At 42.2% G+C, this 57,671-nt stretch carries 48 protein-coding genes and 1 pseudogene (2 of these 49 only partly in view); 25 read left to right on the plus strand and 24 right to left on the minus strand.

Going from position 1 to position 57,671, the window contains the following annotated elements:
• On the plus strand, positions 1 to 512 hold the 3' portion of the coding sequence (locus G563_RS0121855) for a carbon-nitrogen hydrolase (RefSeq protein ID WP_028667183.1). Its footprint begins 358 nt before the window's first position; only the last 512 of its 870 coding nucleotides appear in the window; the start codon falls outside the window, past its left edge; it ends in the stop codon at positions 510 to 512.
• Positions 513 to 549: 37 nt separating this feature from the next.
• Here G563_RS0121855 and hisIE read toward each other — a convergent pair whose 3' ends face one another.
• The 3 genes from hisIE to G563_RS0121870 all read right to left on the minus strand — a co-directional run bounded on the left by hisIE (position 550) and on the right by G563_RS0121870 (position 3,330).
• Positions 550 to 1,149: a bifunctional phosphoribosyl-AMP cyclohydrolase/phosphoribosyl-ATP diphosphatase HisIE gene (hisIE, locus tag G563_RS0121860; protein WP_211235303.1), complete on the minus strand. Its 600-nt coding sequence runs from the start codon at positions 1,147 to 1,149 to the stop codon at positions 550 to 552.
• 96 nt (positions 1,150 to 1,245) lie between these two features.
• Positions 1,246 to 2,409 (minus strand): sigma-54-dependent transcriptional regulator, encoded by a 1,164-nt coding sequence (locus G563_RS0121865; RefSeq protein WP_028667185.1) that lies wholly within the window; start codon positions 2,407 to 2,409, stop codon positions 1,246 to 1,248.
• Between the two features lie 222 nt (positions 2,410 to 2,631).
• Positions 2,632 to 3,330: a peptidylprolyl isomerase gene (locus G563_RS0121870; protein ID WP_028667186.1), complete on the minus strand. Its 699-nt coding sequence runs from the start codon at positions 3,328 to 3,330 to the stop codon at positions 2,632 to 2,634.
• A 69-nt stretch (positions 3,331 to 3,399) separates the two neighbouring features.
• Between G563_RS0121870 and G563_RS0121875 the strand changes: the two genes are divergently transcribed.
• From G563_RS0121875 to G563_RS35555, 8 genes are all read left to right on the plus strand, one after another.
• A complete protein-coding gene (locus G563_RS0121875) occupies positions 3,400 to 4,632 on the plus strand; it encodes an HD domain-containing protein (RefSeq protein WP_028667187.1) in 1,233 nt (410 codons plus the stop codon).
• A gap of 10 nt (positions 4,633 to 4,642) precedes the next feature.
• Positions 4,643 to 5,680, plus strand: coding sequence for a UDP-3-O-(3-hydroxymyristoyl)glucosamine N-acyltransferase (gene lpxD / locus G563_RS0121880; protein WP_028667188.1), 1,038 nt, complete (start codon positions 4,643 to 4,645; stop codon positions 5,678 to 5,680).
• A gap of 6 nt (positions 5,681 to 5,686) precedes the next feature.
• Complete coding sequence (locus tag G563_RS0121885; RefSeq protein ID WP_028667189.1) at positions 5,687 to 7,078, plus strand: bifunctional UDP-3-O-[3-hydroxymyristoyl] N-acetylglucosamine deacetylase/3-hydroxyacyl-ACP dehydratase; 1,392 nt, start codon at positions 5,687 to 5,689, stop codon at positions 7,076 to 7,078.
• 78 nt (positions 7,079 to 7,156) lie between these two features.
• The gene (lpxA, locus tag G563_RS0121890; RefSeq protein ID WP_028667190.1) at positions 7,157 to 7,960 is read left to right on the plus strand and encodes an acyl-ACP--UDP-N-acetylglucosamine O-acyltransferase; all 804 of its coding nucleotides are present in this window, start codon (positions 7,157 to 7,159) and stop codon (positions 7,958 to 7,960) included.
• A gap of 408 nt (positions 7,961 to 8,368) precedes the next feature.
• Positions 8,369 to 10,912: a putative Ig domain-containing protein gene (locus G563_RS0121895; RefSeq protein WP_028667191.1), complete on the plus strand. Its 2,544-nt coding sequence runs from the start codon at positions 8,369 to 8,371 to the stop codon at positions 10,910 to 10,912.
• Between the two features lie 2 nt (positions 10,913 to 10,914).
• The gene (locus tag G563_RS0121900; RefSeq protein WP_037327800.1) at positions 10,915 to 14,010 is read left to right on the plus strand and encodes a putative Ig domain-containing protein; all 3,096 of its coding nucleotides are present in this window, start codon (positions 10,915 to 10,917) and stop codon (positions 14,008 to 14,010) included.
• A gap of 128 nt (positions 14,011 to 14,138) precedes the next feature.
• Positions 14,139 to 15,146, plus strand: a complete 1,008-nt coding sequence (locus tag G563_RS0121905) for an SGNH/GDSL hydrolase family protein (protein ID WP_028667193.1) — start codon at positions 14,139 to 14,141, stop codon at positions 15,144 to 15,146.
• A 176-nt stretch (positions 15,147 to 15,322) separates the two neighbouring features.
• The gene (locus G563_RS35555; protein WP_051211127.1) at positions 15,323 to 16,369 is read left to right on the plus strand and encodes an acyltransferase family protein; all 1,047 of its coding nucleotides are present in this window, start codon (positions 15,323 to 15,325) and stop codon (positions 16,367 to 16,369) included.
• Between the two features lie 10 nt (positions 16,370 to 16,379).
• On the opposite strand, the gene cysM is transcribed toward G563_RS35555, so the two are convergent.
• Positions 16,380 to 17,252, minus strand: coding sequence for a cysteine synthase CysM (gene cysM / locus G563_RS0121915; protein ID WP_028667194.1), 873 nt, complete (start codon positions 17,250 to 17,252; stop codon positions 16,380 to 16,382).
• A gap of 158 nt (positions 17,253 to 17,410) precedes the next feature.
• Here cysM and G563_RS0121920 point away from each other — a divergent pair, with 158 nt between their 5' ends.
• Genes G563_RS0121920 through G563_RS0121930 form a run of 3 tightly spaced genes read left to right on the plus strand, consistent with a single transcriptional unit; the run spans position 17,411 to position 20,109 of the window.
• Complete coding sequence (locus G563_RS0121920; RefSeq protein WP_028667195.1) at positions 17,411 to 18,934, plus strand: lipopolysaccharide biosynthesis protein; 1,524 nt, start codon at positions 17,411 to 17,413, stop codon at positions 18,932 to 18,934.
• Between the two features lie 17 nt (positions 18,935 to 18,951).
• Positions 18,952 to 19,455, plus strand: coding sequence for a gliding motility lipoprotein GldH (locus tag G563_RS0121925; protein ID WP_028667196.1), 504 nt, complete (start codon positions 18,952 to 18,954; stop codon positions 19,453 to 19,455).
• Between the two features lie 24 nt (positions 19,456 to 19,479).
• Complete coding sequence (locus tag G563_RS0121930; RefSeq protein ID WP_028667197.1) at positions 19,480 to 20,109, plus strand: LON peptidase substrate-binding domain-containing protein; 630 nt, start codon at positions 19,480 to 19,482, stop codon at positions 20,107 to 20,109.
• Between the two features lie 4 nt (positions 20,110 to 20,113).
• Here the strand turns inward: G563_RS0121930 and G563_RS0121935 are convergent, their stop codons facing one another.
• Complete coding sequence (locus G563_RS0121935; protein ID WP_028667198.1) at positions 20,114 to 20,587, minus strand: nucleoside deaminase; 474 nt, start codon at positions 20,585 to 20,587, stop codon at positions 20,114 to 20,116.
• Positions 20,588 to 20,594: 7 nt separating this feature from the next.
• Entirely contained in the window at positions 20,595 to 21,788 is a 1,194-nt protein-coding gene (locus tag G563_RS0121940) for an NAD(P)/FAD-dependent oxidoreductase (RefSeq protein ID WP_028667199.1), read from the minus strand.
• A gap of 92 nt (positions 21,789 to 21,880) precedes the next feature.
• On the opposite strand from G563_RS0121940, the gene G563_RS0121945 reads away from it, so the two are divergent.
• From G563_RS0121945 to G563_RS0121955, 3 genes are read left to right on the plus strand one after another with little or no spacing between them, the layout of a single operon-like run.
• Positions 21,881 to 23,110: a glycosyltransferase family 4 protein gene (locus G563_RS0121945; protein WP_028667200.1), complete on the plus strand. Its 1,230-nt coding sequence runs from the start codon at positions 21,881 to 21,883 to the stop codon at positions 23,108 to 23,110.
• Positions 23,111 to 23,152: 42 nt separating this feature from the next.
• Positions 23,153 to 23,602 carry a PaaI family thioesterase gene (locus G563_RS0121950; protein ID WP_028667201.1) on the plus strand — a complete coding sequence of 150 codons (450 nt, stop codon included), beginning with the start codon at positions 23,153 to 23,155 and terminating at the stop codon, positions 23,600 to 23,602.
• 35 nt (positions 23,603 to 23,637) lie between these two features.
• Positions 23,638 to 25,086 carry a cellulose synthase family protein gene (locus tag G563_RS0121955; RefSeq protein WP_028667202.1) on the plus strand — a complete coding sequence of 483 codons (1,449 nt, stop codon included), beginning with the start codon at positions 23,638 to 23,640 and terminating at the stop codon, positions 25,084 to 25,086.
• A 71-nt stretch (positions 25,087 to 25,157) separates the two neighbouring features.
• Here the strand turns inward: G563_RS0121955 and rpmB are convergent, their stop codons facing one another.
• The 7 genes from rpmB to G563_RS0121990 form a co-directional block, all read right to left on the minus strand.
• Entirely contained in the window at positions 25,158 to 25,382 is a 225-nt protein-coding gene (gene rpmB, locus G563_RS0121960; RefSeq protein ID WP_028667203.1) for a 50S ribosomal protein L28, read from the minus strand.
• A gap of 173 nt (positions 25,383 to 25,555) precedes the next feature.
• Complete coding sequence (locus G563_RS0121965; protein ID WP_028667204.1) at positions 25,556 to 25,933, minus strand: LytR/AlgR family response regulator transcription factor; 378 nt, start codon at positions 25,931 to 25,933, stop codon at positions 25,556 to 25,558.
• 114 nt (positions 25,934 to 26,047) lie between these two features.
• Positions 26,048 to 27,082, minus strand: coding sequence for a Holliday junction branch migration DNA helicase RuvB (gene ruvB, locus G563_RS0121970; protein WP_028667205.1), 1,035 nt, complete (start codon positions 27,080 to 27,082; stop codon positions 26,048 to 26,050).
• Positions 27,083 to 27,178: 96 nt separating this feature from the next.
• Positions 27,179 to 30,802, minus strand: coding sequence for a PKD domain-containing protein (locus G563_RS0121975; RefSeq protein WP_063828432.1), 3,624 nt, complete (start codon positions 30,800 to 30,802; stop codon positions 27,179 to 27,181).
• 223 nt (positions 30,803 to 31,025) lie between these two features.
• Complete coding sequence (locus G563_RS0121980) at positions 31,026 to 31,874, minus strand: sugar phosphate isomerase/epimerase family protein (RefSeq protein WP_028667207.1); 849 nt, start codon at positions 31,872 to 31,874, stop codon at positions 31,026 to 31,028.
• Positions 31,875 to 32,061: 187 nt separating this feature from the next.
• Positions 32,062 to 33,285, minus strand: a complete 1,224-nt coding sequence (locus tag G563_RS0121985; RefSeq protein ID WP_028667208.1) for an MFS transporter — start codon at positions 33,283 to 33,285, stop codon at positions 32,062 to 32,064.
• A 71-nt stretch (positions 33,286 to 33,356) separates the two neighbouring features.
• The gene (locus G563_RS0121990; RefSeq protein ID WP_028667209.1) at positions 33,357 to 34,673 is read right to left on the minus strand and encodes a Gfo/Idh/MocA family protein; all 1,317 of its coding nucleotides are present in this window, start codon (positions 34,671 to 34,673) and stop codon (positions 33,357 to 33,359) included.
• A 165-nt stretch (positions 34,674 to 34,838) separates the two neighbouring features.
• On the opposite strand from G563_RS0121990, the gene G563_RS0121995 reads away from it, so the two are divergent.
• The 10 genes from G563_RS0121995 (at position 34,839) to G563_RS0122045 (ending at position 45,247) form a co-directional block, all read left to right on the plus strand.
• Positions 34,839 to 35,621 (plus strand): DUF4595 domain-containing protein, encoded by a 783-nt coding sequence (locus tag G563_RS0121995; protein ID WP_028667210.1) that lies wholly within the window; start codon positions 34,839 to 34,841, stop codon positions 35,619 to 35,621.
• A 76-nt stretch (positions 35,622 to 35,697) separates the two neighbouring features.
• Positions 35,698 to 36,771 (plus strand): ATP-binding protein, encoded by a 1,074-nt coding sequence (locus G563_RS0122000; RefSeq protein ID WP_084650940.1) that lies wholly within the window; start codon positions 35,698 to 35,700, stop codon positions 36,769 to 36,771.
• Positions 36,772 to 36,915: 144 nt separating this feature from the next.
• Complete coding sequence (locus G563_RS0122005; protein WP_028667212.1) at positions 36,916 to 37,551, plus strand: response regulator; 636 nt, start codon at positions 36,916 to 36,918, stop codon at positions 37,549 to 37,551.
• Positions 37,552 to 38,199: 648 nt separating this feature from the next.
• Positions 38,200 to 38,688: a hypothetical protein gene (locus G563_RS0122015; RefSeq protein WP_028667214.1), complete on the plus strand. Its 489-nt coding sequence runs from the start codon at positions 38,200 to 38,202 to the stop codon at positions 38,686 to 38,688.
• A gap of 8 nt (positions 38,689 to 38,696) precedes the next feature.
• Complete coding sequence (locus G563_RS0122020) at positions 38,697 to 39,914, plus strand: papain-like cysteine protease family protein (RefSeq protein ID WP_028667215.1); 1,218 nt, start codon at positions 38,697 to 38,699, stop codon at positions 39,912 to 39,914.
• A 127-nt stretch (positions 39,915 to 40,041) separates the two neighbouring features.
• Complete coding sequence (locus tag G563_RS0122025) at positions 40,042 to 40,545, plus strand: hypothetical protein (protein WP_157585545.1); 504 nt, start codon at positions 40,042 to 40,044, stop codon at positions 40,543 to 40,545.
• A 239-nt stretch (positions 40,546 to 40,784) separates the two neighbouring features.
• On the plus strand, positions 40,785 to 42,254 hold the full coding sequence (locus G563_RS0122030; RefSeq protein WP_169579798.1) for a DUF3421 domain-containing protein: 1,470 nt from the start codon (positions 40,785 to 40,787) through the stop codon (positions 42,252 to 42,254).
• Between the two features lie 21 nt (positions 42,255 to 42,275).
• The gene (locus G563_RS0122035) at positions 42,276 to 42,809 is read left to right on the plus strand and encodes a hypothetical protein (protein ID WP_157585547.1); all 534 of its coding nucleotides are present in this window, start codon (positions 42,276 to 42,278) and stop codon (positions 42,807 to 42,809) included.
• A 284-nt stretch (positions 42,810 to 43,093) separates the two neighbouring features.
• A complete protein-coding gene (locus G563_RS0122040; protein ID WP_028667219.1) occupies positions 43,094 to 43,972 on the plus strand; it encodes a hypothetical protein in 879 nt (292 codons plus the stop codon).
• Positions 43,973 to 44,041: 69 nt separating this feature from the next.
• Entirely contained in the window at positions 44,042 to 45,247 is a 1,206-nt protein-coding gene (locus G563_RS0122045) for a hypothetical protein (RefSeq protein ID WP_157585549.1), read from the plus strand.
• Between the two features lie 4 nt (positions 45,248 to 45,251).
• Here the strand turns inward: G563_RS0122045 and G563_RS0122050 are convergent, their stop codons facing one another.
• The 11 genes and pseudogenes from G563_RS0122050 to G563_RS0122095 form a co-directional block, all read right to left on the minus strand.
• Entirely contained in the window at positions 45,252 to 46,022 is a 771-nt protein-coding gene (locus G563_RS0122050; protein ID WP_028667221.1) for a 3-ketoacyl-ACP reductase, read from the minus strand.
• Between the two features lie 19 nt (positions 46,023 to 46,041).
• Complete coding sequence (locus G563_RS0122055) at positions 46,042 to 46,401, minus strand: helix-turn-helix domain-containing protein (RefSeq protein ID WP_028667222.1); 360 nt, start codon at positions 46,399 to 46,401, stop codon at positions 46,042 to 46,044.
• Positions 46,389 to 46,634, minus strand: a pseudogene (locus G563_RS39255) (type II toxin-antitoxin system HigB family toxin); the annotation flags it as partial. The gene G563_RS0122055 and the pseudogene G563_RS39255, both read right to left, overlap by 13 nt.
• 143 nt (positions 46,635 to 46,777) lie before the next feature.
• Positions 46,778 to 48,223 (minus strand): oxidoreductase, encoded by a 1,446-nt coding sequence (locus G563_RS0122060; protein ID WP_028667223.1) that lies wholly within the window; start codon positions 48,221 to 48,223, stop codon positions 46,778 to 46,780.
• A gap of 83 nt (positions 48,224 to 48,306) precedes the next feature.
• Positions 48,307 to 49,707: a glycoside hydrolase family 88 protein gene (locus G563_RS0122065; protein WP_028667224.1), complete on the minus strand. Its 1,401-nt coding sequence runs from the start codon at positions 49,705 to 49,707 to the stop codon at positions 48,307 to 48,309.
• A gap of 137 nt (positions 49,708 to 49,844) precedes the next feature.
• Positions 49,845 to 51,110, minus strand: coding sequence for a polysaccharide pyruvyl transferase family protein (locus tag G563_RS0122070; RefSeq protein ID WP_037327804.1), 1,266 nt, complete (start codon positions 51,108 to 51,110; stop codon positions 49,845 to 49,847).
• An 83-nt stretch (positions 51,111 to 51,193) separates the two neighbouring features.
• Positions 51,194 to 52,528 (minus strand): polysaccharide pyruvyl transferase family protein, encoded by a 1,335-nt coding sequence (locus G563_RS0122075; RefSeq protein WP_028667226.1) that lies wholly within the window; start codon positions 52,526 to 52,528, stop codon positions 51,194 to 51,196.
• 121 nt (positions 52,529 to 52,649) lie between these two features.
• Entirely contained in the window at positions 52,650 to 53,924 is a 1,275-nt protein-coding gene (locus G563_RS0122080) for a polysaccharide pyruvyl transferase family protein (protein ID WP_028667227.1), read from the minus strand.
• A 7-nt stretch (positions 53,925 to 53,931) separates the two neighbouring features.
• Positions 53,932 to 55,206, minus strand: coding sequence for a polysaccharide pyruvyl transferase family protein (locus G563_RS0122085; protein WP_028667228.1), 1,275 nt, complete (start codon positions 55,204 to 55,206; stop codon positions 53,932 to 53,934).
• A 136-nt stretch (positions 55,207 to 55,342) separates the two neighbouring features.
• Positions 55,343 to 57,040, minus strand: coding sequence for a RagB/SusD family nutrient uptake outer membrane protein (locus G563_RS0122090; RefSeq protein ID WP_028667229.1), 1,698 nt, complete (start codon positions 57,038 to 57,040; stop codon positions 55,343 to 55,345).
• Between the two features lie 13 nt (positions 57,041 to 57,053).
• Positions 57,054 to 57,671: the 3' portion of a SusC/RagA family TonB-linked outer membrane protein gene (locus tag G563_RS0122095; RefSeq protein ID WP_028667230.1), read on the minus strand. Its footprint extends 2,757 nt past the window's final position; the window shows 618 of its 3,375 coding nt (coding positions 2,758–3,375); its start codon lies beyond the right edge, outside the window; it ends in the stop codon at positions 57,054 to 57,056.

Below are 57,671 nucleotides of genomic sequence, written 5' to 3' on the forward strand. Positions count from 1 at the left end.
CCGACGACCCTGGCTATTATGAGAAATTCTATTTCACACCCGGAGATTTAGGATACAAAGTATTCAATACAAAATTTGGAAAACTAGGTGTTTTGATTTGCTGGGACCAATGGTATCCTGAAGCTGCTCGTATCACAAGTTTGATGGGGGCAGAGATTTTGTTTTACCCCACTGCTATCGGCTGGGATACCAACGAGCAAGACCCTAGTATCAATGTAGAGCAATACAATGCTTGGCAAACCATTCAGCGAAGTCATTCGGTGGCCAATGGAGTCTACGTAGTGTCTGTCAATCGGGTAGGGCGCGAAGCCGATCAACAATTTTGGGGAGGGTCTTTTGTATCAAACCCATTTGGTAGCCTCCTATATCTTGCTTCTCACGACCAAGAAGAAATAAAAGTAGTAGAACTAGATTTGGACAAAACCGAATATTATCGTACCACTTGGCCCTACTTGCGCGACCGCCGCATCGATAGCTATCAGCCTATTACTAAGAGACTTATTGATGAATAACCATAAAAAATGGGGTGTTTGTACACCCCATTTTTTATCATTTATGTCTTTCTTTCAACACATCCACAATATCGTCCAAATCCATCCCTCTGTGCTCTAGCAAAATAAGATAGTGAAAAAGTAAATCGGCTGCCTCATTTTTGAAAAGCTCGTCGTTGGTATCTTTGGCTTCAATCACCAATTCTACGGCCTCTTCTCCCACTTTTTGAGCGATTTTATTGACTCCTCTTTTAAACAACTTACTAGTATAAGATGCTTCGGAAGGGTTGTTTTTACGGTCGCGAATGATTTGTTTTTGTAAATAATTCAAAAATGGAGCTTTCCCTTCATTTTTTTCAAAAAAGCAAGTATCTGCTCCCGTATGACAAGTAGGCCCGATAGGATGCGCTTTAATAAGAATCGTATCTTGGTCGCAGTCTACCAAAACTTCTTTCACTTCTAAGAAATTACCTGAAGTCTCCCCTTTGGTCCACAAGCGTTGTTTGCTTCTACTAAAAAAAGTTACTACCGCTTCCTGCTGCGTTTTGGCAAGCGCCTCTTGGTTCATATATCCGAGCATAAGTACTTTGCCAGTTTCATAGTCTTGAATCACGGCAGGTACCAATCCATCGGGAGATTTTGTAAAGTCGATTTGCATTGAATTGATATTTGACACTCAACGCTGACAACCGAACTCTTCAAGAGAAATTCAACTGCCAGCGTTGGGGTCTATTTAAGTATAGTTTACTAAGAATTAATTGCCGAAACTTGCGTATAAGCGTACATCATCTAGCATGATTTCGTCGCCGCACATGATTACCAAACGCTCAATAACGTTGCGAAGTTCGCGAACATTTCCTGTCCATGGCAAAGATTTTAGATACTGCATCGCATCAGGCAGGATTGTTTTGGGTACGCCACCATATTCCTGCGAAACATCATACAAAAACTTTTCGGACAGCAAAGAAATGTCTTCTCTTCTTTCGGACAAAGGTGGTACATGGATAGGGATGACATTGAGACGGTGGTACAAATCTTCCCTAAAACCTCCCTCCGAGATTTCTCGTTTGAGGTCTTTGTTGGTAGCAGCAATCACCCGCACATTTATTTTTATTTCTTTGTCTCCTCCTACCCGAGTGATTTTACTTTCTTGTAAAGCCCTCAACACTTTGGCTTGCGCTGATAAACTCATATCACCAATTTCATCCAAGAAAAGTGTACCTCCGTCGGCTTGTTCAAATTTGCCAATACGCTGCTTTACAGCCCCCGTAAAAGCGCCTTTTTCGTACCCAAAAAGCTCACTTTCAATCAATTCGCTTGGAATAGCGGCGCAGTTTACCTCAATTAAAGGCTTATTGGCCCGATTGCTCCGTTCGTGGATTTGTTTAGCAACCATCTCTTTTCCAGAACCATTGGCACCCGTGATAAGTACCCTTGCTTCGGTAGGAGCTACCCGCTCGATCGTTTCTTTCACTTTCCGAATTGGGGCAGATTCTCCCACAATTTCATTGATTTTGAAAATTCGTTTTTTCAAATCAACGGTTTCTGCTACCAATTTCGATTTTTCGATGGCATTTCGTACCGAAACCAGCAAACGGTTCAAATCTGGGGGTTTGGTGATAAAATCATAGGCTCCACGCTTGGTAGCTTCTACCGCATTTTCGATGTTACCATAAGCAGATATCATAATAAACTGCGTGGGGCGGCCTGCTTCTCCTGATTTGAGAAGTACTTCTAGTCCCTCAAGCTTAGGCATTTTAATGTCACAAAGAGCCACATCATAATGATTCTTTAAAATCATACTGAGCCCTTCTTCTCCATCTTTAGCCTCTTCCACCTCATAATCTTCATACTCTAAAATATCACGCAATGCCGCACGGATGCTTTTTTCATCATCCACAATTAGGATTTTTGCCATCTATATTTTGGTGAATTAATCGTTAATCATTAATCACTCAAGAGTTAATAGGCTCATTCAAAAAGGTATATATTATGAGTCGTTTTGTAAGATAACTATTAACTTTTAACTGAAATAAACACTTAATTGGGGCAAATTTAGCAAACCAACCGCGAAAATTACGCGAAAGAATTCAGCTTTTACAAATTATTTCTCCTATTTATGAGATATTTTTTCCATTTTTTATTCAAATCGGTAACTGTATCGTTTTGTGATTTTCTTCTTTTTCATTTTTTCCACCGAAACTACCATTTTAATATCTTCCAAAGGGCGATCTGCGCGGTCGCGAGGGCGGCTCGCGATACTATCTATCACTGCCATACCACTTATAACCTGCCCAAATACCGTATACCCTCCATCTAAATGAGGAGTACCTCCCACGGTTTTATAGGCTTCTTTTTGCGGTGGTGTTGGTATACGCCCTCCCCGTCTCAATTGGGCATCTAGGGTAATTTCGTCCATTATCTTGCCTTGTACGATATAAAACTGACAAGCCGATGATTTTTTTTCGGGGTTGTTGTCGCGGGCAGCAGCCAATGCCCCTTTTTGATGAAACAACTCAGGACGAAACTCGGCCGGAATTTTCTCTAGATTTCCTCCTCCGCTTCCTAGGCGTTCGCCGGGAGCGGCATTTCGTGAATTAGGGTCACCTCCCTGAATCATAAATCCCTCAATTACTCTGTGAAACAAGAGATTATCATAAAATTTTTCTTCTACAAGTTTTATGAAATTTTGTTTGTGAAGCGGGGTTTGATCATGTAAAATTGCTTTCATTTCCCCATAGGGCGTCTTGAAAGTGATTAAATAATCTTTTTTAGATTTTTTCTGGGCAAAAGAATCAATACAAATGACCAGCAGAAAGAATAAGTAAAAGGGTCTCATTACGCTTTGGCATTATTTTTTCACGAAATTGCAATCAAAAAAATTGTTTCCCAAATTCCCCACACTTCCGTGAACAAGCGCAAAATTTTTAACGACCCCGTTTACGGTTTCATCAGCATACCGTCTGATTTCTTATTTGACCTCATTGAGCATCCTTTTTTTCAAAGGCTGCGCCGCATTCGTCAGCTAGGCATGGCTGAGCTTGTATATCCAGGGGCCTTGCATACCCGTTTTCATCATGCTTTAGGAGCGATGCACCTGATGACTCAGGCTTTGAGCACATTAAGAGGCAAGGGACATTTGATTTGGGACGCCGAATGGGAAGCGGCTCATATTGCGATTTTGTTGCACGATATTGGCCACGGCCCTTTTTCTCATGTCCTCGAAAAAACCCTCCTCAATGGTGTAGCACATGAGTACCTCTCTCTGGAAATTATGAAAGAACTCAACCGACAAACAGACGGACGGCTAGATTTGGCAATTCAGATGTTTGAAGGAAGTTACCCTAGGCAATTTTTTCACCAACTTGTATCAAGTCAGCTTGATATGGATCGCATGGATTACCTAAACAGAGATTGCTTCTTCACGGGAGTAGCCGAGGGGGCTATTGGTACGGAGCGAATCATCAAGATGTTTGATATTGTAGACGACCAATTGGTGATAGAATCAAAAGGGATACTAAGTATCGAAAATTTCCTTAATGCTCGCCGATTGATGTATTGGCAAGTATATCTTCACAAGACCTCTATCTGTGCAGAAGTAATGCTCATTCAGGCTATCACACGCGCTCGTGAATTGGCGATGAAAGGTGAGGCTATTTTTGCGCCGCCTCATTTTGCTATTTTTCTTACTCAAAATATCACGTTCCAACGCTTTCAGGAAAATGTCGAATATCTAAACGCTTTTTTACAAATTGATGATTACGATGTTTGGTCATGCATTAAAATTTGGGCGCAGCATTCTGACTTCGTACTATCGACTATTTGTCAGAGGATATTAGACCGGAAATTGTACAAAATCCAGTTTAGTAATCACCCATTTGATGAAAATTATCTCTTAAGTATCTCTGCTCAACTCCACGAACAAGGTATTGAAGCACAGCTACACCCTTATTTTATGGTGCAGGGTCAATCCACCAATGCAGCCTATGTATCAAGTAAAGAACATATTTTGATTAAGATGAAAGATGGCAAAGTAAAGGATATTGCGGAGGCATCTGATTTGCCTACTATCAAAGCCCTTAGTAATATTGTCCGAAAGTATTATGTTTGTTGGATGAAACCTCTAACTTTGCACTCTTAAATCAGACCGTATGGAATTTACCGTCAAGCAGATAGCTGGACTGCTCGGAGGAGAAATAGAAGGAGACGAAAATCTGAAAGTCAATCAGTTAGCGAAAATTGAGGAAGGAAAAGCTGGTGCTATTTCTTTCTTATCAAATCTCAAGTATGAGCCTTATTTGTACACTACCGAAGCATCAGCGGTTATTATTGATAAGCGTTTTGAGCCTAGACAAGCTATCAAGACTACACTTATCAGAGTTGACAACTCCTATACTGCTTTTACTCAGCTTCTTCAAGTATATGAACAAATCCTTAAAGGAAACAAGCAAGGCATTGAACAACCTTCGTATTTAGGAGAGAATTCGAAAGTAGGAGAAGGGTTATATTTAGGAGCTTTTGCCTATGTAGGTAAAAATTGTACTATCGGGCAAAACGTAAAGATTTATCCTCAAGCTTATATAGGTGACAATGTCCAGATTGGTGACAATTGTGTCATTCATTCGGGAGTTAAAATCTACAACAATTCTATTATTGGGAAAAATTGTGTTTTTTTTGCCAATGCTGTCATCGGAAGCGATGGTTTTGGGTTTGCTCCCCAAACCGACGGCTCTTACAAAACAATTCCTCAACTTGGCAACGTTGTGATTGAGGATAACGTAAGTATAGGAGCTGGGGCAACGGTCGATTGTGCCACTATGGGGTCGACCATCATACGACAAGGCGTAAAAATTGATAATTTGGTGCAAGTAGGCCACAATGTCGAAATCGGCAAACATACAGTGATTGCGGCTCAAGTGGGTATTGCAGGCTCTACTAAAATCGGTGAATGCTGTACTATCGGCGGGCAGGCAGGTTTTGGGGGGCATATTTATGTTGCTAACAAAACCAAAGTAGGAGGTCAATCTGGCGTAAACCGTACTTGGGAAAAAGAAGGATTGTCACTAAATGGTACGCCAGCCATTGAACTCCAAGACAGTTTGCGAGCACTGGCCGTTTTTCGTAAGCTACCTTTGCTTGAAAAAAGAGTATACGAACTAGAGAAAAAAAATCAAGAAGATAAATCATAAGGAATGTTGAACATTAAACAACAAACCATCGAAAAATCCGTGTCGGTATCGGGTGTAGGCTTACACACAGGTGTTTCCGCCACGATGACCTTTCTTCCCGCACCTATCAATCACGGATACAAATTTCAACGCATCGATTTAGAAGGTCAGCCTATCATCGACGCCGATGTTGACAATGTAGTAGATGTATCTCGCGGTACCACACTTGAACAAAACGGAGCACGGGTATATACCGTGGAGCATACCCTGGCGGCCCTAGTGGGTCTTCAAATCGACAATGCGCTTATCCAACTCGACGGACCCGAACCTCCCATCATGGATGGTAGCTCTATCAAGTTTGTCGAAGCTTTAAGAGATGCGGGCATTGTGGAGCAAAACGCCTCTCGAAATTATTTCGAAATACCAGAACCTGTTCGGTATATCAATGCTGAAAAAGACATTGAGATGGTAGCCCTTCCTCTTAATGACTACCGACTCACTGTGATGGTTGACTACAATTCGAAGGTAATCAGTAGCCAACACGCCTCTCTCAACGATATCACAACCTTCTCTCGTGAAATAGCTTCCTGCCGCACCTTCTGTTTTTTGCATGAGCTAGAAGCACTCTATAAAGCCAATCTCATCAAAGGAGGAGATTTGACCAATGCTATCGTCATCGTAGACCGAGATGTAGAAGAAGGCGAACTAGATTATTTGTCTCAATTGTTGAACAAACCCAAAATTGGGGTTAACAAAAATGTGGGCATTCTTAACAATCTAGAACTACATTATCCTAACGAAATGGCCCGCCATAAACTCCTCGATGTAGTTGGAGATTTGGCATTGGTAGGGCGCCCCATCAAAGGTCAAATTTTAGCTGCTCGCCCTGGGCACGCTGCCAATGTAGCTTTGGCTAAGAAAATCAAGAAACTGGTTCAATCTTCTAAAAGCCATGTGCCCCACTATGACCCCAAAGTAGCTCCAGTGATGGATTTGAAGCGTATTTGCGAGCTTCTACCTCACCGATATCCGTTTTTAATGATTGATAAAATCGTTTATATGGATGAAAACAGCGTAGCCGGTTTGAAAAATGTCACCATGAACGAACCCTTCTTTACGGGTCATTTTCCAAACAATCCAGTCATGCCAGGAGTTTTACAGATGGAAGCAATGGCACAAACGGGCGCTATTTTGGCTCTTAGTTCTCAACCCGACCCCGAAAACTATTGGCCTTTCTTGGCAGCTATCGAAAATTGCCGCTTCCGTCGCAATGTCGTACCTGGTGATACTGTCATATTCAAATGTGAATTTACGGCACCTATCAAACGGGGCATCGTCAAAATGCACGGGGCAGGTTATGTAGCTGGCCAACTTGTTTGCGAAGCTGATATGACCGCGAGCTTAGTTAGAAAAAAATAATATAAGGATTAACAACCCCTCAAGTTTATGGTAAAACTACTGCTGTAAACTTAATCTTATGAATTACTGATCCAAAGAATGATTCAACCACTTGCATACATACATCCTGAAGCAAAAATCGCTCATAATGTAGTCATTGAACCCTTTGCGATTATCCACAAAGACGTCGAAATCGGTGAAGGTAGCTGGATAGGCTCGCATGCCGTTATCAATGAAGGATCCCGAATCGGAAAAAATTGTAAGATTTTTTCAGGTGCCGTCATCTCCGCTATTCCTCAAGATCTCAAATTTAAAGGCGAATACACAGTTACCTATATTGGTGATAATACAACTATCCGAGAATATGTGACCATCAGCCGAGGGACCGAAGAGTATTGGAAAACCGAAATAGGCGCCAACTGCCTCATTATGGCCTATGCCCACGTAGCCCACGACTGCCGTATTGGCAACAATTGTATCATTGGCAATACAGTTCAGCTAGCAGGGCATGTTCATATTGGTGATTGGGCGATTATAAGTGCGGCAAGTTTGATTCATCAATTCAGCAAAATTGGTGCTCATGCTATGGTATCTGGCGCATCTTTAGTAAGAAAAGATGTACCACCTTTCACCAAGGCAGCCCGAGAACCTCTCTCATACGCTGGTGTCAACTCCATCGGTCTAAGAAGAAGAGGATATAGCAATCAACAAATCAATGAAATTCAGGAGGTGTACCGCTATATCTATTTGAGAGGCCTCAACAATACAGAAGCTTTAGAGCAGATTGAAATTGAGTTGCCTTCTTCTATCGAACGGGACGAAATCGTTAATTTTATTCGTAATTCAGAAAGAGGTATCATCAAAGCGCCTAACAGTAGTCATTCTGACGCTAACGACGATTAAAAATAGATGCTTTCTTATCCCAAAATCCCCAACAGAAGCTTTGACAGCGTCGTTGGGGATTTTTTTATGTAGAGGACATAAAACAATGGAGAGCTATCTCCTAACGTTATTGTTTTATTACCAAAAATTGTAACATTTCAATAAGAGCTACTTAATTTTGTAACCAACTGAATGTACTGAGGCATGTTAAGAATTAAATAAGCTCACTTTCAACTACTTCTGGCTTTAGAAACTTTTTAGAGCTTTCTACCAAAACACCATTCTAAACTACTAATCCTTATGATAAATTATTTTTACTTACACCATATCACCCCCAAACATTTTAATGCTGCCAAACTTTATGTTAAAATATGAGTTTGAATCAGCAGAATTAAACCAAGGTTTCAACCTTTTTAATTTTAATGTTTCATGAAATATTGGTGGTGTTTTTGGTGGATAAGTATCGGAGCAATGTGGATACCTAAAGTCGTTAGAGCTGACGACAATGAACGGTATTTAGCCGTTTTGCTACTTAATCTTGACCGTAGAAACGACGTCGATTTGGACATACTCGAAGATGCCGTCAAAGCCGGCTGCAACGCCGTCCATCTTACTATTCATTGGGACCAAGTATATCCCAGCATTTCGTCGCAGCCCGACTGGCAAAAGTACGATGCCCAGATTGCACTAGCCCAAAAATTGGGGGTCAAGATTGCGCTAAGAATTTATTTAGGACGTAATGAGGGACGAATTCAGGGTTTTTGGACCGCAGACCAACGACAGCATGACCAACAAGGCAAACCCTTAGTGGCGGGCTATGCAAGCACCTTTTTCTCCTATGCCCATCGCCCTTCGGTAGAAAAAGCGCGCGAGTTTATCAAAGAAGTATGCCAACGCTACGTTGAGCTTCAAAAGCAAGGCAAAATATCTTGGGTCTCCGTGTGCTCTACTCCTACCCAAGAAACAGGCTATTATCACGAAAACAACCCCAACGGCAGCCCCTACGCTACGGTATTTGACTATTCCCCTTCGATGAAAGACGAGTTTAAAATCTGGGCAAGCAGGAAGTATCAAAAAATCGCTCGTTTGAATGTAGCTTGGCAAACTCAATACAATGGTTTTGAAGAGGTTGTGCCTCCTACTTCTCTCAAAAACCGAGACCAGATATTTTGGGGAGATGCAGGCAAAGATTGGTATGTTTTTAGACATGCTATTTTCAAGCAATTTATTGAACAAACTACCCAAACCATCAAATCGGTACATCCTCACTATCGGGTTATTACAGATTTTGGTTCTGTTTTTGATCAGCTGAGTACAGTTTGTGGAAGTTTGGCATTTCGGGACTTAAATCTTACCACCGATGGCGTCAAAATCAACGATGACGTACACTATGACCACCGTTTTTCAATCGATGTTTTGAGGAGCAATGTATTACCAGGGCAATGGGTTCTGAACGAAGTTTTCCCAGATTTCAGACAAGGCCAAGAGCCAGTTGTCAAACAGATTGACGAGAATTTTGCCCACGGTGCCCGCTGGATTAGTATCGTGATTGGGACTCGGAATATTTTAGAGCAAATGCGCCCTATCATTCAAAAAGCCGTTCCTAAATGGTTACAAGTTCCCTTTACGCCGCCCCAAGCTAAGTCCTTCATGACTTATAACCTGTCTCAGGTGTTAGAGTTTGGGTATTTCAGTGGGGGAGTCTACAGCGAATGGAGCAACAAAGCAGGACCAGCGTCTAATCGTCAGCCCGTCGAAATTCGGATGGTAGAAGACCTGCTCGCTGATTCGCTCAGAGGTTCTATCAATAGGCACCCATTCGTCAAAAATGCCCTTCCGACCAAAACCATAAGAGTAAATAGTTCTTTTTCTTACAAACTTAGCTCAGAAGTATTTGGAGATTTGGATGGACTGATTAGTAGCGTAGAGGCTATTAATTTACCCAATTGGCTTTCGTTTCAAGGAGGAGTTTTTAGGGGAATTCCTCCTCAGATTGGGACTTATAGTTTTACACTAAAAGCTACCGACGACGATGGTGCTAGCATTGAGACCCCTTTTACCATCATGGTCAACGAAGTAGGAGTTCTCAATCGCCCTCCTACTGTTAAAAAACCATACCCCGAAGCGATTGGACTCTACAAGCAGCCGCTGATTTTCACCATAAAAGATAGTATTTTTATGGATAGCGATGGCTTCATAAGTCGGATTGAAATAGAAGGACTACCCCCATGGGCTCAATACCGAAACGGCGAAATCCGAGGATTAGCAGATACCGTAGGCGTATACTTAGTGATGCTCCGCGCCTATGATGACGAAGAAGCCATGGTTTCTACGACGCTCAAAATTAGTATTAACTACCCCACTGTTCTTTTTGATTTAATCAAAGCAGGCCGCCCAGGAGAGCGTATTTTACTAAAAAGATTAAGACCAAACGATCGTCTTTTAGAGCATGAGTTACCGCCTTTTATCAATGTTTATTCTTCATGCGACGCTATCTTTGACACCTTCGTATTAGAACTTACTGGAAGTCAATCACGCACAGTGTACACGGATCGTTCTCCTTTTTCACTTTATGAAGGAGATTTAGGCATGCCTGCGATTGCGGGCAAGTATGCTTTGAAGGGTACCGCTTATTTTAAGAAAGACCTTATTGCATCCACTATCTACGAATTTGAAATATTACCCACTGACCCTACCACTCGCCTTCCAACCGAAATCGATGATTGGTCTGTATATCCCAATCCTGCGCTCGACTTTATCAATATCAAATTACCAGTAGGCAAAACCTCTCCCCCTATTCGGCTTGTCAGTTTGCTAGGGGCAGAGATAGGAGTACCTGAAAGAGCTATTTTTAGAAGCGAAGGCTTGATTTCGCTTAATTTACGCCAATTAAAGCTCGCACCGGGTATGTATCTTTTAAAATTACAAACTGAAGATGCCACTTGGCGAACCTTCAAAGTGATAAAACAATAAATATGACTCGCAAAAGCTTTATATACCCTATCAATTTTTGTATCCTAATACTTTTGTGGGGGGCGGTTAGTATACTTGCGCCCAATGTCGTTGCCCAAAACAGTGACCAACAACGCTACGTTGGCCTTCAGCTGCTCAATTTGGACCCTAGTCCCGAAGCCGGTCTGGACATCATTGAGGCTTCTATTCAAAACGGATGTAACCTAGTGGCTCTTACTATTCAATGGGATGAAGTTTATAAAACCGCCACTTCTGCGGGAGATTGGCGACAATACGACCGTCAAATAGAATATATCGCTAAGACCAACGCTAAAATCGCCTTGCGAATCATGGTAAATCGGCTCAGTTACCGATTAGACGGTTTTTGGACTGCCGACGAAACTATGAAAGATGACTTGGGAAGACCTCTCAATGGTGTTTATAGCCGTACTTGCTTTAGTTTTGCCCATCAGCCTACGGTCGAGAAAGCCCAACGTTTTATCCAAGAGGTATGCCAACGCTACAATACTTACCAACAGCAAGGCAAAATTTTGTATGTTTCGTTTGGGAATTTGCCAACCCAAGAATTAGGTTTCTCGCATGAAAATCAATTTGGCAACGATAAAGCCTATCTTGCCTGTTATGATTATTCTACCTCTTCTATCTCAGCCTATCGCCAATGGGCGCAAGCGCGTTACAAAACCATAAATAAGCTGAACTATCATTGCAAAACCAAATTTACGTCGTTTCAGACGCTACTTCCCCCCAATACATCTTATAATCCGCTACCTGCTTTTCGACAAAAATCTGGAAAAGATTGGTATATTTTTTTACATTCTCAACTTAAAACTTTTATCAATACAACCATCGGCAAAGTCAAAGAGATCAACAATAGTTACAAAATCGTCAATGAGTTTGGGACAGTCACCGACGATTTTTCGGCTATGCTTGTATCCTATGCCTTCAAAGATTTAGGCCAACTCGCCGACGGCAACAAAGTACACAATGACCCCTACTATAATCACCGCTGGATTACGGACGTAATGCGCTCAAACTCTACCAATAAGTGGATTCTAAACGAAGTGTTTTACTACTCTCAAACTCCCACGGATCGCTTAATTCGTCAATTTGACGAATGCTTTGAACACGGCTGTAAAATAGTGACTTTTGTAGTAGGAGCAGTAGAGCCTGCGTCAATGCAGCTATTGAGAAACATATCTCAAAAATGGCTCAATGCTCCTCTCAATGCTATTCAGGCTTCTCGCGAGATTCCTTATACCCTCACCGAAGCCTTGGATTTTTCGCTGACCAACAACCAGAAAAAATGGCAGGAACAATATGCACAAAATGCCTCTCCTATCCACATTCCTTTGACCGAAGATATTTTGAGTGAGGAATATTGGCGTCCCTTAGCGGTCAATGTTCCTCCTATCGTATCACAACCAATCGGCAACCGCGCCACCAAACCCAAGAGAAGTTTCAACTATACCTTACCTAAAGAAGTATTTTCGGATCCAGACGGCGAAATTGTCAGAATCGAGGTGCTCGAAAAACCTCAGTGGCTTACCTTCTCCAACGGCGCATTTTCGGGCACTTCTCCTGAACAATTAGGCGACTACCAAATCAAACTTAAGGCTACCGACGATGAAGGCGCAAGTGTAGAAACTACTTTTAAACTTTCGATTGTAAACGTTAACCAAAAACCCATTGTAAAAAATACTATCCCCGACTTTGAGTCACAGCTCGAACAATTAATCTATTATCAATTCTATGGGGATATTTTTGATGACCCTGACGGAACCATCGCCCGAATCCAAACTTTTGGACTTCGCCCGTGGATGACTTTTACCCCCAAAGATTTTTCGGCTTATCCGCGTGAGCAAGGTACTTTTACGATTACATTGAGGGGATATGATGAAGATAGTGCCTTTGTTGAAACTTCATTTAAGGTCAAAATTCTTAATCAGCTACCCATTGTAAAACAACCACTTCCCGTAAAGGACATTGGTATCAATCGGGCTTTTCGCTTCAAAATTCCTACTTCTATGTTTGCTGACCCTGACGGGCAAATCACCCAAATCAAGGCAGTAAACCTTCCTTCGTGGCTTACTTTCGACGCTCCAACTACTACTTTAAGAGGTACTCCTACGCAGCTGGGAGAGTATCGGGTAGGCATTAGAGCTTATGACACCGTGGGAGATTCGGTACAAACCACCTTTGTTATCAAAGTCACAGAGACTGGAACCCTCAATGCACCTCCTATTTTGAGGTACTCTATCCCAAATGCTCAATTGTTTATTACCCAACGATTTAATTATAAAATAGCCGATTCCCTTTTTTATGATACCAACGGGTATGTAGACCGAATAGAAGCACCTAATCTACCCTCATGGCTTACTTTTAAAAACAACGAACTCTCGGGGATTGCCACGACGCCTGGGTTTTTTACGGTCACAATACGAGCCGTAGATGATGACGAAACATCTACTAGCACGACTTTTCAAATAGAAGTAAAACAAGCCAAACTGAGTTTTGAACTCATACAAGCAGGCAAGGTCGGAACACGGGTAAAAATAAGGGATTTAAAAAACAATGATATCTTAACTGAAAATGCCCTCCCTCCGCGTATCACCATTTACGCAAATAGCGAAACCCTCGCGTCAAAAGTAGACTTCTCACTACGTGGGCCGTATCAAAAAAACTTTACCGCTACTCGTTTTCCATTTGCTTTATTTGACGAAGAAACGGGCTTTATGCCCATTGCGGGGCGTTATTTGCTGGAAGCTATCGCCTACAATGACTCTGTCAAGGTTAGTTCCGCCCAAATTTGGTTTACTGTCACTGCCAGCCAAGTTCTCTCCGAGTGGCAAGTCTACCCTAATCCTTTTGAAAGTGTATGTAATATCAAGCTTCCTACGGGAATAGACCCACAACATCTTCAATATCAACTAGTAAGTACTTCTGGCCAAGTGATTAAGTTGAGTGCTAGTGTTATCACCATTGTCGACGATGTCGCTTATATCAACGTAGCTTCTCTAAGCTTGCCATCGGGTACTTATGTTTTAGGAGTCTATGACAAAGAAAAGAAAATAAAGTCGATTAAAGTCCTCAAACGCTAACAAACATTCTTTCTAGAACCAAACTTCCGTAAATGTATGCCCATTAACTAATACATCACTTTTTTTTAATTTTGGCATACTTTTTGAGGGTTAGCAAACTAGATTGCTAACCCATAATATTTACGGACATGATTAAGTTCATCAAAATAGGCATTATTTGGTCTTTGTTCTTTCTTACTTATAATGGATTTTCACAGGTTCCAGGAGATTGCAATAATATTAAGTGCCCTATTATTACTGTCCGAGTAATCAAAGGGGTAGCGCCTCCTCCCCCTGATACTACTACAATTGTACCAAGCCCTTTTATCAACTTAGAAAGTGGATTGTACCCTTTCAATACAAACATCGATTTTTTATCATCGACAGTACAAAAAAACATCAGTACTAATAATACAACCTTAATAACAGAATACAAATGGGATTATGAGTCCGATTGGAATACAGGTGAACAGACAAAATTAAAAAAATCAGGGACTCTTTCTGTACGAAATAGGATAGGGAACAAAACCTCTGAAATCAAAACTTTCAACTTCAATATTTATTATAATAAAGTAATAATTGCAGGAAACAGTATAACCCAACATGGCCCATACGAACCTATAGGTTGGACTGGAGACTGGGGAATGGCCGCTTCTGCTGCTGACAAAGATTATAAATCTATTTTAGAAAACTATCTTAAAATCAATAACCCTAGTCTTACTACAAGGGTATTTCCTACCGCTCGTATCGAACACGATTTTCTTAATTATGACTTTGAACAAGCTGAAAAAGATTTTGGAGATAGTTTTAGAGAAAGTGATTTAGTCATCATTCGCTTAGGCGAAAACAACAAAGATTGGCAAATTCCGGGTAGTACTTACAAATCCGTTATGATTAGATACATCAATATGATAAAGCAGCATCCTAATGCGCGAGTTGTGATTACGAGTACATTTTGGCGAGATTATCCCAATACAGATGCCGTCTTAAGAGAGATTGCCCTCGAAAATGGCTATGATTGGGTAAGTTTGGAAGCAATTGGCAACGATAGCACTAACTACGCCTACGGCCTTTTCACCAATGCAGACGTAGCACGACATCCAAACGATAAAGGTATGAAAGCAATTGCCGATGCCATATACGAAAAAGTTAAGTAAATAATCATTGGTACATTTTACTTTTATAAGTAAATAGGCGATTATTAAATCTTATCACGCTGACATAAAGGCAAATACCTCTATCATATCAACGTGTAAAATCTTTGATTAATATGCCTAATGTGAATTTTTATCCCAAAATTCATCGCTTACAAAAGTAAAATGATACATCCTTAATGAAGCAAACAAACAACTTTGACTTTTTACGGTTTTTTGCCGCATCTCTTGTAATTGTTGGTCATGTATATCCACTCAATGCACGCCCAGATGCTATCGAAGTAGGCAGTTTAGGGCTTTTTCCCTCAGGTCATATCGCGGTATGTATCTTTTTTGTAATAAGCGGCTACTTAATAATACAAAGTGGTCTTAAAACGGCCTCTATATTTTCTTATCTATCAAAGCGGGTCTTAAGAATAATACCCGGCCTGTTTGTTTCGCTTTTATTCGTGATATTTATCATTGGCCCCATCAATACCACCCTTTCACTTCCTGAGTATTTTGGTAATATTCGTACTTATTACTTTTTAGATCATATCAAGTTGTATCCTATTTATCATGATACATTGCCCGGAGTATTTGAATCAAACCCCCATAAAAGTCCTAACGGCTCACTATGGACACTTCCCTATGAGTTTACTATGTATCTTTTTGTGATATTGGTGGTGTTTTTATATCGAAACAAATGGCATTGGTTTCTCATCAGTTTTAGCTGTTTTTTCTTATTTTTTTGCTTTTATCACCCTTATTTCCAAGGTGATAAACAACTCATGTTTATTAATTTAAACATATTTCACTTAGTAGATTTTGGGATTTATTTTGTATTGGGAATGTTGTTTTACATTTATCAAGACAAAATCCCTTTACATTGGGCAGGAGCTATATCGGCCATAGTCTTATGGCTAGGCTTGTACCCTATTGCCCAAGCAGGTTATATCCCTTTAGTAGCTATCACTTGGGCTAGATACTTTAGCATTGGTTACTTGGTTATGTATTTTGCTTTTTTGAAAGGACCGCTCAACAATTTTGGCAAAAACGGTGATTATTCTTACGGCATATACATTTATGCTTTCCCGATTCAGCAAACTATTGTTCATTTTTGGGGCGCGACCATGCCTTCGTATCAACAAATACTCTTAGCATTTGTCTTTGTGTTACCACTAGCATGGATGTCATGGCATTTCGTAGAAAATCCTTCCCTCAAATACAAATCCTTTTTTAAATAAACTCATTCGATTACCCAAACAAATCACTAGAAAGATAGCGGTCGCCACGGTCGCAAACGATAAAGACAATCACGCCTTCATCCAACTGGCCTGCTAGCTGAATCGCCGCGTGTGCGGCGCCTCCACTACTCATACCCGCAAAAACGCCTTCTACTTTGGCCAATTCTCTCGCCATATGAGTAGCATCGGCTTGTGAAACCTCCATGACAGTATCTACGCGTGAAGCATCAAAGATTTTGGGCAGGTATTCTTGCGGCCACTTACGAATCCCCGGAATACTCGACCCATCCGTAGGCTGACATCCTACAATTTGTACGTTCGGGTTTTGTTCTTTCAAAAACATCGAAGTTCCCATAATCGTCCCAGTAGTTCCCATTGACGATACAAAATGCGTCACTTCTCCGTCTGTATCGCGCCATATCTCAGGGCCAGTGGAGCGATAATGCGCCATATAATTGTCGGGATTGGCAAATTGATTGAGCATCAAATACCCACCTTCCGCTACTTTAGCATCTGCATAGTCGCGGGCTGATTCTATGGTTTCGGTCAAGATTACCTTTGCTCCAAATGCCTCCATCGTCAATACTCGCTCACGGGTTGAGTTTTTGGGCATGGTAAGCTCAATTTCAATTCCATACAAGCGGGCTATCATGGCCAATGCAATGCCAGTATTGCCACTTGTAGCTTCGATTAGTTTCATACCCGGCTTGATTTCGCCCCGCTCCACTGCACCCTTTATCATGCTATAAGCCGCGCGGTCTTTCACACTACCGCCAGGATTGTGACCTTCGAGTTTGGCCAATAATTTTACATTTGGATTGGGGTTGAGTTTTTTGAGCTCAACAAGCGGAGTATTTCCGACAAAATCTAAAAGCGTAGACATCTTTGGAGGAGTTGATTAATCAATTTGGGTTTCAAAACTAACCAGAATCATTTGTTTGTAGGTTCCTTTTTGTGAGCAAAATTTAAAAATCAATTTTTACAGCCCACAAAACCCCTCTATCTTTGACGGTTTGTTTACTTAATTGCCATTGGCTAAAAATGAGCGTACTTAAAAAACTGGCTAGCGAAACAGCCCTGTATGGATTAAGCAGCATTGTTGGGCGATTTATCAACTACTTATTGGTTCCGTTGCACACTTGGATTTTTGGCAAACCAAGTGAGCTGAGCCCTACGGTCGATTTGTTTGCCTTTGTAGCGGTCATGAATATTATCTATACGTTTGGGCTCGAAACAGGTTTCTTTCGCTATGCGTCCAAAACAGGTGAACTTCGCAAATACTATGACCAAACCCTCACTTCTGTCATTGTATTGTCGGGGGTATTGTCGTTTTCGGTGGCTTTAGGAGCTCCTGCCATTGCCCAAGCCTTAGATTATCCTGACAAAGCCCATATCATCATATGGTTGTCAGTGATTATGTTTATTGATTCCATTGTCAACATTCCCTTTGCTCGTCTGAGGTTAGAGGGCAAAGCGAAGCGATTTGTTTACGTTAAGATTGTTAATATTTTGGTAAACATTCTGCTCAATGTTTTCTTTTTAGTAATCTGTAAAGGAATTTATGAAGGATTATTTTTATTGGAATTGAGCAATGAAGTAGCCTTGATTTACAATCCCGAATGGTCGGTTGAGTATATCTTTTTGTCTAATCTTATTTCCAATGCTCTTTTTATTTGGTTATTAAGAGACTTGTTTATTGATTTTAAATTTCAGTTTGATAAGCAACTTTTCATTGAGCTTTGGAATTATTCTTTTCCAGTCATGATTTTGGGCTTGATTGGAATGATTAATACCATGACCGACCGGATGTTTCTGAAGCATCTTCTACCAAAAGGATTTTATCCAAATCGCACTTCAGAGGACGCCTTGAGTATATATGGGCAGTGCTATAAGCTTTCGATGCTCATGCAGCTTGCGGTGCAGTCATTCAAATTTGCTGCTGACCCCTTCTTTTTCTCCAATGCCCAAGACAAAAACGCTCCCCAGCTCTTAGCACTAGTGATGAAGTGGTTTGTAATTGTATGCGTGGGGCTGTGGGTAGTAGTTAGCCTCAACAACGACGTCATTGGTTTTCTCTTTTTACGTAACCAAATTTACCGCGAAGGGCTGATCGTCGTGCCTATACTTTCGCTGGCCAATTTGTTTATGGGTGTGTACTACAATCTAGCTTTTTGGTTTAAACTAACCGATAAAACCAATTTTGGTATTTTGATTTCGGGAATTGGGGCACTTGTTACTATCACCCTCAACATCTTACTGATTCCTCAACTCGGGTATATCGCCTGTGCTTGGTCGTTTTTGGCCTCTACGTTTGTTATGTGCCTAGTTTGTTATTTTTTAGGCGAAAAATACTACCCTGTTCCCTACCACGTAGCCTCTTCCTTGGGGTATATTGTGAGCGCAGGGCTGCTGATTTATGTTTCTTCTTTGTTCAAAATTTCGAACTTATGGGTGTCAGTTCCTTATCATTTAGCGTTATGTTTGTTGTATGGTATTGGAATTTTGCTTGTTGAACGGGATTCAATACCTTTGAGAATTCGTCAAAAAATCAAAATATTAGGGTAATGTACCCTTTCAATCTTATGAATTTCGTAAAACTTGCGAAGTATTTTTGTTTTGGAGTTGCCATTTTGGGCTTGTGGGTTCTACAAGGTTGCGACACAAATGCCGTCTATAAAAGCCACGACGACATCAAAGATGGTCAATGGTTTATCAAATACGAACCTACATTTACCTTCGAAATCACCGATACAACTCAAGCTTATAATGTTTACTATTTAGTCAGAAATAGCATTGGATATCCTTATTACAACTTATACGTCAAGCGGTTTTTGATTAATGAAAAAAAGAAGATCGTCAACGAAGCGCTCAATGAATTGATTTTGATGGATGAAAAAAGTGGCAAACCGCTCGGTGACGGGTTAGGAGATTTGTTTGACCACAAAATCATCGCTCTCAAAAGTTTTCGTTTCCCACACAAAGGCAAATATACTTTTAAGATAAGACAGTACATGCGTCAAGATCCTTTGCCTGAAATTTTGAGCATGGGCATTAGTGTAGAAAAAGTAGTAGCAAACGCCGAATGAGTCGCCAAGATTTGTATCATTGATATGGAAAGTTTTTTACCTTTTTTCCCCCTAAATTTGGTAGCTTATCCTACCGAAAACCTGAACTTACATATTTTCGAACCTCGCTATCGTCAGTTAATCAACGAATGTATCGAACAGAATCTGACGTTTGGGATTCCTTCTTTTATCAACAACAAACTCCCCGGCTATGGAACGGAGATGAAAATAATGAGTTTGGCCAAACGCTACGACGACGGGCGGATGGACATCAAAACCAAGGGTTTACGGATATTCAAAATTGTTACCGTCCAAAATCCCGTTCCCCACAAACTCTACTCAGGAGGAAAAATCCAATTTATTGAAGAGCAAGATAGTCCAGATGGAGTGATTTCAGAATTGTTGCTCCAACTCGACCGCCTCTACCAACTCCTTCAAACCAAAGTTGATTTTGACAGTACTCAGTATCCTTTTTCATACCAAGTTGCTCACAAAGTAGGACTCTCTCAAGAAGAAGAATACCAACTGCTGACAATGAGCTCCGAAACCGAGCGTCAACGCTTCTTGCTACATCATCTCAATAAAGTCATTCCGATTATGTCAGAAATGGAGCGTACCAAAGCTAGAATTCAGATGAATGGCCATTTCAAAAATCTTGACCCTCTTAATTTTTGAGGGCCTAGTACTCTATTCTGTCTATCTTCTGACGCCATTGCTCAAACACTGTGAGTGCTTCCTCTCTCAAACAACACTCTTGCGGAAGCTTTCGATTAGACTTGGGTGTATCAAGTTCTTGATAAATAAAAGCATCATCAAAATTGGCCGCAGCGGCATCGTCTTTAGTACAAGCATAGTAGATTTTTTGGATCCCTGCCCAATAAATAGCCCCTAAGCACATGGGACAAGGCTCGCAAGAGGTATAAATGACACAGTTGTCGAGTTTGAAACTTCCGAGTTTTTTGCAAGCTTCCCTGATTGCCACTACTTCGGCATGGGCGGTGGGGTCGTTGGTAGAAGTAACCTGATTGCAGCCTTTTGCCACTACCACACCTTCGCTTACTACTACTGCCCCAAAGGGGCCTCCTATGTCCTTTTTCATTCCTTGCCGTGCTACCTCAATAGCTTGGCGCATAAATTCGTGGTGTTGATTCATGCTATTTTTATCGTATTCTAAATAGATTCTCTAAGTCTCGTTTTCCCGTGATAATTTCAGTGGCTAGCTCTCCCAATGCTGGACCATGCTTATACCCATGTCCTGAACCTCCACCCAAAAACCAGCAATTGTCGGCTTCAGGATGCGTATCCAAGATAAAATTTCCATCAGGAGAATTTTCGTAAGGACAAACCCTGCTTTCTACCAAAGGGGCATTTTGTAAGGCCGGAAACCGATGTGCCATAAAAGCCCGCGCTTTGGCCAATACCTCTGGATGGGAGATTCGTTCGCCGTGGGTAGGGTCAAATAGCTCTCCTCTTTTATCGACGCCTACTTTAAAACCTCGATAAGCATTGCCCGGAATACCATAATAAAAGTCTTGACCATCTAAATCTATCCACACGGGCATCGTATCAAACAAGGCAGTATGCGAAGCCGGTACCCCCAAATAATACGCCTCTTGCTTGGTACAAATGATAGTCTGGTTCAATATCTCTGGAAAAAGCTGGCCCAACCACGGCCCACACGCAAACACGAAAGCATCGGCTTCGAGTTGTGTACCATCCGACAATGCTATCGCACCTAGTCGCCCGCCCTCGATAGCCTGAGGTTTTACAAAGGCCGTTTTGTATTGCCCTCCTCCTCTTACCAAAGCCTCCTGCACTGCTTGACACCCCTCTCTGGCTTTAAGATAACCTCCGTACGGGTCTAGCACTAAATGATGTAAATCGGCCGTATGAATATGAGGATAAAGCTTCGCAGCATCTTGAACAGAAATATACTGATACGACAATTGATGCTTGGTCATAAATGGCTCAGTAGCTTCAATCATACTTGGAAACTCTTCATAACAAAACCATAATACGCCCGTATTAAAAAACAAGGATTTGTTCCAACGATGCTGATGCTCGCGCCACAACTCCAATGCTCTTACATTGAGGTTAAAATAGGTTTCATTGTCACCATAAGTAGAACGAATCACTCGCGTTTCATCCCCTGAGCTTGCCCGCGAATTGCCCGGCCCCCAAGCGTCTACAAGCGTCACTTTAAAACCTGCCCTCAACAGCCACAAGGCGGTCCAGCCACCAAAAGCCCCCGCTCCTACTACCACAATATGCGACTTGGTATCCAGTAAAGGTCCTCGCCGAGGCAAACGCACAGTAGAAGATGAACGTGGTGCAAAAGTAGGTTGTGAGGGCATAACAATAAATGGAGTTGTTAGACTTAGGGATTTACATTTACTTTGAAGATTACTCAAACATACAAACAATCATACGTATTTTGACGACATCAATGAGAGTTTTACTGATTCACCAGTATTTTTTAGAAGACAATGATGGCGGCGGGTCACGCTGGAATGAAATAAGTCGGTTTTGGCAGCAAGAAGGGCATGATATTACGGTTGTAGCGGGGATGGTACACTACATGGGCAATCGACCTGCCAAATACCAAAACAAGTATTTTCATCAGGAAACCAACAGAGACGGCGTCAAAGTAATTCGATGCCACGTTTCAGAATCATACAACAAAAGCTTTTTAGGACGACTGTGGGCTTATTTTTCGTTTACGTTTTCGAGTATTTGGGGAGGATTATATTATACCAAAGGCAAATACGATGTCATTGTCGTAACCTCTCCTCCTCTTTTTGTGGGAATTACGGCCTATGTGCTTTCTGTTTTAAAACGGACTCCTTTTGTTTTCGAAATTCGGGATTTATGGCCTGAATCAGCCATCGATACAGGAGTTTTAACCAGTGGTTTTCTGATAAAATTTGCGTATTGGTTCGAAAAATTCATCTACCACAAAGCCCGATTTATCAATGTACTGACGCCTGCTTTTCGTGAGAAATTGATACACACTAAAGGTGTACCTGCCGACAAAATCTTTTTTATCCCGAATGCAGCCGATTTTTCACTTTCTGAAGAATTGCTACAAACTTTTGATGTAACATCTTTCCGAAAGTTACACCACTTAGAAAATCATTTTGTGGTCACGTATGTAGGAGCGCACGGCATCGCCAATCACCTCATTCAAGTCTTAGAAACTGCCGAGCTTCTGCGCGATACGCCTGTGTTGTTTTTGCTGATTGGGGATGGTATGCAAAAAAAGGAGCTTAAAGCTGAAGCTCAAAAGCGGAACATTACCAACGTAAGATTCATTGATTCGGTACCCAAACGCGACGTTTTCAAGTATATATTAGCGTCGGATGTGGGGGCGTCGGTTCTCAAAAAAGTAGACACTTTTAAGACCGTTTATTCCAACAAAACCTTCGATTATATGTCGTGCCAAAAACCTATTTTGATGGCCATTGATGGGGTATCTCGGCAGTTGGTAGAAGACGCGCAAGCAGGTATGTATGTAGAGCCTGAAAATCCGGTTGATTTTGCGGAGAAAATAAGATTTTACTTATCACATCCAGCAACAGTAACCACACACGGGAAAAACGGCTACCGATATGCCAAAGAAAATTTTGATAGAGAAGTATTAGCCAAAAAATATTTGGGTTATTTATCTCAGGTCTAATAGCTATATTTGCGCCCCAATTTACTGAAAATCAATAAGCCTATGAATTCAGACACTAATCCACGTTTAGATTTTTTTCGTTCACAAATCGGCAATACCATCGCCCAAAGCCCCTCACCTTTAGGCCAATGGCTCAACGGCAAACTCCTAGAAGTACAGCATGGCTCAATGACCGTCGAAATCACCATCCGAAAAGATATGACCAATCCGCTAGGTACGCTTCATGGAGGAGCCGCTGCGGCTATTATGGACGATCTCGTAGGAATGATGGTCTTTGGCTTAGGACGTGAATATGCCTACACCACCGTCAACCTCAATTGTGATTTTTTAAATGCCGCTCGATTAGGAGAAGTACTCATCGCTCATGCGTATGTCATTAGAGCCGGCAAAAACGTAATTCATTGTGAAGCTCGCATTACCAATACTGAAGGAAAAATAATTGCCAAATGTAGCACAAACATGATTCAGACAGGTGTAAAGTTGCCCTTTTAAAGTCCTTATAGTGCCACATCAGGAAGTGAAGATTTATGGAGGTCGTTGTTATCCTATTATATGTAGCCGCAAGTATTGTATTATTTTCGTACAGTTGTGCGCAATTGAGCTTACTATGGAACTACTGGTATAAACCCAAGCCTATGCCTACCCGTGCTGGCTCATTGTCTGCTCTGCCTTTGGTTACGATTCAACTGCCTATTTATAACGAACGCTATGTAGTAGAGCGACTTCTTAAAGCCATCACAGCGCTCAATTACCCTAAAAACTGTTTAGAAATTCAAGTTTTAGACGACTCTACCGACGAAACACGCCCTCTTTTAGAGAAACTAATAGCACAATATCAGTCCGAAGGTTTTGATATAAAGTACATTCGCCGAAGCCAACGTACCGGCTTCAAAGCAGGGGCTTTGGCCTATGGCCTTCAAGAAGCCCGAGGAGATTTGATAGCTATATTTGATGCGGATTTTATTCCAAAAGCTGATTTTTTGAAGCAAACTTTGCTTTATTTTCACACGCCTAAGGTGGGCGTTGTTCAAACGCGCTGGGGGCATCTCAACCAATCTTATTCTCTACTCACCATGCTGCAAGCCTTTGGGCTTGATGGTCATTTTACGGTAGAGCAAGGTGGGCGCAATGCAGGAGGGCATTTCATCAATTTCAATGGTACGGCGGGTATTTGGCGCAAAGCCTGCATCATAGATGCCGGAGGGTGGTCGGCCGATACCCTTACCGAGGACTTAGACCTGAGCTATCGGGCCCAACTACGCGGATGGGAGTTTGTGTATTTAGAAGGCATCGTTACGCCTGCCGAACTACCTGCCACCATGCCTGCTCTCAAATCCCAGCAATACCGCTGGATGAAAGGAGCTGCCGAATGCGCCCGCAAAAACCTCTCCGCAGTATGGCAAAATAAAGCAATCAGCGTCTCTACCAAAATATTTGCCACGTTTCATCTGCTCAATAGCGGCGTTTTTGTTGCGGTATTATTAATGTCTTTATTGAGTTTGCCACTTTTATTTATTACTACACACAGTACCCAATATCATACTTTATTGGGAATTCTAAGGCTTTTTCAGTTGAGTATTATTGTGTTGGTGGGTTTTTATGCCACCGCTCATTACTCCCAAAAGACCTTTTGGCAATTGGCATGGCAATTACCTCTATTTTTGACAGTCATCATGGGTTTATCATTACACAATGCGATTGCTGTAGTAGAAGGTTATTTAGGTAAAAAAACGCCCTTCATTCGGACTCCTAAGTGGGGCATTGTAGAAAAACAAGATAGCTGGGCACAGAAAAAATACTTACTAAAGAGCTTTAACCTTCTGACAATGCTAGAGTTGCTTCTTTGTTTGTATTTCATAGGAGGGGTCGTATTAGGAGTATATTGGGCTGTGCCTCAACTGATTGTCATGCACGCGATGCTTGCTATTGGCTTTGGTTTTGTCAGCTTTTATTCTATCAAACACTCTCTCGTTTAGGTACATACACCAACAAAAAACCCCGCTGCAGCGGGGTCAATGTCTTTTGCAAAAGATTTTATATCGTCGGCTTACAACGCACCGGCTTCTTTCAATACTGCTTCAATACCTTTTTTATTGATAGTGCGAAGCGCAGAAGTAGCCAATTTGATTTCAACCCACTCGTTCAAAGAAGGTACAAAAAACTTCTTTGTCTGCAAGTTTGGATAGAACTTACGCTTAGTTTTATTGTTAGCGTGTGATACGTTATTACCTACTCGAGTTCTTTTGCCTGTAATTTCACAAACTCTTGCCATGACGATTGATTTTTTCAGAATGAGGCGCAAAGGTCGTAATTTTTCTAAAATTTGCCAAATCTTTATCAAAAAAACCTCACTTATTTGAAAACAGAACGGAGCTTTGGGAGGAGTTGATACCAACCTCTTTCTCCAAAAGCTCCATACGATATTCGTTCTAAAATAATTGTTATTTAGGCACTTTGGCGATATTCAAGTGACTTTTTGACAAATTGGCGACGACGCTTTGATACGGGCAATTTTTTCCCATTTACCAAATGTACAAAGGTACCTTCCTCGGTGATTGTATAATCAGCAAAATACTCGAAGTTGACCAAATACGATTTGTGAGTTCTTATGAAAGGTGTCTTTTTGAGAAGAGCTTCGTAACTTTTCAAGGTTTTGGCTTGTACGTATTGTTTGCCGCTTTTTGTAAAAATCCGAACATAGTTGACATCAGCTTGAATGAAAACTACTTCGCTAGTGTGGATAAAAACGGAACGAGTAGGATGAATTAACTCCAAATGCGAACGCTCTCCCGCTACGGGGAGTAAAGATTTGATATTGTTCATGGCTGTATTAAAATGTTAATTAATAATTACTGCGCAAAAATGGGATATATTTTCATCACTAAGTATACCCATTCAAACCGAAGTGCAAATTTTGATAGCTGAAGCGTACATTTTCTATCCTCCAGAGAACAAATCGCCCGTGCGATGTCTTGGAAGAATGCCCAAATGACGATAGGCTTTTTCGGTAGCTTCGCGACCCCGAGAAGTACGTTTCAAAAATCCTTCTTGAATCAAAAATGGCTCATACACTTCTTCAATGGTTTCGGCTTCCTCGCCGCAAGCCGTCGCAATGGTCGAAAGCCCAACGGGACCGCCCTTGAATTTCTCAATGATGGTTGACAAAATTCGGTTGTCCATGTCGTCGAGGCCATTTTGATCTACGTCGAGCGCTTTAAGGGCAATTTCGGCGATTTCGACCGTGATTCGTCCTCGGCCTTTGACCTGAGCAAAGTCGCGGGTTCGGCGCAGGAGATTGTTGGCAATACGAGGGGTACCGCGACTGCGGCGTGCGATTTCGAAAGCACCTTCATCATCGATAGGGGCTCCTAAGATTTGGGCAGAGCGCTTTACGATAGAAGACAACAATTCGGCATTGTAGTATTCTAAGCGACAATTGATTCCAAAACGAGCTCTCAAAGGAGAAGTCAATAAGCCAGCGCGAGTAGTAGCGCCTACCAAGGTAAAAGGATTGAGGCTAATTTGAATACTGCGGGCGTTTGGCCCCGAGTCGAGCATAATATCAATTTTATAATCTTCCATGGCCGAATAAAGGTATTCTTCCACCACGGGATTGAGACGGTGAATCTCATCGATAAACAAGACGTCGTTGGGCTGGAGATTGGTCAACAATCCCGCCAAATCACTCGGTTTATCCAAAATAGGTCCCGAACTCGTTTTGAGAGAAGCCCCTAACTCATTGGCTATGATATTAGAGAGGGTGGTTTTTCCAAGACCTGGAGGCCCGTGCAAAAGCACGTGATCTAGTGCCTCACCGCGTTGTTTAGCGGCTAATACAAATACTTTTATATTTTCAAGAATTTTGTCTTGCCCTGCAAAATCATCAAAGGACAGAGGCCTGAGGGCCTTTTCTATCTCTTTTTCGACGGGCGTAAGAGGATCTTTGTTTCCAGTTAAATAGTCTTGGCGCATTGGGGAAGTTGGCTAATGAATGAGGAAGTCTTATTTTCTACAAACTATAATTTTCTTTATTTGAACTCCACATTCTATAGCCAAAGATACTAAAAATCATCGAATCAGCAGCACGGCTCCCCGCTGCGATGTGCGCGGCCTATCGGGGAAATATTTCGATTTGAAAGACACCACATACGGATAACTCATTGGTGGGTAGGTGGTTCCTCGATAAGTACCGTCCCATTTTTGGTTGATATCGGTAGTGTGATAAATGACCTCCCCCCAACGATTAAATATTTTCAAATCAAAGTCTGAAAGATGATCTCCATATACATCCAAAAGGTCGTTTTTACCGTCACCATTGGGCGAAAAAGCATCTGGCACATACACCCGTGGCTCGCATCTCACTACAACTCTTACGGTATCTATCAACTCACACCCTTGTGGACTAATGATACGCACTCGATAAATCCCTACCGTATCGACCGTAACACGGGTAGATGTACCGTCAATAGGTGGAAACCACCGAAATGTAAGATTGGGTGAAGTAGGACGAATAATAATCGTAGCACTCGTACCATCAATATCACACAGAGCAGCTTCGCGATTGAGTTCATAGGTAGGACGCGGAGCCAACGAAAATCCAAACTCGTCGCTATCCGTACAACCCGTAATAGCATTTGTGACCGTAAGACGATAGGTACCCGCTCGATTGACGCTAATGCGTGAGGTAGTATCCCCGGTGCTCCATTGGTAGCGATTGCCCGGAATCAACGGTAAACTTGGTATAAGTAAAGCCGTGTCTCCAATACATTTGATACGATCGGGTCCTAAACTCAGGAATTTTTCGGGGATAATTCCAACCGTAATGTCTCTAATCGTAGTATCGCACCCGCCTACGTCGGTAACTTTTACGTTGTATTTGCCGGGCAATAAATTATTCAATAATTGGGCATTACTTCCAACAGTCGCGCCCAGTGCGTTTGTCCACACATAAGTTGTAGGCGTACCTGCAACTGTATTGAGATTGATAGCTCCTGCATTGGGCAAGGTACATCGTGCATCCACAATCGTAGGTGCTAGCCGCAAGTTACGCACTGCCCGCAAGTTGAAAGAAGAATCAGTGGCACACACCATAGGGTTTCCTCGCAATCGGACTTTATAGGGGCCTTCCCTCAAATTGGCAAGTGTACTCCCACTACCCATGATAGGTGCGTCATTAGCACCAAACCATTCATAGGTATAATTGCCCGAAGGCGTGACTGTTCCGATCAAAATAACCCCGTCTTGAGTAGTACAACCCGTGGGTGGGGTCAATGTAGCTTGCAAACGAGCCTTAGGCAGCGCTCTCACTTGTATGGTATCTTCATTGACGCACGCTTGCGGTGTCCCGGTATTGATAGTTACCTGCACTGAATAGGTTCCAGGTTGAGTTACTGTAATTAGCTGAGTAGTCTCCCCGGTACTCCATTGAAATTTATTCCAGTTGGTAGGCGTAGGTTTGGCATTAAGTACTACATTTCCACCTCCTACGCAAAGGCTCGTATCAGGACCTAACGAATAGGCAGGAGGTCTTCTCATGTTGACTTGCATCCCACCTCGAGAATAGCACTGCTCTTCAGGACCATTGATAGCATAAGCCTCATATCTTCCTGAGCCACCATTAGGTTGTAAGGTTATCGTTCGGGTTTGGGCAAAAGGTGCTCCATTTCGTAGCCATAAATATTTTTCTGCTTCCACTCCCACATCTACCACGAGCCTATTGACGCAGGTATCTATGGGCGAACGAAGATTGATAGGGTCAGGTGTACGGATAATAGTAACACGCTGCGTAATCGTAGTGTCTTTACAACGGTTTCGGAGGGTCAAACTCACCGTGTAGGTCCCAGGCTGCTGATACGTATGCTGTACTTGCTGCTGCTGCCCTGTCGTAGGTGCCGAGCCATCTCCAAAATTCCATGTGTATGTATCTTTGATGGGATCACAGAGAGGTGATGCTTGAAAGTTGGTAGGCTGATTGGAGCAAGTATCCGAATACTCAAACCCAGGTCCCGAAGAAGGTTCGGTGAAATTTTGTACAAAATTTGGTAAACCTAACTGACTTGTTTTGCCCCCCAAAAATATTCCATTACTTACAAATTGTACTTCATCTTGCGAATCTTCATCTGGTGCATTAATCACGCCCAAATATTGACTATCTTTTTTGGCTAAATATATACGGCCATCAGAGCCTATTTGCAAGGCACCGTACACTTCCGTGGCCGAGCTGTCTATCAGTATTTTAGAATCGGCAATAAGCGTAGAATCTTCCAAACTTAAATCAAACTGCCAGAGTTTGGAAAGGGTAGTATCACTTTCGCTCTTTTGTAAAGATACATACATTTTAGTGCCATCAGGAGAAAATTCCACCCCGTAGGCTTTGGGAGGAGCAGGTCCCAAGTCAAAGGTCTTGGGGCCAGAAAGCGTCCCCGTCGAATCATTGAAGTCATATATCTCCACCAAATTGCGCGGAGGTCCCGGCACCACTACCGCCAAACGGCGCATACCCGTGCTATCAGCCGGCGAAAACTTCATATAGCCTTCGGCTTTGTGAGTGGTATCTTGTACAGCACCTAGATTTACAGGGGGCTTTGCTTCAATTCCAGCTTTAGTAGCATGATAGATTCTAAAAGTATTGCTTTTATAATCATGCGTCACAATCCAATAGGTAGAATCGCGGTCATTACGAACTGATGCAACCCGTTCGGTAGTGTTGTTGCTTAATGGTACATTTGTCTGCACTACTTCACCTTTACCGCCGTTGCGACGCATATCCACAACACTATAGCTAAACTGCTTCTGCCCGTTGATTTCGGAAGTAGTAAAGATATAGTAGAGATATTCGCATCCACGGCAAGTAGGCTGAGGCACTATCAAAGCCGATTGGGTAGAGTTGGGGCTTCCTCCTAGCAAAGTGGTATCCTTGGAAGGCATGAGTGCGCCATTTTTATCATACACCCTTACGCCATCAGTATAAAACAAAAGCTGCCCTTTCGAATTGGCTATGGATGATGACCCTTCGGGAGTTTTGAGCTGACCATTGTCGATTGGAGCAGGATTGCCGCCCGAAAAATCCAGACCTGCATTGTTTCCAAAAAACCATTTTGCTCCTTCTTGGCTGGTTTGTTCCAAACAAACTTTCACATTGATGCGGTCTTCATAGGAGCAGCCTTCTTCGTTGGTAACTTCTACCGAGTAGCAACCCGAGCTATCTACCCGCAAGGTCTGGGTGGTATCACCCTTTGGAAACCACATATATTTGGCTCCTGCTGGCCCGCCCGAAGGATATGGATTCAAAATCAGTTTTCCTAAGTCTTCCTTACAAATCATGGTATCGCGCCGCCAGTTCTGAAACTGAGGTGGGGGAACACCAATGTTAATGGTTCGGGAGACCGTCTGGGGAATCCCGTTCACAATTCTCGTAAGGGTAACAAGCTTAGGCCCTGGCACTTGAAACACGTGTTTGATACTTGGCGTGGAAGCAGTAACAATGCCACTTCCATCCCCAAAATCCCAGGTCCATGCGGTAGAAGTAGCGAGAGAATCCGTAAAAGTTACCGAATCACTTTTGCACTCTACATCCGGAATACACAACTTTCCTTTTACATCAAAAGATTGCGCACTGACCCTCCCTGACATAAGCATCAAAAGTATGCTACTTCCGACTATCCAAAGAAATATTTGCAGCGTTTTTCTCATGGGTTTCATTTGACTCCTCTATCACAAATCTCGTGCCTATTCTCAACCTACTTTCTGGTACAGTTGTTTACGCAGTTTTTCATCATAGTGCTGCATTTATAGAAACTTTCTTTCAAAAACAGGTCAGAAATTAGGTGCTATCTAAAAACGACAAAACCTTACCGAAAATTTTATACAATTTTCAAGTAAGGTAATAATTTCTGCCGAAAAGAGAGGTATCGGATTAGAGACTTTTCAAATAGACTAAGCTCTGAGGTACTTGCTGCATCGAGCCAAGGTTTTCGTCTTCGATATAATAGTATTTGATAGCGCTTTTTTTGGCAGCTTTCAAGATTTCTGGATAGTTGATTTGCCCGGTGCCGAGTACTACACAATTTTCGTTGGGTGTGCTCCCTGCCATACTACTTGGCACTCCTTTTTTGAGGTCTTTGAGGTGAATCAACTTAAACCTTTTGGGATATTTTTTTAGAATAGCCGCAGGGTCTTGACCCGGCAAATGCATCCATACGACGTCCATTTCATAAAATACCGTTTTAGGGTTGGTATTTTGAACGATATAATCAAAGTAAGTCGCATCCTGATAAGGCGCAAACTCAAAGCCGTGGTTGTGATAGCAAAAAGTAAGCCCATTGTCTTGGAGTTTTTGGCCAAAACGATTGAAGTCTTCCACCGTTTTCTTTGCCAAATCCAAATCCATCGGCCCTTTGTGAGGTACGGAGCCTATTCGCACAAACTCCGCACCTAGGGTTTTGGCATTTTGAACCACGGTCTCTGTCTTGTTGTTGAGGTCATCAAAACTGACCCCAAGGCTTGTACAACGCATCCCGCGTTCGTCCAATAAAGCACGAAGTTCGGCGGCCGTTTTTCCAAAAAGATTAGAGAATTCGATATTGGTAATACCCATTGCTTTTACTTTATCAAGCGTACCGGGCACATCTTTGGCAAAATCGGTACGAAAAGTATAAGAAACCGCCCCTGGTGTATCTTTCAGGAGTTTACCAAACTTTTGGGCATGAGCAGCGGGCAAAACACTTATGGCCAACACCGCCACTGAAAACAAGAACTTTTTCATTTGAGCGAAAATATAGATTAAACTTATAGACTGAGGCAACCACTTAGGAATGTGACAAAAAATTTGTGCATTTTAGAATTAAGGAAACAAAATAGACTTTCTAAGTTTAAGCCCATAAGAGACTCATATTCAACACATTAAAAACTTAGAAAGTCTTGGTGCATTTTCAAATTAATCAATCCCCTCTTTACTCTTCATAATTCAAGTCTTTGGTGAAAGTTTCTTCCAAGAAATAAAGAGAGACGAGCGCAATCGCAACCGTAGTAGTACCAATCACCAGAGCACTATTGATAATTCCCAAAGAAGGTCTCAAAAACACAAATACCGACGTAAGAATGATAGCCGTTCCGCGCACAAAATTGGGTACTGAAGTAGCAACCGTAGCGCGGAGATTGGTACCAAAAAGCTCGGCTGCAATCGTAATAAAAATGGTCCAATAACCATTACAAAAACCAAGCAAAGTGCATATCACATAAAAAACCGTTGCGTTTTTGGAAGGGAATAAAAGGTACACTAGCATAAAAGCAAACGAAAGCACAATAAAAATACCGATGATTTTTTTACGGCTCCGCAGGTATTGACTCCCAATACCGCTCAAAATATCCCCAAAAACTTGCCCAGTAAAAGCAAGCATGACACATTTGCCGGCCAAAATTGGCTCTTCTATACCTATTTCTTTCCCAAATTCGGGCGAAAAGGTCATCAAAATCCCCGTCACAAACCACAATGGAATACCCACCAAAATCGATAATAAGTATTTTGAGAAACGTTGCCAATTGTTGAACAGCATGAATACATTCCCTTTTTGCACTTTTTGAGATTTCATTTTTTCAAAAAGCCCTGATTCAAATACGTTCAATCGCAACACAAGGAGCATCAAACCCATGCCACCGCCTACAAAATAAGAAATGCGCCAATCGAACCAATCTGCCACAAAATTGGCGGCAATTGCCCCAAAAAGCCCCATAGTAGCTACTACGGTGGTGCCATATCCTCTGATTTCTTTGGGCAATACTTCCGACACTAGTGTAATACCCGCCCCTAGCTCTCCTGCCAAACCAATGCCCGCGATAAACCGTAAAAAAGCGTATTGGTTTACAGAAGTCACGAAGCCGTTGGCGATATTGGCCAAAGAATACATGATAATCGACCCAAACAAAATAGACAATCGCCCTTTTTTATCCCCCAAAATCCCCCAGAAAACCCCGCCTATCAACAACCCCGCTAACTGTGTATTGAGCAAAAACACACCCTCGGGTAGTAGTTGGTCGGGTGCTACGCCTAGGTCTTTGAGGCTTGTAACGCGCACTACACTAAACAAAAACAAATCGTACATATCCACTAGATAGCCTAATGCCGCTACCAAAACAGGAACTTGAAAAAGATGTTGTAAGGTGGATTTTTGAGACATATATTTTTTTTATTTAACCACGGTGTAAAAGAGCGGCACAAAGCCACTCCTTATTGCTTATAATGGGATATTTAAACTTTGTCAGGAACTACGTAAGGAGCGCGGTATTTGCGGGTAAGCATTGCATTGGCTTCTTTATCACCGACAAATTTCTCGGTAATAGGGTCAAATTTGAGTTTGCGATCCAAACGATAGGCGATATTTCCTAGATGCGCCAGCGAAGCCGACAAATGCGCCGTCTCGACCGGGCCATTGAGCAATGCCTTGTTTTTGGCACGTACCGCATCCACAAAGTTTTTGTAGTGATCTCCTCCTTCTTTACGAGCGGGCCCCGGCTCACGATTTTTTCCTAAGAAGGTTTTGTAGTCATTGTATCCATTGATAACCATGTAGCCTTTGTCGCCATAAAACAAGTTACCTACTTCTATGCCGTCTTCTTTGTTGGTCATCCAAGGTCTTACTTCTACCTCTATTACCTTTTTTTGTTTGGGATAAATATAGGTTGACGTGAGTGTTTCGGGAGTCTCTTTGCAATCATTCCACAAAAACTTCCCTCCCGCCGAGGTGATTTCTTCGGGAAGCCCCACATTCAACCCCCACATAGCCAGGTCGGTTTCGTGAATACCTTGGTTGCCAATGTCGCCATTGCCATACTCCCAAAACCAATGCCAATTGTAATGTACATAGTTTTTAGAAAAAGGACGAACTTGAGCCGGCCCCTGCCACAAGTCCCAGTTGAGTCCCTCAGGTACGGGCGAAGTGCCTTCGTTTCCGATATCGGGGCGCCATTTGTAAATCAAAGCACGTGCCATGTATACATTGCCGATAAGTCCTTCACGCAGGTGTTTGATAGCCTCTTGCATCGCTACTGAGCTACGCAACTGCACACCGTGCTGCACGATACGGTTGTATTTGGTCGCCGCTTCTACCAATTTACGGCCTTCGTATATATTATGACAGGCGGGTTTTTCGACGTATACATCTTTGCCTGCCTGACATGCCCAAATAGCCGCCAAAGCGTGCCAGTGATTGGGCGTAGCAATGCTCACCGCATCGATGCTTTTATCTTCATATACCTTCCTGAGGTCTTGTTCGGTTTTTACTTTTCGGTTGTAAGTTTTCTCAAATTCAGCGGCCCGCGCTTGCAATACCACATTATCGACGTCGCAAAGTGTAGCAACTTCTACATTTTCCAAACTCGAGAAACCCGATATATGATTTTTACCGCGTCCATTGATGCCAATCACGGCCACGCGCAAGCGGTCGTTAGCGCCGAAGGCCCTTGAGGGGATAATCGTAGGGATTCCTACGGCCGTAGTTGCTACGGTAGCCGTTCCCACCGTGGCAGTTTTGAGAAACTCACGGCGCGAAAAAGAATTTTGTTTCATGAGGCAAGAGGTTTTTAGATATTTTCTTAGGAATAGTGTTGTATTTCTATCATACTGCCGTACTAAAGCCTATACAAGGGCGTTGTTATACTTTATCCTAAAGCACTTTCTTATCGTCCAACTACTATAACTTTTAAGCAAATGAGGGTTAAAATCTTACTTCCAATGAGTATCATACTCCTTGGACTTGGGAGCTGCAAAAGAATTGAGACAGAAAATACTCCCACACCTACAGCTCCTACCCTAGCACAGCAGGCCAAAGAATATGCAGATGCTCATCCTGCTATTCAACCTCCAGCATTAGTAAATTATCAACCAACTTCAGTAAAGGTGAGCATAGGTAGCTTTTCGGTAGGTACGTACAACTTTCAATACGATTCTCAGAAACGTTTAGTAGATATATCTCATGACAAAAACAGCGTTTTTAATACTTATTTGGAGCCCACCAACTCAAAAGCAACTAGTAAATGGAATACCCGAGAAATAAACTATCGGCTCAATCCTCAAGGGCTCGCTCAAAGCTCCGAAGGGATGTTTATGAACGGGAAAGAGGCTGCGGTGGAATATTTTTATAAAAATGGATATTTGGTCAGTAGTGCTGACAAAAATTATCTTTCAAAACTCACTTACAAAACCAACGGAGACTTGCAAGAATGGAATGGTCTATCACACCTAGGTGAGACCATACGAGCCTCATACACCTATACTACCTTTCCCAATACAATTCAACAAGAGATTAATTATTGGGCTGCCCCGCACTTCGCATTAAGGGGTGATTTTTTAGGGAAATATAGCTCCCACTTGGTGGAAAAAGTCACGTTCCAAAATGCCGCTCTTAACAATATCACGCTTGATTTTTCTTACTCTTTTGATTCACAAAATAGAGTTACAAAAGTTGTTATCAAACGTAGTTTAGGCGACGAGGCCATTTATGAGTACAATTATTAAGAAAAACATTGTTTGAATTAAGTTTAAAAGTGCCGAATTTTAAGCATCGTTTCGACGGCATTAAAATTCGGCACTTTTGAAATTTCTCCTCTTTACCCTTGGTTGTTTTTGTTTGTTGGGAGCCGCTACAGCACAGCTTCCACTTCGACGTGCTTTAGTGAATGGAAAATCAATCTCCCTCGCTAAGCCTTCTCAGCCGATTCAGTTAGCTGCGGCCAACAACGACCTCGTGCTGGATTTTGAAGCATTAGCCGGCAGTGACTCTGTTTTTTATTATTATCGAATTCCTTCTATCACCCAAGTTTGGTCCCAAAGCTTATACCCTTCGGCTCATTATCAAAATCTAAGCGGTGGCCGATACACCTTTGAGATATATGCTCAAAGCAAAAATCATAAAACGCCCGTTGCCACGCTGTCGCTAGAAGTCAAAGAAGCTTTTTGGCAAAAGTGGTGGTTTTGGCCTTCCATTGCCGTTTATGTTTTATTAGTAGTGGGAATTGGTATCTATTTGTTTTTTCTGTACGATTTTCGTCAAAAACTCAAACTCCAATATATCCGAAATCAAATCGCTTCTGACCTTCATGATGAAGTAGGTGCCAATCTCAACTCTATCGCCATTTTTGTAGAACTTCTCCGACAAAAAGTCAAAGACAATCCCGCTTTGTTACCGATTTTGGAGCGTATCACGAGCAACAGCGAAGAAACCGTGACCCTCATGCGAGACACCGTATGGGCCATCAACCCCACCAACGACTCCACCGAAAAGTTGGTAGAAAAGATGCGCTTTTTTGGGATAGAGATTTTATCAGCCAAAAACATCGCTTTTACGTTCGACAATCAGCTTGATCTCAAAAAGGAGTATTTTTCGATGGAGCAACGTCGCAATCTGTACCTCGTTTACAAAGAAGCCATCAACAACATCGCCAAACACGCCCTTGCCACCAAAACTACTTGCACACTTACGTCCAAAAACGGCTCCGTCGAAATCCACATCCTCGACAATGGCGTCGGGTTTGACCTATCACAAACTTTTGAAGGAAATGGCCTCAAAAACTTCAAACTACGGAGCCAAGAAGAATCACTAAACGTAAGCGTTTGGAGCCAAAAAGGAAGCGGAACCCAAGTGACCATCCAAATTTTATTGGGCTAGCTGCCCTAACTCACCAATATTGGGGATGTTTTGAGTAAGGACAAGCCCCTAATTTTACTGCATGAAAAAGTAGTACCGTTAGATAGAATTTCGGCGGTATTTTATTGCTTTTTTAGCTAAATTTATAAAATTGAGAATCATCTTATGATAAGCGTACTACTTTTTGAAGACAACAAAAACTTCCGTGAGAGCCTTTCTTTGTATTTAGCTAGTGCGGAAGGGATTTGGTTATCGGGAGCCTTTGCCGACGCTACCGAGGCCGTAAAATTGGTACGCAAATACAAACCTGACGTTGTACTTATGGATATTCAGATGCCACACCTATCGGGAATCGATGCCTTACAAGCCATCAAATCTTCGAGCAAAGATACCAAAGTGATGATGCAAACAGTGTTTGAAGATGATGACAAGGTATTTGCGGCTATCTGCGCGGGTGCCAATGGCTACATCCTCAAAAACCCCCGCCCCGATACTTACGTACAAGCTATCGTTGATGTTTACAATGGCGGCTCACATCTAAGTCCAAGCATTGCGACGAAAGTATTGACGATGTTTCAACATCAGTTTGCCAAATCAGAACAAACTTATATTCAGCTTACCCCACGCGAAAAGGAGGTTTTGCAATGTATGGTAAAAGGAATGAGCTATAAAATGATTGCGGATGCTTGTGATATTAGTTTCAACACGGTGCATACTCACATCAAAAAAATCTATGAAAAACTACACGTCAACTCAGCACCCGAAGCCGTAGTTAAGGCTTTGGAGTGGAAATTGGTGTGAGAAATTGAATAGCTCTAAAAATGAGCAAATTTGCTATAATACCTGAAATATTAATAATTAATAGTGCATAGGTAAAATAAACGGGCGAAGTTTCATAAAGGCTATATTGAAGCAAATTAGACAACAAAGGCATTAAGCAATTAATAAAGACAGCAAGAGTAAAAATAAAAAACGAATTCCTATACAAAGTACTCTTAGTAAATTTAGTTTGAAAATAAAAAAACACCAAACACAAAACAACATAATACAACTGAATAAAAAACCAAGCAATATTATCGTAATTATTAATATAATCAAAGAAAAAATATCTACATATTAACAAAAATATACCTAAAAATATCAAAAAAACCATTGCCTTTTTTTGATAATATTCATTCAAAAAACTACGAAAAGCAAAAGACAATAAAACAAAAAATTGCAAGAAATAAAATGGTGTAAGCCAATAACTATTTTGATTTTTAATTTTGTAAAAATAAAAAGTTATCGAATCAACTACTACACCTAACAACAAATACATAAAAATAAACCTTGCTTGCTTGGTGTATTTAATTTTGGAATAAGAAAACAGAACCAACAAAAATGATGTAACCATCATCAATATATTCAGAAATTCATTTAAAGTTACTAAACTCATACCTTTCATATTTTATGGCATCATTACACACATTTCAAGAACTTACTGACCAAATCAATTTTCGTCCTCTCCTACTCAACAAAATAGGCATTGACGACATACTAGCTACCGACGGCTTTGAAAGCATTGGATTTTATGTTGTTACGAGCAAGATCAAAGCAAACAAATATCCCAGCATCACAACTATAGCTTATGTTTTGTTTGGCGAAGATAAGAAAGCTTTTTTAAAAATTGACGGCAAGAAAGTTTTTATTTCAAGCAAACAACTCAAAGAAGCAGGATTCAAAAAAAATGACAACCTGAGCAACACCTCTTTTTTAATTTTAAAGAAGGACCTTGAAGACATTTCGGTAAAATTAGAAAGTTATATTTTTTCTTATTGTGTTTTTGGAATTGAAATTATAAGTGAAGGCTTCTATGAACTTTTTTATGAAATCATAGATTCGTGGAAAGGCGGCGGCGGCGGCCCTGGCCCTGGTGTAGCAGTAAGCCCCTCTAACTAATAAAAAATATGATAAAACAACATATAAATAGAGCTATATTCCAACCTCAAACTTATGCTGAAAGCTGCTGGGCAGCTTCCTTTACAAATGTCTTTTCTCAATTCCCTAACGAAACAGACAAAAAGACAGAAGCAGATTTTTTAACCCAATTAGGGAAACGAGGAAATAATGCCTCTATTCAGAAAACGGAGTTAGAGAATTTACTTAATAATAGTATTTTTTCTAAATATCTTACAAAACTACCCAACTTATTTTGGAAAAGCATTACAGCGATTGTAGATAGTGGAAAAATTTTGGTGCATTGTTTTCCTATATTTGAGTCACCAAATAGCCATTTTGTCAATATATATGGCTATGAGGAAAACAAAACTGGAAAATGGCTATACATTTATGACCCCAAGCCTGATAAAAAGGGGCAACACTATGTTTTGAGTTATAGTTATTTTTTACAAACAATGACCCAAAACACAGGCGTCACAAGAAACCAGATGGCAGGTATTTTTTATTTTAAAGACACTCCTCCCCTTAACTCATCTCTTGATACTCAAAACTTCTCTCTGCATGATGCCAATGTCAAGACAAATTCTCTTCTTGAAAATTTGGTATCAGTCGCTAAAACACTTATAGAAGATTCATCCGCAGTCTCTCATGAATTTCTTAGCATAGCAAATGTACCCTTAGAAGGAATCAAACGAGGCTCCATTAAAACGCTAGGAAAAAAGCCAGAAGAAAATAACATTTTACAACCTACTAGTTTAAGAGTAGCTGAAATTCAACTTAGCCAAACTATTAAAAACTTTCAAATTCTAAGAAGTCATCTGTACAAATCAAACTTTCTTCCACTCATACATATTACAAATGCCAATGTAACACCAAATGAGTTTAAATTTATCACCGCTATCACTTATCGACAAAATGAAAGTGGGGTAGAGTCAATATTTTCTTTAGAGTTCTTGAATGTACCAGAGATAAAGAACACTCTAAATACCTTTTTAGGATTACCGAATTTCGGATTATCGATTTATATCGAAAACGATAATTATCGAAGATTGGAGTTAACAGCCGACAACATTCTTCCTTTTACATTTCAAATCGATAAAAAAGATTTTATGAGCAAACCTCTAAGTTCTTTAGATCAACTCCTTCAACAAAATACAATACAAGTAAGTACTCCTAACGATTTTGTAAAAGTAGAACAATTCAAAAATCCTCGGCGACGCAAATAATCGTTGAATTATAGTAGCTCCCCACTTACATCCCCAAAATTGGGGATTTTTTGATTTTGGGCAATTCCCGACCTTTGTTAGGCAAGCTTTTAGCCTTCTCATAGGTGATTTATTTCCCAAAATTGTTATGATGAAACCCTTACAAAAATTCACGCCTGTTTTTAAAGAATGCGGAAACAAAGCTGCCCTGATTAGCCTTGCAAGTGTCCAAAAACCCATTTCTGACAACCGTAAAACACGTCTTTTTTTTTACAACAATAGCGAATACGACCCCGCATCCAATCAAGCTACTTGGCAGCCGCTATCCAAACATCTGGCCCAATATCTGCCGCCGGGCCAAGTACGCTTTAGTTTTCACTTCATAAATGAAGGCTGTCATAGGGTCATTTTTAAAGTAAGAAGAGTACAAGAACATCATAATTTTGCGACTCAACTGTGGTTTGAAATTGTGGGACAAGGACAGGTAGCGCACACTGAAGAAAAATCCCACCCCAACTATAGTTTGCTCATTGTGGAATTGGGATATATAGAGTCAACAACGGATATGTGGGAGTTGTGTCTTCACATCAACCTTATGCATTCTGATAGTGTGTTTGTTTTTCAGGAAGCTTATTTACAGCGCTTATCTTAGTAGCAGGCTTTCTTTAAAAAGCACTACCGTTGGATAGGATTGTATTGATTTTATAAGAACTAGCCCTAAAATTTGTAATAGTTAATTCGGACATCAAAAACGGCTTTGCTCAACGCCAGAGTATTTTTCACCTCCCAAAGCCGCAAAACTTAGTAAGACATTTTTCGCAACAGTGGGCTTTACCCGCTGGCTTGGACTCTTTTTGCTAAACCCAAATAAACACAATTTCAACAATGGCTATGGTACGTTTTAAAGTCACCTTGTTTTTTATTCAAATATTGTTGCTTGCGCTGAAGTTTGATAGCCAAGCCCAACGCCTAGGACAACCTTACATAGTCATTACTATCAAAACAGGTGGCGACGACCTACGGGGAGGACAATCAGCAACGGCTGATATTTATTTCAAAAATCGCCAACCTTGGAAAAACATTGATTTGAATGAAGGACAAGGCTGGGGCAATTTCTCGACCCATACCTACCAAGATTCTTTTGACGGGATTTTGCCAAGCGACTTTAGATCGCTGACTATTAAACACAACGGCAGCCCTACGCAAGCATTTCAGGATTATGACAACTGGAATATCGACCAGATCAAGGTAGAAATAATAATGCCCAACAGAGAACCTAAGCGTACGGTATTGCTCGATATAAGGGCTCAACCCGTGGTGCGCTTTACGGGCGATTACCGACAAAGAAGCTGGAACTTCTTACAAGTCAACGACCCCGTTGATCCGGCGGCTAACACTTCTACAAACCCTTCGTCTACTTCTTCAGTAAATCGCTCTAGTAATGTTCCTGTCATGAATGACTATAAAATGTGGTTTGTAGTAAAAAATGGACAAATACCACCTAATGCCTTACAAGCAGGTTATGAAGCAGACGGAACGCCTCTGTACATTGCCCGTTCTCCTTTCGATGGTAGTATCGTGATTGGCAAAGTCAGAGCCAATGCAAGAGAAGCATTTATTCCCTATGGCGGTCTCGAAATTGTCCAGAATACATTCAGCGTATATACTGGCACGGGAACTTGGACATTGGTTAGGGCAGGGCAAAGTGTGCCACCCAATGCCATTGTAGCAGGCCAAGAAGCCAATGGTGCTCCTCTCTACATTGCCCGTGCCAATATGGGTGGAGGGCTCCACATCGGAAAAAGTCGAGGGCGTGATGCTTTTATTCCTTTTGATGGCAAAGAAGTGGTGGTGTCTTCGTTTGAAGTGCTAGTACCTGCACCTCTCAAAGCCTCCGACAAAATACGGGTAGTTCGGTGGATTTCGCCAGTCACTGGAGATTTTGAATCTATGCCCGAAGGACGCCACACCGACCAACAGTTAATGGGTTGGGGTTTTAAGAGCAAAATGTATCAATTTTCGGGCTTACGCAATCGTCCCAATGATCCCAATGCCATCGCCGTTTATCGCTGGACTATGCCCAATTGTAGTGCTTCTATCATGTTTGGAGAGCATGAGTTTACTGATAATCAATTGTTAAGTTGGGGATACAAAGACAAAGAGTTTCAGTTTTATGCCTACCGCCGCCCGCCCAATGATGGCCTTTCTTATGTGCCTGTTTATCGTTGGATCAATGCCAAACCCCAAGGTGACCCCTGTCGCGATTTTACGCTTACGGTAGCGAGTACCGAGCTTACCGATGAGCAGCTTCGTAGCTGGGGCTATTCAGACAAACGATTGCAGTATTATGTTTTTAGGTAAACTTTAAACCCTTTTAATGAAATGTCAATGTCAATGTCATCTCAAGATAGAGAAGTGCTAGCACTAATCAATCATTATTTAGAACAAGCTCGCAGAAATTCTGCTGCTGGTAGAAGTGCGGCTGATATAATAAACGACGCCTATGGAAATATAGTCAGGGACAGAAACCAACCTGGAGCCACCAACGACATCATTACTGCGGCTGATCACTATTTTGTAAGTAGAAATATGGTAGGTTCTGGGAATTTCAGACGCTCAATGAGGGAGACTTACGGGATAGATATTCCTATTTCAGATATCGATGAAGCGGGTATGGCTGCCACTCTGGTATTAGGATATGATGCTGTTAAAACCCTCGCTAGAGCTATTGATGATACTAGTCATTATTACTTTAATTCAATCCCTTTTTTTGAGCCTTTAATGAGATCAAATCCTGATACTCCCACATCGATCCCTACTAATTTAGCATTGCGATGGTCTGCTATAGGTATAAGGCACGGAAGGTTAGACCATCAAAGTCCCAATAGGCCTATTAATAATTTACGCCCTTGGTAAATAACTACCAACAGAAACCCTAAAATTAGGGGATTTGAAATGGCAAACTCGTTATTTTTTGATAAACAACGGAACGCTTTATTCTACTTACTTACACATTCAATATCAATTATTTAACAAAAAACACATTTACTCATACCATTAAATAGCCCAAGAATTGGCTAAAAATAGTAGCATCTCATAACCATATCTAATTCTAAAGCAATAGATTTTTATTTCTTAAAATCCTGATTATCAAACTAGAACAAGTCTATTTACTAGAGTATCGTAATTTATGACTCATTATGCAAACTCATATCGCAGGCAGAAAATATGACTCGTCCCTCACAATTCAAGGGCATACAGCACAACTAACGCTTGAAATGAACATTCAGTTTGTAGCTATCGATGGCAATAGCTCTGTGCCTGGAAGATTACGTATTATACAAACTCCCGAATGGACTTTTGAAGGCATCACTCAAAATGGAGAATTGAGAGATAGACATGGGGTTTTTCCTTTATGTCAATGGAATCATTCTAGCGAATTTGTACCATTGCAACAAAAATTATTGAATGCTATAGAAACCGCTTGGGACAACCAGTATTGGTTAAATCCTGCCAGAGGATGGTATAGAAACGAAGCATTGAATTATGATGAGGCGTTACCAGTACTTTGTCGAGTTAAAGTCAAGGACGTTTCTGCAAACCCTCATTTCACTGCTTATTGTATTAAACCTGATCCCTCTCGAGAGCATTCCGCTAATTTCCGTTCGTATGTAAGCAATCGGGGGCATTGGGGAGTTTTTACTATTCATGATGCCCAAACACTTGAATTTCCCTTTCCCTCAGAAGGCTCAACCCCCACTGACGACAATAAAGATGGCATATATGATAGAGATGTACCTTTTGCCTATCGCCAAGTAACTGTAGCCCACGAATTTTCTCATATGATTGGATTACATCATGTTAACGGACAAGGAAATGAAAGTTGGCGGTATGGTGTAAATGACTCACAAAGAAGACAAATATCTGGTATGGGCATGGAAATCCTACCCCATCATATGAGACCATGGAGTAACCGTTTAAATCAACACATTGCTCCCAAACGTACGCGTTGGGAGTTTAGTCATCATCCACAAAGGTACTTTTGGCAGAGAGGCCATTTAAGAATATGGGGAGCTTAATTCTTCCCCTCAGAAATTCATTAAAAATCACTAACTTACCTTAAAATTCACTCATGTAGTCGATACATTATGAAAGTTTTCCACATAATCTGTGTATGGTTGGGGATAAGTGCCTCGCTTTGGGCCCAGACCGTCAGTTTTGCAGATTATAAAGAACGCGCCGATAACTGTTTTGCCAAGGCTGATTACGATTGTGCCCGCAGCAACTATGACCGAGCACTACGTATTAGGGGCAATGATAAGCACTGTTTGAGCCAATTAAGGAAAATTGAAGACATCGAAGACCGAAAGAAAAAAGAGAAAAGTAGAACCAAACAACAACAACAAGCAGAACAAGAGCTGCTGCTGAAAGAAAAAGAAGCCGAAAAAAAACGAATTGCGGAACAAAATAGGCTCGAACAAGAAAAAATTAACAAAGAAAAAGCGCTTAAAGAGCAGCAAGCCCAAGCGTTAGAAGCTTTGAAATTAAGCTTTTTAAAGACCAATTTCCCCCAATCTACCGACGACGACAAAGACGGTGTACCTTCGTTTTGTGATTTTTGCCCGGTCCAAAAAGGTGAAATTCAGTATTGGGGTTGCCTTACGCCTATTGTACCCAATAGTCCTTGGCATCAATACGCCAACGGAAAAATACCGCCAGAATCGGTAGAACTTGGCAAAACACCCGAAGGAAAAAAAAGATACCTAGTCCGGGCAGGCACAACTCATTTGGGATACATTGATGAGGACCAAAAACAGGCTATCATCGGCCCTAGCAATATCTTTATCAATGTGTATGATGTATTGGAAGGAAAACATTTCAAGTGGGTAAAACCTTCGGCAGATTGGTACATTTCGGGCAAGGTCGTTGCCCGTTCAGAAATATCGACCCACAATTTTGTCGCAAGATTTGTATCAAAAAACAAGCTCGCTGTAGGCGTCGCCAATCCTTCCAATACCGCAGCACTTTTTTTTGATGACACTCAGAACTTCCAAGATACAAAGTATGAAATCCTTATCGACGAAGCGGTTCCTGTTGGCTTTTTTTATCTAAAAACCGACAAAAGTGTCAATCCTTCGGCCATTGCGCTCTCAATCAGTGCAATCACTACTTCCTCCAAAGCGTTGGAGATAAAAACCGGCACCGTCGAAATCTTCGCCGAAGGCATTGATAAAAAGAAAAAAAGGATTTCTACCCCCAAAATCAGTTTGAATATAGAAGCTCAAAAACGCTACTATTATGTACTCGAAAAACGCTCCGAAGAAGAGTGGATTTTGAAAGAAGAAACCCGCTAAATCGCTACAAGCGTGCCAGCGTCAAACCACCGTCAATGACAAAAACCTGCCCTGTCGAATACGGAAAAGCTCCTTCGGCAATCGCCGCCACAGCCTTTCCGATGTCGTCAGGGTAGCCCCAGCGAGCTTGTACCGTAAGTCCTTCGGCAATGAGTTTGTCATATTTGGCGGTGACGCCTGAGGTCATATCGGTCTTGATGATGCCCGGCCTTACTTCATAGACAGGGATGTTGAATTCACCCAGCCGCGCCGCAAAGAGTTGGGTCATCATTCCCAAGCCAGCCTTAGCCACGCAGTATTCACCCCGATTGACCGAAGCTACGGTAGCCGAAACCGACGAAATAGTGATAATCGATCCTTCAAAATCAGGGGTTTCGTGTTTTTGTTCTACCATCCAATTGGCCACTGCTTGGGTCAAAAAGTAGGTTCCTTTGAGATTGGTATTGAGTACTTCATCAAAACTCTCTTCGGTAGCTTCCAAAATATCATTGCGGACTTTGGGGGCAATACCAGCATTATTGACCAATACGTTGAGCCAACCAAAGTGCTCTTTTATTTTTGCCAACATGGCAGTCCGTGCCGATGCCGAAGCAATGTCACCTTGGCAATAAATCACCTCCGCCCCTAGCGCACGCAAAGCCATCAGTACTTCTTCTACGGCCGATTCTTCTCGCACGCCATTGATGGCCAAGTCAAAACCTTTAGAAGCTAAATGTTGGGCGATACCAAGTCCAATCCCTCGGCTACCGCCCGTTACGAATGCAATTTTTTTCATTAGAAACATATGCTCTTACTCAATAAGCAAGTAAAATGTGAGCAGGAATTCCCAACTCATTGTGTAAGAACTTTAAGAAATTAAGGCTCATTTGTTTTTTTCCATTCATAATTTCCGAAATCGTGCTTTTGCTCATCCCAGCCCGCTTAGCCAACCCCGTTTGAGATAACCCTTGCTCTTCCATTTCGTACTTTAAAGCTTCTAATGGCGATAATATTTCAATCTTATGATGTTTTTGTTCATATTCATGTATCAACAAAGACAACACTTCTAATAAGTCCCCTTCTGGAGTCGAAGGTTTAGCATGAAAAATTTTTGATAATCTTTCCAAGGCAAGTTCGTATTCTTGCTCTGTCTTGATAGGTCTTATGGTTTCCATGAGTTAAAATCAACAGTTTTGGCATCAATTCCATCATAGGCAGCATGAGTACCAATAAATTTCACAAAACACAGTTGAAATTCGTAGTTGAATGCTGCTATCAAACGATATTTATTCTTTGCGATATTAAATACAATTCGTTCGTTACCTACATAATCAGCGCCCTTAAAACTCGCGATGATTTCTTGAGGTGTTTTAAAGGTAGCCCCTTCAATTTTCCCATACCAATGCCTTAAGTTAGGTTCAGAATCAGGATACTTTACCCAAAACTACTTTAATGTCTTTAAAGCATGTATTCTCATAACAAAAACAAATCAAAAGTTCGAATAAAGCGAACTGCCACACTACAACGATACATCCATTTTCTTTGGCAAATTTACATACTGTCTTTTATGGCTTTCAACGCTTCTGCTTCGGGGCGTTTTTTGTAGAAAGTATCCAGCGGATAACAACCCGAAATCAGTCCATTTCGAGGTGCAGATGTACAATCGGAGAAGGTTCTACAAATCAGATTGCGAGTAAGGGTGCGACCATTGATCATATCTTCGGGCATATTGGGATACGACAGTACCATGCGCCCAAATCCGATACTATCAGCCATGCCATTGCGCAATACATACTGCGCCACATTGGGGAGCCATTCTTGTAAATATGAATAACCCGAGCCGATGATTACTAATTCGGGAAACGCTTTTTTTAATTCATCCGTCACCGCAATATGCCTTTGAACACCCGCAAGTGGCTCTTCGGGCGGCTGATACCCATCCGAAGGCGGAAACAGCGCTGGACGAGTCAAGTGTGGATTGTAATAAGGACTACCCGCCGTGATACAAACAATCTGAATCCCAAGCGACTGCGCTAATGCTAAAAACGCCTTAGTCTCGGTCAAATCTATCCCAAGACCGTTTTGTTGCCCCCCAAAAGCATAAGGATATTGCTCTGCTTCCTCGGGTTGGCCAAGGTCGTTAGGACCTTTTTTGTAGGGTAAAAAATCAAAAGCACTCAACCGAATCCCCATCTCTAGCCCAGGGGCTTCTTTTTGAATACCCGCTACAATATTGCGCAGATAACGCGTACGGTTTTCAAAACTTCCGCCGTATTTGCCGGGTCTATCAATAGCACTCAAAAACTCATGCCCCAAATACCCATGACAATGCTTGACATCCACAAAATCATAGCCCGCTTTTTGAGCCAATACCGCTGCTTTGATGTATTTGTCGATGATATCGTCGATTTCTTCATCAGTCAATACAGGATAATCGGCTTCCATTCCAAATTTTTTGTTTAAAAATGGATGCGAATACAAGATTTTTGACTCAAATTTTTTGTGACTATTGGGTTTACAAAAACGCCCCGAATGGGTCAACTGCAAACCAACAACCAAGCCGTCGGTATTGCCAAATCTTTCGGTATGTTTGTCTAAAATCAACTGCCGAAGCTGTACAAACTCCTCAAAGTTTTCTTCATTTATGACCAACTGATTAGGGTTCGCTTTGCCTTCATGACAAACCGCTACGGCTTCACATCCATACAATAACTTAGCGCCACTGATGGCAAATTTCACCCAACGATTTTTGGTAAATTCGGTAGGTTTTCCATCCAATGTGCCGTCCCAGCCTTCCATTGGTAAAATACACAGGCTGTTACCAATGGTTTTACCAGATTTTAAAGAAATGGGTTTGGCAAAAGGGCTTTCCGCAGGAGCAAGCAGCGTCTCATCAAACGACAAATCTACCCCAGCCGTCTCTAAGTATTTTTGCAAATCAGACGCAGTTTTGAGTTGCGCCATTCGAGTATATTTGGGTTTGTATTTTGTACTCATTTGGAAGAGGTAAATAATTTTTTAGGATTTAGGTACTACTAAACTTGGCAAAGCGATTTTAGTAGCACCTTCATTAAGATTATTTATTTTACACAATTCAAAAAAGCATAATAAGGCTCATCTTGGATAATACGCTGAAGATACAACGCCGCCTCACGAATATGATAATCGCCCCACATACTGGATTCGCCATAGGGGATTTTACTACCTTCTGGTACATAATCCCAGCCATTGGGACGGTGATAAATCGAATGTAACAACAAACCTTGGTGCGTAGGTTCAGTGCTAAGGTAAGGTTCTTGCAGCAAGGTATGCATCACCGTCAAGCCCGCTTGCCAGTAGCGTTGTCCCGCTGCAACCTCACCTTTGTCAATTAGGTATTTGCCAAGTCTCAACAGTCCCTGCGCTCCAATCGCCGCCGCCGAACTGTCAACGGGTTCGTAATCATTGAAAGGGTCGGCGGGCGCATTGAGATAATCACCCAATTTGTGAAGATAAGGCGCGCCAGTATCCCAGTAAGGTACGCCGTCGATAGGTGTATGTTCGATAAAAAAATCGCAGGTAGCGCGTGCACCTTTGAGCATCATTGCTTCTATCGCTTCCCGACCACCAAGAGGTGTCAAATCGGCATCCGAAATTTGCGCCAACGCCTCTAACTGCTCAGGAAAACCACACATGGCCCATGCTAAACCACGTGTCCAAGTACTAAAACCTGTATAGCCTTGTTGAGAATTAGGACAACGAAAATTGCCATCTTTGACATTAAATACACTTTCGTGCGCGGTACGCCCCCAAATATCATAGGAGTCGCGGCCTTCGCCATAATACACCGAGAAATCAGCCGTAGCTTTGATGTGTTGTAAGGCGCGTTCTAATAGATTGATTTTGACATCGCCTTCGCCTTGAAAAACGTGGCCTAACTGATGACTCACCACCAACGCCCGACACGACCGAATGGTATCCACAAACAACGAATGAGGGCCGTTGAAAGAGTGAATAAAACCGCCATTGGAGCTACCATCGCGGTTTTTGATGCTCGTCCAGCGGCTTGCTTGTACTGCACCGGAGATTTTCAGAGCAAGCTCATAGAAGTTTTTTTCCCACTCATTAAACTCTATTTTGCCTTCATGCATCAGCCGAAGCAAGTTGCCATAGGTGCTGACGTTGTTGAAGCCGTGGTCGTGAACTCCAATATGACTTACGTGAGGAGCCATCACCGAAACCGTGTTTTTGCGCCCTATTTCCAAAAATTCTTTTTCTCCCGTCACATCATATTGCAAAATGGCTGAACCAAACTGAAACCCTTGGGTCCATTCGGTCCAGCCACGCGTCGAATATTGGCCTTTTATGGTAAAAACAGGAGAGCCTTTTGATACATCGTAGTGGTGCTCAATGGCATTTATTTTTTGAGCCGAAAGTTCCCAAAAACGTTGAAGCTTGGCGGCTAAATCGGCAGTAGTAATAGTAGAATTGATTCGAATCATTGACTCAATAATTGTGCTTTTATCAATGAAGAAAAACAAGCTCCAAAACTACCCTTTCTCACAAAGCTTATTTGTATAAATATCTCTTCAAAAATCTACTATTTGTAGTTCCACTCAACACAATGTAGAACAAATACCTAAACTTTCTGTCGAATCACCTCAAAGGCTTCGTCGTATTGTTTATCTACTTTTTTGATGGATTGTTTTACATTTTTAAGAGCCGCACTGTAATTGGCGTTGATTTCCATGAGGCGGTCGGTAATCTGCTTTCCTGTGGTTTCCTCAATTTCAAACGTCCAGTCTTTCAGGCCCAAATCATAGTACATTTGCCCCTTAATCGTGTCTTGTGGTTGGCGTAAATAAAAAGCAGGAGTACCATTGGCAGCGGCAATAATCGGAGAATGACATTCGTAGCTCAATACGGTGTGGGCATGGGCATACAGCGAAGCCGCTTCGTCAGGAAGCCAATAGCCGTGCTTTACCACAAATGGCTTGACGTCGTCGGGGAGTGGATTGACCAACAGTTCATCAATAATATCCACTTGGTAGGTCATTTCGGGACAAACTACGATTTTGTTACCCGTCTTGCGTACCCAAGCTATCATGGCTTCACGTACCTTGGCGTGGTCGATTTCTTTCCACTTGTCGTTGAGTTCGTTGACCTCCTTGATACGTTCTTCACTCCAGCCACTGGGCCTGATTTTGTAATAAGGCGTCACGCGAAGGCGCGGAATGACACAAATGAATTTGCGATGTTCCAATTTATTTTCCTGAATAAACTGATTGGCTTTTTGGTCATCATGGATTTCCAAAACAAAGGTAGCATCAGGAGCAAAAGCGATATGCGGCCCTTGTACGCCCGCTTCTTTTAGCTTTTGAATAGAGGCTGTTTCACGCGTAAAAACAAACGAGGCGTGTTGTAATAAGTCTTTTAAAGCAGGAGAAACATTTTGCGTAGTAACTCCAAAAATACCAAACGGTTTCTGGGTTTGCTTGTGCCAAGCCTGTAGATAATCGGTCGCAACAACCGAGGGGCCTGAGCCATGAAGGAAAAAATCGGCTTCTTGAAATGCTCGCTTTACTTCTTCTGTTTGGGGCAGAAACTCCTTATCTACTGCCCCGTGAATAATTTTTACGTCGGGATAGTATTTATTGAGCATGGTTTCCACCTTCTCACTTTTGCTTTTCTTCCACAGAATAATCTTCGATTTGGGAAGACGTTTTTTCAACAATCCAATCAACCCAGGCGTATGGGCAATATCGCCGATATTGACATCTTGCCAACCCGACGTAATAAGTAATACAGGGTCGCTTTTTTGGGTTGCTTGCGACAAAAAAGGAATCATCGCAGCTGCTGACAGCAGGCTACTTTGTTGTATGAATTGACGACGATTGAGGGGCATGAGATTGGTTTTTTATGTGGATAGTGACTTTTTTGGTCACAGAGTTTCACGAAGTATTTCTCTGAGTTACACAGAGTGAGTACTCAAGTCATCGCCAGTTTTTTCACCACAGACATGGTTTCTTTTTGGCGGTTGCGGACTACATCCATGGCTTTTTGAGCTTTGGCTTTGGCCGTTTTGTAATCTTTGTAAATCGCTAATACCGCACCTGTGATGTCGGCAGCAGGCGCTTGATCGATTTCAAAAAGCCATTCTGGTACGCCAATATCTCGAAACATCCACCCTTTACGACCGTGTTTGAGCGGGCGAGCATGAACCACGGGCACCCCCAACGCCAAGCCCATAATAAGCGAATGGGGCTCCATTCCAAACATCGTGTGCGCTCGGGCATACACCGACATGGCTTCGTCGGCACTCCAAAAGGTCTCGCGACATACCACTTTGGCCTTGATGTTTTCGTCCAATTGGTCGTAAAGCATCGTTTTGGCGTATTTAGTCTCTTTCAATGCCTCGGGTGCAATCAAAACTTTCATGCCCGTAGTCGTGACCCACTGACTGATTAAATCCTTCACTTTTCCCAGCCGTAGCGTATCTTGCTGCTGTTGCTCTGGTGTAGGGGCGGGGTTCATCATGTCGCCTTTCCCGGTAGTGTTGAGATGCGGCGTATTGGTACGCACTACCACGACCAAAAATTTCCCTTCTTCCAACCCTGCCTGACGAAGGTATGCGAGCCCTTTAGCTTCATCTCGTACATCAATGCCAAAACATCCGTCGGGTCCAAATTCGATGATTGGGGTTTTGAACTGATTGTCTTTCAGAAATTTAACCGACTCGGTATCACGACAATAGATAAAAGAAGCACGGCTCAGTACATCCCGAAAAAGTGATAACGCGGGCGGCGCAAACTTATCGAAAGACTGCCCGTAGAGTCCAAAAGGAATCTTGTTTTCGATGCAATAATAAAAGGGAGCAAGATTGGACATGACTCCAGTCCATTCATAATTGAACAGTCCATAGTTCATCGACATCCCCGAGTTATGAATGTAAACATCTGCTTGCTCAAAAGCCATTTTTAATTCTCCCTGTAAGCCTTCGTCTTGGTTGAAAAATGCCCCATGCACGATTTTAACTTTTGGAAAATTCTTGCTAACCAATGCCTCCGTAACGGGACGAGATTGGGCGTGCCATAGGATAATTTGCGCTTCGGGGATATGTCTTTCCAACAAACGTAAAGTACCCGGTGTGTGGCCAATGTCCCCAATGTTGTTGTCGTTCCACGAAGAGCGGAGTAGTATGGTGGGGGTTTTGGCTAATACGTTTGACATACTATTCGCATCCAATATTTCATCTGAAGACATCTGAAAAGTAGAAGCGGCAAGGGTAGAAAGTTTAAGAAATTCGCGACGGGTAGTTGGCATGGGACTAGTTCATTTTTTATCTTTTATGAAACGCTATCGAACGCTTCCGACGTTCAAAACAACCCTGCCGACGTTCAAAACGTCGGCAGGGTTGTTTTGAACGTCGGCAGGGTTGAGCCTTTCAAGTAGTGAAAACATTCTTTTTCAACACATTCATAGTATCTGCTTGGCGTTGTTTGACAAACGCTTGAGCTTTCTTGACCTTCATTTTGGCAGCTTTAGGGTTCTTTGCCATTTCGAGTACTGTGGGAACAATCTTGGCGACATCACTTGGCGTGTCCATGTCAAAGAGCCAATCGCCCAGCCCGATGTCACGCCACATAAATCCCTTGCTAGTCTGTTCTTCAAATCGACAGACAATGGCGGGAATCCCCTGCGCAATGCACATGATTGGTGAGTGCATTTCCAGTCCAAACAAACCTGCCGAACGAATGTACGTACTCACAGCTTCGTCGGTAAGCCAATATTTATCACGCCATACCACTTTCTTTTTGACATCATCGGGGAGTGGGTCGTAGAGCATTTCTTTCCCAATGCGCATTTGAGTCGCATTTTCGGGTACGAGCAAGACTTTGAGCGAGGTTTGGCGTACCACGGCAATGATTGCTTCCCGAATGGGGGCGTTATCCTGCTCTTTCATTTTTTCGTTGTGCGCGTGCTTGGCTTCATTGATGCTTTGCTTTTTGGAAGGCAACTCCCACCAAGGCGAAAAACGCAACTGAGGAATCGCGCACAAAAACTTACCCGTTTCGAGGCCGTGCTCACGCAAAAAAGCATCCGCAGCTTGGTCGTCTCTGACATCCACGGCAAAAGCACCGTCCGGGCAAAACTCCATGATAGGGCATTTTGCCCCGTGTGTTTTAGCAAATTCCATGGATACCGAATCCCTGAAGTACGCAAAACGGGCTTGGGTCAAGAGGTCTATTTCGAGAGGGGTTACTTTTTGTCTATCTTCTGGAAATCCATAAACGCCAGGAAACGTAATCCCATAAATGCCGTAAGGTTTACCGGTGGTTTTGCGCCAACGCTCCACATCTTGCTTCGCTACCAACGAGGGGCCAGAGCCATGAAGTAAAAACACACATTCCGTAAATGCCTGTTGAATCTCCTCGGGTGTTTGGATGATGCGTAGTTTTGGAAAACGCTTTCGCAGCATTTCTTCCACGCCATTTTTGACATTGGAAGGCCAAAGGCGTACTTCTACGTCGGGTAAATATTTTTCTAAAAGGGTCAATACTCCGGGCGTATGGGCAATGTCACCAATATTTTCGGTTTGCCACGACGAACGCAAAATAATCGACTTAGAAGCAGCCGCTGAGGCTTCTCCCAACGCCATGTGTAAAGAGGCGGCAAAGAGGGAGGTTTGTTTTAGAAAAGTTCGTCGGTTGAGTGTCATATCCTATTTACCTCTTTAAATTTTCTTTTAATAAATTCATCGTTTCCCGTTGGCGTTGCTCTACGTATTTTTTGCCTTTGGCGGCTTTGGCTTTGGCGGCTTTGGGGTTTTTAGCCATGGCCAACACCGTAGGTACATAACGAGCAACGTCTTGCTCATTGTCCATGTCAAACAGCCAATCGCCAAGGCTAATGTCACGCCACATCACGCCTTTGCTGGTTTGTTCAAAAAAACGACCTACAATGGCAGGGATTCCATTGCCGATGCACATAATGGGCGAGTGCATTTCCAGACCGAACAAGCCTGCCGAGCGGACGTAAGTACTTACTGCCTCGTCGGTAAGCCAATATCTATCGCGCCAGACCACCTTTTGTTTTACGTCGTCGGGAAGTTTATCGTACAAAATCTCTTTACCAAGTTTTACGTGGGTTTCGTCTTCGGGGCAAATCAAGATTTTCATGGGAGTCTGACGTACTATCTCAATAATAGCCTGCCGCAGAGGAGCGTTATCATGCTCTTTCATAGCTTCGTTGCGAAGATATCGCTGCTCGTCAAAAGGAGTTTTTTTAGCCGGAATTTCCCAATACGGAGTAAAACGAGTTCGTGGAATCACACACATAAACTTGCCTTCTTCCAAGCCGTGCGTTTTTAGAAAAAGAGTAGCAGCTTCTTCATTTCGCAAATCCACCGCAAAGGCTCCGTCGGGGCAAAACTCCATGATTGGGCATTTTACCCCATTTTTTTTAGCAAAATCCAACGAAATCGAATCCCGAAAAAGGGCAAAACGTGCATTGGTTAAAAGTTCTATATCAAGAGGATTGGCGGTCACCGACGCCTTGGGGTCAGGACTATATACCCCCGGAAAAGTGATGCCGTATATTCCATAGGATTTACCTGTTTCTTTGTGCCACCGCTCTACGTCTTTGCGGGCCACTAAGGAAGGCCCCGAGCCGTGCAGCAAAAATGCACACTCATTAAAAGCCGTAGCGATTTCACTTGGGCTTTTAATGATAGACACTTTGGGAAAACGACGACGCATGAGTTCTTCTACGCCATTGCCCACACTTGACGGCCACAGCCGTACTTCTACATCAGGCAAGTGTTTTTCCAGAAGAGCCAATACTCCCGGTGTGTGACCAATGTCTCCAATGTTAACCGTTTGCCACGACGAACGCAAAATAATCGACTTAGAAGCAGCCGCTGAAGCTTCTCCCAATGCCATGTGCAAAGAGGCCGTTAGCAGAGAAGTTTGTTTTAGAAAAGTTCGTCGGTTGAGTGTCATATTTATCTTGAGAATTTAATTTTACCCCCGCAGAAATTCGAGGAAATTTAAAACCGCTGATTTTCGCTGAAAGTCAAACATCTGCGTCATTCTGCGGTATTAAATCTGCGTTGGTCTGCGGGTAAAATTTAATTGATTAATAGCCTGGGTTTTGCTCAAATTTGGCTCCCGTGTTGGCATCAATTACTTTTTGGGGAATGGGCCAAAACTTGTTAAAATCTTGGATTGTTTTACCTGAAGAAGGCCCGTTAGGCACCGACGGCTCTGAATTGTATTTTCTCACCCTATCTACCAAACGCCCCATACGAATCAAGGTACGCAGCCTTGGTTCTTCCACAATCAATTCACGCGTTCTTTCGTCCAAAATAAAATCCTCGGTTACTTTGGAGGCGTTGATTAAGGTAGCTTTGGCACGACCTCGAACTACGTTGATGTCTTTCGCAGCATTTTCCAAATCACCCTTTCTGAAATAGGCTTCGGCTCTTAGCAAATAAGTTTCGGCAACCCTCATGCGGCTAAAATCTTTGGAGGTATTACCCGAAAGTATATCGTTATTGATGGAAGAGCCCTCAATTTTTCGGAAGTAAGGATAATATTGGCGCAATGTATCGATGGCAATGGTCGTGAGCGTACCGTCGTTGCGAGCCAAAAACAAATTGCCGTTAGACCCTTTTTTGACAACAATGGGTTTCCCAAAATAATCTTTGTCGGCAGGATTATTGTAGTAAAAGGTGCGACGAATATTATAAACGGAGTTTCTCATGTCTTTAGGGTCTAAGGCCCAAACGTCATACTTGGCGTAATTGGTAGGAGAGTTGACCCCAATACCCCTTCCTATGCTATCAGCTACCACATTCAAAACGCGATTTGGCGTTTGTAATCGGTCGTATTCTGGTCCCCAATAACGAATGCTGTTATTGGCTGAAGAAGTTGAAAAGCTTCCGCCTACGTTGGTACTTTCAAATTGCCAAGCCCACATCACCTCTTTGTTACCTGCCGAGTAGTTGACTTGTCCGTTGGCAAAAAGGTCAGAAAAAACATCCCCAGGCCGTGCCGCTGCGGCTCCGAATCTAGCCGTCATGATTTGATAGTCGCCCGCTTCTTTATTAATCACTTTACTAGCCGCACTGATGGATTTATCGTAGAAGGAGGCATCCTTAGATTCCATTCCGATTGAGATATAAATTTCGCTCAACAGGTGAAACGCCGCCGCTCTAGGGATACGCCCGTCTTTGACTTGGAGCGGTAATAGGGTTATGGCTTCTTCCAAATCTTTGGCCGCAAAATTGAGTACTTCGAGCCGAGAGTTTCTTACAAAATCAAATTTGGGTTCGGTGATTGTTTGCTTCACAATCGGCACACCGCCATAAATATTTGCTAAAAAATTGTAGGTGTATGCCCGAAAAAACAGCGCTTGCCCTTTGATATTGTTCAAGTCTTCGGTCTTGATGCTGAGGTTGGGGTTATTGAGACCATCGAGAATGGTATTGGCACGTAAAATCATGGTTTTATACGCCCAATCCCAATAAACAATGGTTGCATCTAAATTAGGGTTGAGAAGACTGTAGTCTTTATTTCCGCGTGAGTCATTTCTTCCCCATTGGGTTTGGTCGGTTCCTACGGTCATGTACTCAAAGTTGTTGGACGCAATGATATGCTCTTGACGTGACCCTTCGTACAAACCTACCACGGCGGCATCAAACCCTGCCGTATTGGTCAGTAAGTTTTCTGGACTAAATCTATCCAAAGGAACTTCTTTTAAAAAGTCGTCACTACAGGAAGTGGTAACCCCGAAAAGTGAAAGAAGTAATATGGCTTTAAATTTTGATTTCATGTTTCCTAAAATGTTAAAATGACATGTTGATACCGCCAATGAATGTTTTGAGCAAGGGGCCATTGGTGCCTGGGTCGCGGCCGCCTCCCCCAAACTCAGGATCCCAGCCATTCCATTTGGTCCACGTAAATAGGTTTTTGCCACTGACATATACTTGAAGGTTGGCTATTTTCAACTTCTTCATCAAAGCATCCGAAAAATTGTAAGACAATGACACATCTTGCAATCTGGTGAAACTGCGGCTTTCGTAAAAACCATAGCCGAGTGGATTACGGTAGTTGATGCGGGGATGCGTATTGATAGGATTAGAGGGTGTCCAATAAGGAAGATTGAGGAAATTGGCTTGGTCAAAAAAGTTGGAACCCGGGTTAATGAGCGAGCTAGAACTATAGCCTCCTTCTCTGATATTGACGGTAGAAGACAAGCTAAATTTCTTGAAATTGATAATATTGGTTATTCCTAAAATAAAATTAGGCTGATTGCTATGTAATACCGCGCGGTCTAAAGGCGTGATTTTGCCATCAGGTACGCCATTGGGGCCACTGATGTCTTTAAATTTTATATCTCCGGGCTTAGAACCGGGAATTAAAGACAAATCGTCTCCTTGTTGGAAAATACCATCAAATACGTA

Source organism: Runella zeae DSM 19591, from assembly GCF_000423565.1.
In the GTDB taxonomy this organism is placed as follows: domain Bacteria; phylum Bacteroidota; class Bacteroidia; order Cytophagales; family Spirosomataceae; genus Runella; species Runella zeae.

Coding starts and splice junctions, on each gene's coding strand:
- G563_RS0122030 (WP_169579798.1), top strand. CDS start 40,785: ATGGTACGTTTTAAAGTCACCTTGTTTTTTATTCAAATATTGTTGCTT.
- G563_RS0122055 (WP_028667222.1), bottom strand. CDS start 46,401: ATGGAAACCATAAGACCTATCAAGACAGAGCAAGAATACGAACTTGCC.
- G563_RS0121925 (WP_028667196.1), top strand. CDS start 18,952: ATGAATTTCGTAAAACTTGCGAAGTATTTTTGTTTTGGAGTTGCCATT.
- G563_RS0121945 (WP_028667200.1), top strand. CDS start 21,881: ATGAGAGTTTTACTGATTCACCAGTATTTTTTAGAAGACAATGATGGC.
- G563_RS0121940 (WP_028667199.1), bottom strand. CDS start 21,788: ATGCCCTCACAACCTACTTTTGCACCACGTTCATCTTCTACTGTGCGT.
- G563_RS0122090 (WP_028667229.1), bottom strand. CDS start 57,040: ATGAAATCAAAATTTAAAGCCATATTACTTCTTTCACTTTTCGGGGTT.
- G563_RS0121975 (WP_063828432.1), bottom strand. CDS start 30,802: ATGAGAAAAACGCTGCAAATATTTCTTTGGATAGTCGGAAGTAGCATA.
- G563_RS0122065 (WP_028667224.1), bottom strand. CDS start 49,707: ATGATTCGAATCAATTCTACTATTACTACTGCCGATTTAGCCGCCAAG.
- G563_RS0122060 (WP_028667223.1), bottom strand. CDS start 48,223: ATGAGTACAAAATACAAACCCAAATATACTCGAATGGCGCAACTCAAA.
- G563_RS0122045 (WP_157585549.1), top strand. CDS start 44,042: ATGAAAGTTTTCCACATAATCTGTGTATGGTTGGGGATAAGTGCCTCG.
- G563_RS0122085 (WP_028667228.1), bottom strand. CDS start 55,206: ATGACACTCAACCGACGAACTTTTCTAAAACAAACTTCTCTGCTAACG.
- rpmB (WP_028667203.1), bottom strand. CDS start 25,382: ATGGCAAGAGTTTGTGAAATTACAGGCAAAAGAACTCGAGTAGGTAAT.
- G563_RS0122040 (WP_028667219.1), top strand. CDS start 43,094: ATGCAAACTCATATCGCAGGCAGAAAATATGACTCGTCCCTCACAATT.
- G563_RS0122070 (WP_037327804.1), bottom strand. CDS start 51,110: ATGCCCCTCAATCGTCGTCAATTCATACAACAAAGTAGCCTGCTGTCA.
- G563_RS0121900 (WP_037327800.1), top strand. CDS start 10,915: ATGACTCGCAAAAGCTTTATATACCCTATCAATTTTTGTATCCTAATA.
- G563_RS0121985 (WP_028667208.1), bottom strand. CDS start 33,285: ATGTCTCAAAAATCCACCTTACAACATCTTTTTCAAGTTCCTGTTTTG.
- G563_RS0121980 (WP_028667207.1), bottom strand. CDS start 31,874: ATGAAAAAGTTCTTGTTTTCAGTGGCGGTGTTGGCCATAAGTGTTTTG.
- G563_RS0121935 (WP_028667198.1), bottom strand. CDS start 20,587: ATGAATCAACACCACGAATTTATGCGCCAAGCTATTGAGGTAGCACGG.
- cysM (WP_028667194.1), bottom strand. CDS start 17,252: ATGTCTACGCTTTTAGATTTTGTCGGAAATACTCCGCTTGTTGAGCTC.
- G563_RS0122020 (WP_028667215.1), top strand. CDS start 38,697: ATGATAAAACAACATATAAATAGAGCTATATTCCAACCTCAAACTTAT.
- ruvB (WP_028667205.1), bottom strand. CDS start 27,082: ATGCGCCAAGACTATTTAACTGGAAACAAAGATCCTCTTACGCCCGTC.
- G563_RS0121905 (WP_028667193.1), top strand. CDS start 14,139: ATGATTAAGTTCATCAAAATAGGCATTATTTGGTCTTTGTTCTTTCTT.
- G563_RS0122025 (WP_157585545.1), top strand. CDS start 40,042: ATGATGAAACCCTTACAAAAATTCACGCCTGTTTTTAAAGAATGCGGA.
- G563_RS0122015 (WP_028667214.1), top strand. CDS start 38,200: ATGGCATCATTACACACATTTCAAGAACTTACTGACCAAATCAATTTT.
- G563_RS0121950 (WP_028667201.1), top strand. CDS start 23,153: ATGAATTCAGACACTAATCCACGTTTAGATTTTTTTCGTTCACAAATC.
- G563_RS0121990 (WP_028667209.1), bottom strand. CDS start 34,673: ATGAAACAAAATTCTTTTTCGCGCCGTGAGTTTCTCAAAACTGCCACG.
- G563_RS0122080 (WP_028667227.1), bottom strand. CDS start 53,924: ATGACACTCAACCGACGAACTTTTCTAAAACAAACCTCCCTCTTTGCC.
- G563_RS0122035 (WP_157585547.1), top strand. CDS start 42,276: ATGTCAATGTCAATGTCATCTCAAGATAGAGAAGTGCTAGCACTAATC.
- lpxA (WP_028667190.1), top strand. CDS start 7,157: ATGATTCAACCACTTGCATACATACATCCTGAAGCAAAAATCGCTCAT.
- hisIE (WP_211235303.1), bottom strand. CDS start 1,149: ATGCAAATCGACTTTACAAAATCTCCCGATGGATTGGTACCTGCCGTG.
- G563_RS0121930 (WP_028667197.1), top strand. CDS start 19,480: ATGGAAAGTTTTTTACCTTTTTTCCCCCTAAATTTGGTAGCTTATCCT.
- G563_RS0121870 (WP_028667186.1), bottom strand. CDS start 3,330: ATGAGACCCTTTTACTTATTCTTTCTGCTGGTCATTTGTATTGATTCT.
- G563_RS0122005 (WP_028667212.1), top strand. CDS start 36,916: ATGATAAGCGTACTACTTTTTGAAGACAACAAAAACTTCCGTGAGAGC.
- G563_RS0121995 (WP_028667210.1), top strand. CDS start 34,839: ATGAGTATCATACTCCTTGGACTTGGGAGCTGCAAAAGAATTGAGACA.
- G563_RS0121955 (WP_028667202.1), top strand. CDS start 23,638: ATGGAGGTCGTTGTTATCCTATTATATGTAGCCGCAAGTATTGTATTA.
- G563_RS0121865 (WP_028667185.1), bottom strand. CDS start 2,409: ATGGCAAAAATCCTAATTGTGGATGATGAAAAAAGCATCCGTGCGGCA.
- G563_RS0121895 (WP_028667191.1), top strand. CDS start 8,369: ATGAAATATTGGTGGTGTTTTTGGTGGATAAGTATCGGAGCAATGTGG.
- G563_RS35555 (WP_051211127.1), top strand. CDS start 15,323: ATGAAGCAAACAAACAACTTTGACTTTTTACGGTTTTTTGCCGCATCT.
- G563_RS0121965 (WP_028667204.1), bottom strand. CDS start 25,933: ATGAACAATATCAAATCTTTACTCCCCGTAGCGGGAGAGCGTTCGCAT.
- G563_RS0122075 (WP_028667226.1), bottom strand. CDS start 52,528: ATGCCAACTACCCGTCGCGAATTTCTTAAACTTTCTACCCTTGCCGCT.
- G563_RS0121920 (WP_028667195.1), top strand. CDS start 17,411: ATGAGCGTACTTAAAAAACTGGCTAGCGAAACAGCCCTGTATGGATTA.
- G563_RS0122050 (WP_028667221.1), bottom strand. CDS start 46,022: ATGAAAAAAATTGCATTCGTAACGGGCGGTAGCCGAGGGATTGGACTT.
- lpxD (WP_028667188.1), top strand. CDS start 4,643: ATGGAATTTACCGTCAAGCAGATAGCTGGACTGCTCGGAGGAGAAATA.